Raw genomic sequence first — 55976 nt, forward strand, 5'->3', positions numbered from 1 at the left:
TCAGGTATGCCGAGCCCCAGGAAGAACAAGAGTCCAAATCCGAGACCGGACAGGGTGGTAAAGATGATAACGGAAGGTGCCGGGTGCATCAGAGCTTCTCCAGGGTCTTGTCGAGCCAGCCGAGGAAACCCTTGGGCTCTTCGGCGACCGGGGCCAGCAGAGGGGCCAGGATGTCAATCTGCTCCTCAATTTTGTCCTTGGGTCGGGGCGGCAGGTACTTGTTGACGGGCTTGGTGCCCATTTCAGGCATCAGGTCCATGCCGCCACGTTCGACGACCAGCTTGCTGACATCACTGCCAGGGTCGCCGAGATCGCCAAAGTGTCGGGCACCTGCCGGGCAGGTGCGCACACAAGAGGGCACACGATCCACCTCGGGTAGGTTCTCGTTGTAAATCCGATCGACGCAAAGCGTGCATTTCTTCATAACGCCTTCGGCCTGATCCAGTTCGCGTGCGCCATAGGGGCAGGACCACGCGCACAGGCCGCAGCCGATGCAGTCACTTTCGTTGACCAGAACGATTCCGTCCTCAACCCGCTTGTAGCTGGCACCAGTGGGGCAGACGGTCACGCAGGGTGCGTCTTCACAATGCAGGCAGGATTTTGGGAAGTGGATCAATTGGGCATGCCCTTCGGCGGGTTGCACCTCGTAAGAGTGCACCCGGTTCAGGAAGGTGCCTGAAGGGTCAGCACCATAAGCATCCTGATCCGACAGTGGCGCGCCGTAGTTTTCGGTGTTCCAGCCTTTGCATGAAATGACGCAGGCATGGCAGCCAACGCAGGTGTCCAGATCAATGACCAGACCCATCTTGCGTTCGGTTGATTGGGGGAGCTGGGTCATGACTGCCTTGCCTCTGCGATTGTGGTCAGGGCGGGCTGGGGCTCTGCCCCAGACCCCGAGATATTTATAGCCAGATGAAGAACGGATCGGGTCATTTGCCCACCTTCCAGGCCAAATCCTTTGGCCCTTGCCCGACCGGCGATTTGATTGGAGCGAATTCTGGCTGGCTTTCAGCATCGCTTGGAGCGGCGGCCTTTTCGATTTTTACCTTCAGATCGAACCAGGCGGCCTGACCAGTGATCGGATCAGAGTTTGCCCAGCGCAGGCCGTCACCTTTGGGGGGCAGCAGCTCATGGATCAGGTGGTTGAGCAGGAAACCCTTGGTGGCCTCGGGTGCGTCTTTCTGCAAGGCCCAGGCCCCTTTGCGCTTTCCGATGGCATTCCAAGTCCACACGGTATTGTTGTTCAGCGCAGCCATCTCCATGACGGGTACCGTGATCTCGCCATGTGGAGAGCTGACTTTGGCCCAATCGCCGTCTTGCAGACCGTGTTCACGCATCAGCTTGGTCGGGACGTATAGCGGGTTGCGCCCATGCAGCTGACGCAACCAGGCGTTTTGTGTGCCCCAACTATGATACATCGCCATTGGCCGCTGGGTCAGAGCGTTGACGGTGAAGCCTTCATTGCCGGTCTGATCGGTTTCGTACCAAATGGGCAGGGGGTCCATTGTATCTTGGATCTGCGCGCGCAGGTGATCTGGGGGCTGGCGTTCCCCGTAGCCTTCGGCGGCCAGTTGGAATTTACGCATCGGCTCGGAATAGAGCTGGAATAGATAGGGCTGTGGGCTGTCATAGATACCCATGCCCACAGCCCAGTCTTGATAGGCAGTGTTCCAAGGTTTGTAGTAATCCGCACCTTCGGGAATATGCGCGACAAAGAAGCCACCATTCTCGATGTATTGGTTCAATTGGTCGGGGTTAACCTCGCCACGACCTTCCTTGTCGCCGTTTTCGCCCCGGAAACCGGCAAGCGGTCCAATGCCCGGCTTGCGTTCGTGGTTGACGATATAGTCGGCGTAATCCGTCCACTTGGCGCTGCCATCATCGTTGGTAAAGCCGGGCAGATCCATGCGATTGGCCAGATCGATCAGCACCGACTGGAAGCCGCGTACGTCGCGGTCGGGTTCAATCACCGGCCAACGGATCGCGTCTGCCGCTGCCTCGGCCTCGCAGATCGGGCGGTCCAGTAGCGAGATACAGTCGTGTCGTTCCAGATAGGTTGTATCGGGCAGGATAAGGTCGGCATAGGCCACCATTTCCGAGGAATAAGCATCGGAATAGATGATATGCGGGATCGCGTAGTCGCCGTTCTCATCCTTGTCCGTCAGCATCTCCATGACACCCTTGGTGTTCATCGTCGAATTCCAGGACATGTTGGCCATGTACATGAACAACGTATCGATCTTGTAGGGATCGCCTGCATGGGCATTCGAGATCACCATGTGCATCAGCCCGTGGCTGGACATCGGGTTTTCCCATGTAAACGCTTTGTCGATCCGCGCCGGGCTGCCGTCTTCTTTCAGCGCCAGATGCTCGGGGCCGCGAACAAACCCCAGATGCGGCCCGTCCAGAGGTGTATTCGGCGTCACCTTACAATGCGGAGTCGGATGCGCCTCAACTGGCTTGGGGTAGGGTGGCTTGAAGCGGAAGCCGCCGGGGACTTCGACCGTTCCAAGCAGGATCTGCAACACATGCAGGGCGCGGCAGGTCTGGAAACCGTTGGCATGGGCTGAAACGCCGCGCATCGAGTGCATCGCGACGGGGCGACCAATCATCTTCGAGTGTTTCTCGCCCCGGAAATCGATCCATTCATGGTCCAGTTCGAACGCTTCATCAAAGGCCACACGGGCCAGCTCGCCAGCAATCGCGCGAATGCGGGTCGCTGGCACGCCGCATTTTTCTGCGATTGCCTCGGGGGCGTATTCATCCGCCAGATACCGTTCTGCCATGTGGTGGAAGACGGGGCGGTGGGTGACACCGTCCTTTTCGTAGGTCGCTGATAGGTCAGGGCGGACGCCGTGGGTGTCGAAAGCAGTCAGCTTGCCGGTATTGCGGTCGATGACCAATGGCTTGCCGTCATCGTCTTTCAGGAACAGACCCTTTTCCGGACCGTCGGATGCGTTGATCAGGACCGGCGCGTTGGTGTAGCGACTTAGGTAATCCAGATCGATTTTGCCTGCCTTCATCAGCACATGGATCATCGACAAGATGAACAGACCATCGGTACCGGGGGTGATGCCGACCCAATCATCTGCCACGGCGTTATAGCCCGAGCGGATCGGATTTACCCCAATCACCCGGGCACCGCGCGCCTTGATCTTGCCGATGCCCATTTTAATCGGGTTGCTGTCGTGGTCTTCTGCAACGCCGAACAGCATGAACAGCTTGGTGTGATCCCAGTCGGGCTGACCGAATTCCCAGAATGCACCGCCCATCGTGTAGATGCCACCGGCTGCCATGTTGACCGAACAGAACCCGCCATGGGCCGCATAGTTACAGGTGCCGAAATTCTGTGCCCAGAAACTGGTGAAGCTCTGGCTCTGATCACGGCCGGTGAAAAAGGCCAGTTTCTCGGGGTTGTCTTCGCGGATCGGTTTTAGCCAACCGACAGCGATCTCGAGCGCCTCGTCCCAACTGATCTCTTCGAACTCGCCAGACCCACGCGGGCCGACGCGTTTGAGCGGTGCGCGTAGGCGCGACGGGGCGTTCACCTGCATAATCCCCGCGCTGCCTTTGGCGCAGAGAACGCCCTTGTTTACCGGATGATCCCGATTGCCTTCGATATAGGCGACCTTCCCATCCTTCATGTGCACGTTGATACCGCAGCGGCAGGCACACATGTAGCATGTAGTCCGGCGGATCTCGTCTGACACGGGTGGGGATAGGTTGAGGTTCGGTTGTTGATTCACGCTGTCTCTCCCTGTGGCGGATCGCCTTGGTACCTGTACGTGTTGAACACACTGGAGCGTAAGCACACCGGGCTCAACCATATAGAGGAAGAGAGTGCAGGCACCCCCTTCCTCTGCTTTTTTTAAGGGGACCGGTTGAACCCGGTCCGACTTATGTTTTTGACAGCAATCAAACCTGCTGCAGACGCATGTCGCTTGCGTCGATACCTGCAACCTTAACCGGCTTCTTCATCGCGTCGCGACGGAAGGGTTCACCCAGTTCCTGGTTGATCATTGCTTCGATCAGGGTGGTGATGCCGTTCTTCTGATCCTCGATCGCCTGGCTCAGCGCCGCAGTCAGCTCATCCTGAGTGCGTGCGATGACGCCTTTCAGGCCACAGGCGTTGGCGATGCCGGCATAGGACACTTTTGTGTCCAACTCGGTGCCGACGAAGTTGTCATCGAACCACAGGGTCGAGTTCCGCTTTTCCGCACCCCACTGGTAGTTGCGGAACACAACCTGAGTGATGGCTGGCCATTCTTCGCGACCGATGGCGGTCAGTTCAGTGACTGCAATGCCAAAGGCACCGTCGCCAGAGAAGCCGACAACTGGTACATCCGGGCAGCCGATCTTCGCGCCAATGACCGAAGGCAGACCATAGCCACAGGGGCCGAACAGGCCGGGGGCCAGATACTTGCGGCCTTCTTCAAACGAAGGATAGGCGTTGCCGATGGCGCAGTTGTTGCCGATGTCGGACGAGATGATCGCCTCTTTCGGCAGCGCGGACTGGATCGCGCGCCATGCTTTGCGCGGGCTCAGCCAGTCCGGCTTAGCGGCGCGCGCGCGTTCGTTCCAGGTGGTGCCCGGATCGTCCTGCTCGTGGTCCATCGAGGTCAGCTCTTGCGCCCAACGCGATTTGGTTTCGGCGATTTTCGCCTTGCGCGCGTCGCGGCCTTCGTCACCGGCTGTGTCGGACAGTTGGTTCAGGATGCTGGTGGCAACGGTCGCCGCATCGCCCACGATACCAACCGAGACCTTCTTGGTCAGGCCGATGCGGTCGGGGTTGATGTCGACCTGAATGATCTTTGCATCTGCAGGCCAGTACTCCATGCCGTAGCCTGGAAGGGTCGAGAACGGGTTCAGGCGTGTACCGAGGCACAGAACAACGTCTGCTTCCTTGATCAGCTGCATACCGGCTTTTGAGCCGTTATAGCCCAGCGGGCCAGCGAACAGTGGGTGCGAGCCGGGGAAAGCGTCATTGTGCTGGTAGCCAACGCAAACCGGAGCGTCCAGACGCTCGGCCAGTGCTTTCGACGCTTCGATGCCGCCTTTCGACAGAACGGTGCCTGCACCGTTCAGGATAACGGGGTTCTTTGCGTTCGACAGCAGAGCGGCAGCTTCGGATACGGCCGATGCACCACCCGAAGGCAGTTCAAACTCAACAACAGCAGGCAGCTCGATGTCGATCACCTGAGTGAAGAAGTCGCGCGGAACGTTGATCTGCGCAGGTGCCGAAGCGCGCTTGGCGTTCATGATTACGCGGCTCAGAACCTCGGCCATACGGCTGGGGTCACGCACCTCTTCCTGGTAGCAAACGCAGTCTGCGAACATGCGCATCTGCTCCATTTCCTGGAAACCACCTTGACCCATGGTCTTGTTTGCGGCCTGCGGAGTGACCAGCAGCAGCGGTGTGTGGTTCCAATAGGCAGTTTTGACGGCGGTCACAAAGTTGGTGATGCCGGGGCCGTTCTGGGCGATCATCATCGACATCTTGCCGGTTGCGCGGGTGTAGCCGTCAGCCATCATGCCGCCGGACCCTTCGTGGGCACAATCCCAGAAAGTGATGCCTGCTTTGCCAAAGATGTCGGAGATCGGCATCATGGCCGAGCCGATGATACCGAACGCATGTTCGATGCCATGCATCTGCAGGGTTTTTACAAAGGCTTCTTCAGTGGTCATCTTCATCTGCGTAATCTCCGATCATAGAAGGATGGAACGGGGGTTTTGCACCCAGTTTTCTGATCGGTTTTGGCGTACGGGTGTCTGTGGCGTTAGGGCCAGAACCGGTAGCGGTTTAAGTCCAGAGTGCTTAAGAACGCCGGATCGCTTCAGCAATCTGTTGGATTCCCGGTTCGATACGATCCGACGAGATTGAAGAGTAGCCCAGCCGATAAAAGTTCTTTGGCCTGTTCTGGCTTGAAAAAAATGCCTCACCCGGTTCGATATGGACGCTTTGGCGCTGCAGGTCTCGGGCCAGTTTGCTGGTGTCTACATGCAGCGGCGCTTGCATCCAGATCGATGATCCGCCCAGCATCCCGCGCCCAGCAACAGTCAGACCATATTGTCCAATTGCCTCCTCAATCGCTTCGCGACGGCGTTGCAGCGTTTTAGACATGCGCCGGATCTGAGCATCATAGTGCCCGAGCGATAGGAAGTAGGCTGCAGTTCGCTGCATGTGGCCAGGAGGGTGACGCAAGACCAGAGATCGCAGGGCGCGCGCTTCACGGATAAAGGGTTCGGACCCGACCATGTAGCCCAATCGAAGCCCCGGAAACAGCGACTTGGAAAAGCTGCCTACGTAGATCACCCGCCCATCGCGATCCATTGACCTGAGCGCCGGTGACGGGGCCCCGAGAAATGACATTTCGAATTCATAGTCATCCTCGACGATCATGGCATCCAATTCGCGGGCACGACGCAGCAGTGCATGTCGGCGGTCCACCGGCATGGTCGCGGTTGTCGGGCTCTGGTGGCTGGGGGTGGTGAATATGACGTCGGTATCGTCAGGGATTGTTTCCGGGGGCAACCCGTCCCGGTCGACCTTCAGATAAGACAGCTTGCATTCCGAGTGAATCAGAAGATCGCGCAGGGCGTAATAGCAGGGGTCCTCGATCGCTGCCCTACGGTTCCGGTTCAGCAATATGCGAGACGCCAGCCAAAGGGCGTTCTGAGCGCCCAGGGTGATCAAGATTTCTTCGGGCCGGGCTACAATTCCACGGCGGGGAAGAGTATGCCGGGCGATGAATTCAAGCAGCAGCGGGTCATCTTGATCGACATAGTCCCCGGTCAGAGAATCAAAGTCCTTATGTCCCAACGCCCGAACTGCGCAGAGACGCCAGTTTGCATGATCGAACAGCTTTCTGTCGACTTGGCCATAAATGAAGGGATAGCGGTAGTCACGCCAGTTGCTGGGTTTTGTCAGCACATCACCGCCCGAGAAACGGCGGGCAAACGCCTGATCCCAGTCAACCACTTCGGTGTCGCGCCGCACTGGCGTGTAGGTCGGCGGCACTGGCGCATTTTCTGAAACATAGTATCCCGACCGGCCTTTGGCGGTCAGGTAATCATTGGCCAGCAGTTCAGTATAGGCAAGCGTGACCGTAATCCGGCTGACACCCAAATGGGCAGCAAGTTTACGGGACGAGGGCAGCTTTTCCCCGACGTGGAAGCGTCCTGACAGAATGCCTTCGGCAATCAGCTGTTGCAGCTGCGCCTGTAAGGTGCCTTGCCCATTGCGTTCCAAAAAGAATGTGTCGACCGAAATACCCATTGCATCGTTATAGGTTGGACCTAAGGCGGTGGCAATCTGGACTTATGGCCCTGCGAACCATGTAGGGAGTTTTACGCACACGTGTGGTTGACGCAGGATACGAATTAAACTAAATAACCAGAAATCTAGTTTAATGGAGATAAAAGATGTGGGAAGAAGCTGCCACAGGTTTCTCTGCCATGGGCTCGGAAGCCCGATTGAAGGTTCTTAAGACCTTGGTTCGTGCTGGGGAAGCAGGCCTGACCGTTGGAGAAATTCAGACGAGGACAGGAATCGCGCCCTCGACTCTGGCGCATCATCTGCGGTTTCTGGCTGCTGGCGGAGTAGTTGAGCAAGAGAAGATCGGGCGTAGCACGATCAACCGCGCGTGCTTTGACGAATTGAGAAACCTGGCGCAGTTCATCCTAAGTGAATGCTGCGCAGACGAAATCGGAAAGGCCGCAAACGATGGCTGAACTGACCCAAAACCCCAAGCCACTTGCCAGAAACCTGATCGACCTGATCAAAACGCCCTGGGCTCTGATCGTGGTCATACTGGCGCTGGTGGCCGTTCTTGATCCGGGCAACTGGACCGAGGTCGTGAGTTTTGCAGCCAAAGCGCTTGCGCATACGGGCCAGTACATCCTGTTTGCTGTTCTGCTGCTATCATACCTGAAGGCAACCGGGGCCGAAGTGATGGTCGCCCGTGCATTTGAGGGTCGCGAGACACGGATGATCTTTCTGGCCGCGTTGTTTGGCGGGCTGGCCCCATTTTGTTCCTGCGAAGTGATCCCATTCATCGCAGGCTTGCTGGCTCTGGGTGCGCCATTGTCGGCCGTGATGGCATTCTGGCTCAGTTCACCGTTGATCGACCCCCCGACGCTGCTGATTACTGCGGGTGCGCTGGGTTGGCCGTTTGCAATTGGTAAAGCGGTTGCCGCTGTCGCGTTGGGTTTGTTCGGCGGGTTTGCCGTGCGCACCCTGATGCGGGGAGGTGCCTTTGCGCAGCCGTTGCGTGAATACAAACCCGCTGGTTGCTGCGGTTGCGGACCAAAGCAAGATGACAAACCCGTCTGGAAGTTCTGGCAAGACCCTGACCGTCGGACGCGCTTTCGGGCCGAATTCGTTCATAACGGTCTGTTCTTGCTCAAATGGCTAGCGTTCGCCTACGTGCTCGAGGCGCTGCTGGTCAGCTATGTTCCGGCAGACCTGATCGCCCGGGTTGTTGGTGGTGAGGGTGTTGTGCCAATTGTCATCGCTGCCTTGGTCGGAATGCCTGCCTATCTGAACTCTTACGTCGCACCACCGCTTCTTGCGGGTCTGATGGAACAGGGTATGAGTGCGGGTGCTGCGATGTCGTTCATGGTGGCCGGCGCCGTCAGTTCGATACCTGCGATGGCGGCCGTGTGGTCACTGGTGAAACCGCGCGTCTTTGCCACCTATCTGGGTTTGGGCATCAGCGGTGCCATCGTAGCAGGCATCCTGTTTCAGATGATCTGAACAAAAAAACCGCCCGGTTGAGCCATCGGGCGGTTTTGCTTTTCTAGCTCGCTTCGCAATATCGTGGCAGTTTGAACCGATACCTTGGCTCTCCAGTTTCAACGAAAACCCGTTTCTCGATACAGGCTTGGGTTCCAACTGTCTGAGCAATCGGCCCTTCGGTCGAGGTGATTGATGCTGCTGAGCCATCCGGCAAGCGCACCGAAGCAATGACCCCGTTCTTGAGATCGCCATTGATCGGTGTCGCCGACAAAACCGCGACGGTGAGAAACGCCTCGTGCTCGTGCTTGCCGTCGTCATTCAGCAATAGCAAGCCAGCGACTATTGCAATCATCACTACGGCACCTGTAATGGCCAACCACCAGGATTTCAGGAACACATAGATTGAAACGGCACGATGCGCGTCGAAGAATAAGGATAGAACCTTTAGCATCAAATCACCCAAAAATCGGGTCCCAGCTACTTGAGGCCGGGACCATGCGCATCTCAGGGGCGCAGATCGTCTTCGTCTTCTTCATCACCACCACCCTTGGGCAGGTTGAAGAAGCTATCCGCATCGACGATGGGCTCTTCTTCTTCCTTCTCGTTGGTGTCCTCGGACAACGAGAATGTCTCGAGACCTTCGATCGCGGTCGGGATCTTGGGCGCTGAATCCATCTCGAGCGACTGTTCGGTCGAGACCAGTTTGCGACGCTCATCATCGCTCATCACGCCACCTTCGGCTGCTTTCTTGGCCGCGGCCTTTTGCACGATGGCATCCAGTTCGGATTGTTTGCACAGTCCCAGGGCAACCGGATCGATCGGCTGCATGTTCGAGATGTTCCAGTGCGTCCGCTCGCGGATCGACTGGATGGTCGGCTTAGTGGTGCCGACCAGCTTGGCAATCTGGCCGTCGCTGAGTTCCGGGTGGAACTTGACCAGCCACAGGATCGAGTTCGGACGGTCCTGACGCTTGGACAGCGGGGTGTAGCGCGGACCACGGCGTTTCTCTTCGCCTGATGCCGCCGGATTGAATTTCAGCTTCAGCTTGTGCAGCGGGTTGTTTTGCGCGGTGTCAATTTCTTCCTGAGTCAGCTGGTTGTTGGCAATCGGGTCAAACCCTTTGACACCTGCAGCCACATCACCATCCGCAATACCCTGCACTTCCAGCTCGTGCATGCCTACGAAATCCGCGATCTGCTTGAAGCTGATCGTGGTGTTGTCCACCAGCCATACGGCGGTTGCCTTGGCCATAAGCGGTTTTGCCATCAGCCCGTCTCCTATAAATACATCTGTCCCGTCGCCGGAATTCGGCGGCCCCGAAGCTATGGGGCAGGTTTCCGTTGTCGGGGAACTTGGGGCCTATATAGTCGCGACAGCTAAAGAAGGGAAGAGGCGAATGCGCTGGGCGATTTTGTGGGTGCTGAGTGCCATGGCTGCGATGGCCGAGGGCGAAAAGGCGGGCGATTTTGACTACTACGTCCTGTCGCTCAGCTGGTCGCCCAATTGGTGCGCCCGCGAAGGCGATGCGCGCGGCTCGGATCAGTGCGACACGCGACACGATCATGGGTGGATATTGCATGGGCTCTGGCCGCAATTCCATCAGGGCTGGCCTTCGTATTGTCGCACGTCCGAAGCGCCACCCACACGCCGCATGACGCGGGAAATGGAGGATATTCAGGGCTCATCCGGGTTGGCCTGGCATCAATGGAAAAAGCACGGCACCTGTTCGGGCCTCAGTGCACCCGACTATTTCGCCCTGTCGCGGCAGGCTTATGCAGGAGTTGCGCGCCCCGAAGTGTTCCGCAAGCTGGACGCTACGGTCAAACTGCCCGCTTCGGTGGTGGAAGAGGCCTTTCTCAAGGCCAATCCCACGCTTGAGCCTGACATGATCACCATCACCTGTAAGCAAGGCTATATCGAAGAAGTCCGCCTATGCCTGTCCCGCAATCTTGACCCGGTGCCCTGTGGCCGCGACGTGATCCGTGATTGCACCGCTAAAGACGCGGTGTTTGATCCGATTCGTTAGAGCTTTTTGTTCTGGCAGTCGCGCGCATAATCCAGCGCTTTGGCGGTGCCTTTCAGATCAATCGCCATGACGGTCTGACCTTCTGGATTGTAGACGGTCATGGTCTTGTTCTGCGCAATCGAGGTGACGAAACTCCGGTCCGTAAAGAACACCGTCGCGCCGGGCACGCGATCCTGCTTGAACCCGATGGCGGTGGCATCAAAGCTCTTGCCGTCCAGATCAAACCGGATCGGATATTGTTCCCCCGGTTTAATGTCGCCCCAAGCCTTGTTGTAGACAGTGAAGTATCCGCGATCGTCCAGTGCGTCATAGCCTAGCCGCACCACCGAAAGATCCTGATACACCGTCTGGATCAGGCACCCATTGCCGAGGTTGGGGTCCATCATGATGTTCCAGCCTTCGACGAAGCCTTTGTCGATGAGTGCCTGCGACAAGGCAGCAGTGGCGGTGAAGGCGGCTAGGGTGAGGGCGAGAAGGCGGGGCATATTTGAAATCCACAGAGTTACGTTGTGAAACTGTGCCCAAGTTACAAGTTTCGACAGCCCAGCCAAGAGCATTCTTTTATTGCGCCCCAGATACTAGGTCGTATTCAGCCAATCTGAATTCTAAGATCACCTAGCTTGTGGAGCGTTCGTCGTGAAGTAATAAAGCTACTAAGAAACTTATAGGCAGGACCCGTCGAAATTAGGCTTCAACTCGACTATGGTGTCATTCTGGGCTTCCCAAAAAACGAGCCAACGAAGCATGCAGGGAAAAGACTGTTTTTCAAAATACGCATAGCTTTTTCCTTTTGAAATAGAAAATCCATCTTGCTCTAGAAATCGGACCAGCTCTTGCTCTTTCAGCGGCAATGGGTATTCAGCGATTATCCTTCGAGCAAACTCTTTGTCAGCTTCGGCAAAACTGTCGGGCAGATTTCGCCCGATTTTTGGAGGTAGCGGAAACGGCGGGGACAGCAACAAGTGAATACCAATCACGACAATCAGCGCAGATGCACAAAAAACTATAATAAACTTTCGCATCAAATGCTTAACCTCCAAGAAATCCTAAGAAAGTGCTTGGTTTCTACAAGGCACGCAAGGAGCAGGCGACTACAAATCTAGATCTCCTTCCGCGCCCGCAACGCCGCAGTAATCGTCCCGTCGTCTAGATAGTCCAACTCTCCCCCAATCGGTACACCTTGCGCCAGGGATGTCAGACGAACCTGCCCCTCCAACTGATCAGCGATGTAGTGGGCAGTGGTCTGGCCATCGACGGTGGCGTTCAGGGCGAGGATGATCTCGGTGATACTCTCGGCCACAACCCGGTCCTTCAACCGGGGGATACGCAATTCATCCGGGCCGACCCCGTCCAAAGCCGACAAAGTGCCGCCCAGAACGTGATAGCGACCCTTGAAGACCCCGGCACGCTCCATCGCCCAAAGGTCGGCGACGTCCTCGACCACGCACAGCTCTCCGGTTGCGCGAGCCTCGTTGTTACAGATGTCGCAGATATCAGTGGTGCCCACATTGCCGCAGTTCAGGCATTCACGGGCAGTTACGGCTACCTGCTGCATGGCGTCAGAAAGCGGCGTTAGCAGCAGGGCGCGTTTACGGATCAGGTGCAGGACTGCGCGGCGGGCCGAGCGGGGGCCGAGACCGGGCAGCTTGGCCATCAGGTCGATCAGATTGTCGATGTCACTGTTCGAACTCACCGTGAGACCCTCGCAATTGGGCCAGAGAAACACGCCCCGGCCATAGATCCGTCAGGAGGGTGTATCAGAACGGCAGCTTGATGTCTGCGGGCAGGCCCATGCTTTCGGTCAGCTTGGCCATTTCTGCCTGTGAACGTTCCTGCGCCTTGGTTTGGGCGTCCTTGATCGCGGCGAGGATGAGGTCTTCGACCACTTCCTTATCGTCACCGTTAAAGATCGACGGGTCGATATCCAGACCTTTCAACTCGCCCTTGGCGGTCGCGGTGGCCTTGACCAGCCCGGCACCGGATTCGCCGACAACCATGATGGTGTTCAGCTCTTCCTGCATGTCAGTCATCTTGGTCTGCAGATCCTGCGCGGATTTCATCATCTTGGCCATGTCACCCAGGCCGCCTAAACCTTTTAGCATCGGTAATCTCCTGTCACTCGATTTGTGGCCTAGATACGAAGCGTAACCGTGCGGCACAAGAGGTCAGGATACTCCCGCCCGTCGTCAAGGTCTTTGGCAAGACCTTTCCTCCCGTTGGGCCCGGCAGCGCGCAAGGCGCGCTGCCGGGCCCAAAGCCGCTCAGGGGTATCGGCGCCAGCCGATGGCCCGTGGCGGGTGCGGGAGCATTTGGTTGAGGTGCGCTTATGCTCGAAAGTCAGTCCTCTTCAAACGGGTCCCATTCGTCTTCGACCTCGGGCAGGGCTTCGGTTTCGACTTGAGCGGCGCGTTGTTCTGCGGTTTCGATGCTCTTGATCCGCGCTTTCGGGAAATGAGTCAGCACTGCTTGCACCAGAGGATGCTGTTCAGCCTCGGCTTTCAGGGCCAAGTCTGCAGCGTCCCGTACCTCGGCAATGGTCGGTGCGTTGCCCTCAGCGACAATAGAAACGGCCCACCGGTTGCCTGTCCAACGCTGCAGCGACGCGCCCAATCGTTGTGACAGGTCGGTCGGGGCGTTGTCGGTTGGGGCGAACTCGATCCTGCCCGGTTGGTAGGATACCAGACGCACGCCGTTTTCGACCTCGACCAACAACTTCACATCCCGGTTGGCTCGGATCAGTTCGACCACATGTTCAAATGTTGGATAGCGTGCCAGCGCTGCCTGCACATCCTGGGCCAGCGCGGCCGTTGGCCCGCCCGCGCTGCCGCCAATCCCCGATGCGGCATAGGCCGGTCGGGCCACAGCCTGTGGCGCGGAAGGAGCATGTCCCGGCGCACCGATTCCCTTGCCGGGGCCACCATTGGGCGGCGGAGGCGTATCTTGCAGACGCTTGATCAGCTCCTCCGGGCTAGGCAAGTCGGCCACATGGGTCAGGCGGATCACGGCCATTTCCGCAGCCATCATTGCGTTGGGTGCGGCGGAAACTTCCTCGAGCGCTTTCAGCAGCATTTGCCACATGCGTGTAAGGACTCGCATGGGCAGAGCCTCGGCCATTTGTTGACCTCGGGCGCGTTCGTCGGGGGAAACGGTGGGATCTTCGGCGGCATCCGGGGTGATCTTGACCACCGAAACCCAATGCGTGATTTCAGCCAGATCGCGTAAGACGGCGAGTGGATCAGCCCCTTCGGCATATTGCCCGCTCAGCTCGGTCAACGCGCCTGCAGCATCGCCGCGCAGGATCATATCCATCAGATCCAGCACCCGGCCCCGATCGGCCAGCCCCAGCATCGCGCGCACCTGATCCGCGCTGGTTTCACCGGCCCCGTGCGAGATCGCCTGATCCAGCAGTGAGGTCGCATCCCGCGCTGATCCTTCGGCAGCCCGGGTGATCAACGACAACGCATCCTCGGCAATCTGTGCCCCCTCGGCACCTGCAATTTTGCGAAGCAGTCCGATCATATCCTCCGGCTCGATCCGGCGCAGATCAAAGCGCTGGCAACGGGACAAGACGGTCACCGGGACCTTGCGAATCTCGGTGGTGGCAAAGATGAACTTCACGTGTTCGGGGGGTTCTTCCAGCGTCTTGAGCAGCGCGTTGAAAGCGCTGGTCGACAGCATGTGAACCTCGTCGATGATATAGATCTTGTAGCGCGCGGACGCAGCGCGATAGCGGACGCTGTCGATGATCTCGCGGATGTCATTGACACCGGTGCGGCTGGCGGCGTCCATCTCCATCACATCGACATGGCGGCCCTCCATGATGGCTACGCAGTGTTCACATTGACCGCAGGGTTCGGTGGTAGGGCCGCCGCTGCCATCGGGACCGATGCAGTTCATACCCTTGGCGATGATCCGGGCGGTCGTCGTCTTACCGGTGCCGCGGATGCCGGTCATGATAAAGGCCTGCGCGATCCGATCCGCTTCGAATGCGTTTTTCAGGGTACGCACCATGGCGTCCTGACCGACTAGATCGGCAAAGGTTTCGGGGCGGTATTTGCGGGCAAGAACCTGGTAGGCGGGGTTGGGCGTCTCGGTCATGTCTGCTCTGTCGGATTCGCGTTACGCCGCAGCGTAGAGGCCCCCGCCGCCCGCGTCCACAGCCAGCCGGGACGATTTTCATTTTGGAATGCGTGGGTATGCGGCTAAAATCCACTCTATTCTAATTACTGGACCAGTATGTTGTTGGGTGAAGTTTGTTTGGGGGGAGATTATGTCGCAACTGGTGGTTTATGCGTTGCAGGTTGGCGGAGGCACCTTGGCCTTGTCCTCGATGCCTGGGCGTGGAGGAACGTATACAGAAGACCTTGATCTTATCGCAGACTGGAAGCCGGGACTTGTGATCTCGATGACCACTGAGGTCGAGATGATTCAGGATGGTGCGCGGAATTTTGGCGCTGATATTCAGGGGCGTGCCAGCAGATGGGTGCATTTGCCGATCGAAGATTTTGGCACGCCACCCAAAGAGATTTTGGACCGCTGGCCCCGCGTTGGCGCGACCGCACGTCAGGCGTTGTCAGGTGGTGGCCGTGTGCTAGTGCATTGCCGTGGTGGCTGTGGCCGATCCGGGATGGTGGTTCTGCGTCTGATGGTTGAATGCGGTGAACGGCCTGAGGCGGCATTGAAGCGATTGCGTACGGTGCGTCCTTGCGCAGTCGAGACAAATGCCCAGATGCTTTGGGCCGTTGAACCGGCCCGTGTTCAAGCCGTTTGACGGCTTAGACACCAACATGTGGCGAGATTTCGCCACCGTTGTGCTGCACCAGAAGCGAAGCCTCAAGCATGGCGCAAGGAGGATTCCTTAGCAGGTCTGCGGGTAGGCTGCGGTACTCGGTTCCGAACATCATGTCTGCGTAGTCATCCAGCCGGCCGGTATCGATTTCAGGATCGGTTCCGCAGAATACACGTATCTGGTCGCATTGGGCGCGAAAGCGGGCGGAGCATCCTTCCGGGCAGTGCGACAGATCTATGGTGCCTTCAATCTCAAACTCAGATTTCGTGACCGGTTTTGTGGCGGACATGGCCTGCGTCAGAGCCCGCGCCATTTGCGCCAGTGCGGGGCAGGTTGCCCCAGTACGTTGGCACACGGTCGCCGCGAATTCGTGCGTTTTAGTCTTCCAGATCATCAATGCGCCCTCCGCGCGCAGGGCGAGGGCGTGGCACAGGTTGGTCGGTGCAGAGCACGATCAAACCCGTCCCGGACACCCCGCCCGAGTTTCGGTTCTACATCTGATGGCAGGTCTCCTGACTTGCGGGTCATCGCTTTGCCGACCTTCCCAGCCTTCAAGGCCAGTGGTATCTCGGCATTGCTCTCCGCTTACAGTTGCGGGGGCAGTCTCGGACTAGGTTCTTTCCGGTTTTCTCCGTGCAGAACCGCACCGTGTTCCCTTTTCATCCCGGCCCGATTGGGCGCGAGAACCATCGCGACATGGCTATCGGCTGCGCCGTGCCCGAGTCAAGAAGATTGCGTCAGGCAAGTGACGTACGGTCCAGCCACGTCAACCTTGACTTGAGGCGCTTCGGGTGAACTGATCAGTTCAGTCGGTATTGGAGGGCACCATGTTGGACACGCAGCAGGCGGTTGTGACCGAGGATTTTCAAATCCCGTCCGGCCCGGCAATGTTGTCGGCGCGGCTTTACCGTCCGGTTGCCGACCCCGAAAAGGTGGTCGTCATAAACGGTGCGACTGGGGTGCCGAGGGATTACTATCAGTACTTCGCCCGATGGCTCGCCGAAGAACAGGGCATGGCCTGCCTGACTTACGATTACCGGGATTTTGGTCACTCTTTGGTGGGTTCGCAAAAGCGGTCAAATGTCACCATGGCCGATTGGGCGTTGATCGACATTCCATCCGCCCGGGCCGAGATGCGCCGACGGTTTCCGCAGGCCAAGCTATGGAGCATCGGTCATTCCTTGGGCGGAATGTTTGGCCCGATCCAACCCGATATCGATCAGATCGACAGGATGATCTGTGTCTGTTCGGGTCTGGTAACGCTGGCGGATCACCCTTGGCCTTATCGCGCTTTGGCGGCGTTGTTCTGGTATGGTCACGCGCCGCTGGTGGTCAAGGCGCTTGGCTACCTGCCCGGGCGGTTGGTCGGGTTTGGATCGGACCTGCCTGCCCAAGTCTATTGGCAATGGCGCAAATGGTGCACCGCCCCCAAAAGCTATGTGCCAGAGATCGGCACGACACTGCCCGCCGCCCGCTGGAAAGACTTGGGCAAACGTGTCGATCTGTTTACCTTCGCAGATGATGAAATGGTGCCGCCGGATGCTGTCTGGCGTCTTGCCGATCTCTATGGACCCAAAGCCGGGCGCCATCTGCTTGCACCAAGCGAATTCGGAGTGTCCAAGATCGGCCATATCGGTGCATTCGCAAGACGGAATGCGGCAGTCTGGCCTAGACTGATCGCCTGATAGCGCTGGGCACCGGTAGGTCGGTGCCCAGCTTCGTTATAGCCCTTTACGGGATTTTTTCTCGTGCATCACGCTGCGCACCATCTTGCCGAACGCCTTGTCGCGGGCGCGGGCCTGCGCCACCGAAGCGGAATTGTGTTGGTCTTCGCGCCGCAGCTTGCGCCAGCGGTCCAGCCGCGCGGGATCAAGCGTACCAGCGTCGATTGCCGCCTGCACCGCACATTCGGGCTCGGTCTCGTGCTGACAATCCGAGAAGCGGCAATCCAGGCTGAGGTCTGAGATGTCCGAAAATACCTCATCCAACCCCTCCTGCGCATCCAGCAGACGCAACGCGCGCATGCCGGGCGTATCGATCAGCCAGCCGCCATTGCGCATGCGATGCAAGGCGCGTGCAGTTGTTGTGTGCCTGCCGCGCGCATCATCTTCACGGATACCTGCGGTGGCCTGATCCTGCCCCGTCATCCCGTTGGCGAGCGTCGTTTTCCCAACGCCGGATGATCCAAGCAAGGCGCTGGTTTGTCCTTTCGGACACCACGACAGAACTTGTTCGAGATCGCCGTGATCCAGCGCGTTGACCGCAAGTATCGTCAGAAACGGGGCGAGCGATTGGGCCTGATCTACATAAAGGCTCGGATCATCGCACATGTCCGACTTGGTCAGAACGACCACCGGATAGCAGCCTGCCTGATGCGCCAGCGCAAGATACCGCTCCAATCGTGGCAGATTGAAATCGGCGTTGCAGGAACTGACGATGAACAGCACGTCTACATTTGCAGCGATCAACTGCGCTGCAGCTCCGGTACCTGCCGCTCGTCGTTGAAGCTGGCTTCGCCGGTCAAGCATACGGCGTATTCGTTTGTTTTCATCCACCAGAACCCAATCTCCGACGGCATATGCACCGGTTGATTGATCCGGAGATAACAAAGGCGATTCACCTTCAGGGCTCAGCCCGATCAGTCGATCCCGGTGTACTGCCGAGATGCGATACGGAAGAAGTGACGGATCAGCCGTATGCTGAGCCGCGAAATGAGAGGACCATCCGAGGTCCGATAAGGAAAGTAACATTGGTCTGCCTGTGATCAGAAACAGCAATCCCGTCGAATGGCAATCGCGCATCCGCCGGCGACGTGTTCAGGCAATCAGTTGATCGGAAAGGATCAGAACCGGTCTGCCCGAAGGGTTTTTGCTACAATCATAAACGCCCTCCTGCGGCTGATAGGTTCTAAGTGAGAGGTTGGACATCGACCCAAGCGGGGCTCGTTGTGGCTGCTTCCTTCCGGACCTGACCAGGTTGGCGAGGCGCTCGCCCGCGCCAACCTCTCAGAGCCGATATAGGTGCATCCCCTAAAAATGGCAACCCGTCAGAAGGTCAGATGAATACGCATGAAACCATCCGCATCGTCGGGCAGAATGCGTGGATGATACTCAGCAAGCTCTGCAACATGGTGTAGCGCGCGCGGCCCCGTTGTCAGGATCGCGCCCTGCCTTTGGTTTGGTACAAAAGAAAAGGGGCGCGTTGCATGCGCAAGTGGGTCGGCGGGCAGTGTGCCAGCGACGTATTTGCATAGAATATCCTGTATGCTGATCTGAGGCAGGTCAATCATACGGGCTTGTCGCGCAATTGGAAAATGACCACCGCCATTGGCGCGGTAGTTATTGGTGGCGACAAGGAAACTCTGGTCAGGCGCAATCGGCTGCCCATCGAATTCCAGGTTGCGTATGCGGGAAAATGCCGGATCAATCACTCGACCGAGCGTATCGAACCGTGCCGGTTGCGAAAGATCGATCTGGTAGGTGACGCCATGCAGGACATCGAAGTTGAAGCCTGTGCGCTGAGGATCGGCAAGATCGATCGGGGCGTCTGATCCAAGTTGATGGAACAGCCCGGCTGACATCTCAAGCCAGTCCCGAATCTGAGAACCTGAGGCCAGCACCGCGCGCAATTCATTAGGAAAGACACTGAGATCGGCGATATGTCGAACTGAAATCTCGCCTGAGGGGATATCCGTGTAGTACTTGCTTCCTGCGCGCCCGCCGAACTTTGCCGGGGCGGCTGACGATATGATAGGCAAATCTGCCCAGTCGGTATCGACCAAATGCGGGCGTAGGGCAGCGGCCTGAGCCGCCGCAACCAAGGCCAGACCGCGATCCGGTAAGCAATATGAGAAGTAGCTGTGCAGCGTGTGTGGGATTGTGCCCACTGGCCTGGTCACCCTTTTGCGCGTCGCAGCGTGGCCGGTCGCAAACAGCTCTGTGATCCTTTGGCATTCGGGTATTTCTGCGCCCGATTGAGCGATTGCCCGCGCTTCGACATGGCTGCCTGTAATGCGCCAATCGCCGGTGGTATCTTTTTGCAGTGTCAGATCAATGATCCCAAGATGAGACCCGGCCCAACCCTGCATGACAACCGGAGTTCCATGCACAAACCCCCGCGTACTGTCGACGAATGGATAACCATCATGCGCCTTTCCGGGCAGTGTCAGATGGGTGTGGCCTGCGACGACGGCATCAATCAGCGGCATCTCGGCCAGCGGGATGATCGCGTTTTCCATATCCGGCTCGGCCATTGCCGATCCCAGTCCGGTATGCGCAAGGGCGACAATCAGGTCGCAACCTTGCACGCTGAGATCTTCAGCAGCGCGCCACGCAGCGGCCAGAATGTCTGTTACCACGACCCGGTCCGTTAGCAGATGTGCTTCCCACTGTGCGGTTTGAGTGGGCAAAACAGAAAGAACCCCGATGCGGATTGCGGTGTCCTGTCCATTTAGTCTGACAACCCGATGCAGAATCGTGTGTGCATCCCAACCTTGTTCGGTCTGAGTGGTTTGCATATTGCTGCAAATCATTGGGCAGGCGGTTTGGCGAGCGATGCGATTGACGAGTTCCAGCCCAAACCCGAAATCGTGATTGCCCAATCCGATCGCGTCATAGTTCAACGTGTTGAACGCGCGTGGCAGGGGATGGGCGTCTGGCACGTTTTCAGCTGCCCAGTTGCCAAATGGCGTTCCCTGCAGGCTATCACCATTGTCAAACAACAGCACAAGGGCGTCATCGCGTTCAGCCTGTCTGCGCGCCTCGTGAATCAGGTTGGCGGTACGGGTCAAACCAATCGCGGGTTCGGGGCGATCCGAATAGTAGTCATATGACGTTAGGTGCATGTGTAGATCGGATGTAGCAAGGATTCGAATCCGTGCGCCATCATCTGCATCTCTTGGTTGTCGCATTAAATGCTTTGATTTCAATATCTTCAACTTCTAGCTGTCAGTGTGCCAACGTTTTCACCATGGGGTCGATTTAATGCAATTTCCGGGGCGATGCTGCGGTCATTCCGCGGCAGGGTCGAAAAATGTTTGGTCGATACCCGTTGCACGAACAGGTAAGACGTGGCAGCCCTTTGCGCGGCAGTCAGGAACGGCAGGCATGAAACGCGCAGAACAGGTGACATTTGGCGGCTCGGCACTGGATCGGGCGGGTTTGCTGCGCGGCGACGCGGACAAACTGGCACAGGTTTATCGTGACCCTTTGGCAACATGTGTGTTGCTTTGGCGCGGCAAGCTGCTGGTTGAGGGTGAGTCTCTGGACCGGCTCGTCCGGCTTCCGATGACACACACGATTCTCGAACAGGGCGCGGGCGGTGTGATCGGGCAACCGATTTTCCTCGGAAAATCCGAGGATGGATCGCCGCTGTTTGCCATGGACATCTCGGGCTGGGCGGCTGAAGGGCTGGATTTGTCCGGTGTCGGAGATTTTGTCGACCGCAGCGAACAGCAGCACCCTGACCTGCCCGAGGGGTATGTTTTTGCCGAACTGCGCCGCATCATGACGCGCCTCAATCCACGAGACGCAGAGATTGCGGCAACCGCCAAGGCGGTGATCGGCTGGCACGAAACGCATCAATTCTGTGCCCGCTGTGGTGCCCGCAGCGAGATGTCTCAGGGTGGTTGGCAGCGCAGTTGCCCTGTCTGCGGCGGCCAGCATTTCCCGCGCACCGATCCCGTGGTCATCATGTTGATTACACATGGCAATTCAGTGCTGATGGGGCGCTCTCCAGGCTGGCCCGAAGGCATGTATTCGCTTTTGGCTGGTTTTGTTGAACCCGGTGAAACGCTGGAAGCCGCTGTGCGGCGCGAGGTGATGGAAGAGGCGGGCGTGCCCGTGGGCGCGGTGAGCTATCTCGCAAGCCAACCCTGGCCCTTTCCCGCATCCCTGATGTTTGGATGCGCAGGCGAGGCGTTATCGCGCGATATCCAGATCGATCCGGTCGAGATCGAGGATGCGATCTGGGTCACACGGACAGAGATGATGCAGGCCTTCGCTGGGGATCACCCTAAGCTGTTGCCTGCCCGAAAAGGTGCGATTGCGCACTTTTTGTTGCAACACTGGCTTGCAGACACGTTGGACTGACGAGAAACTGAACCCAATCTAGGGCAGAGAAAAGCAATCATGCAGTTTTCAGCGCAGGAAGATATCGATGTCCCAATCGAGACGGTCTTCACCATGGTCTCTGATTTTGAACGCTTCGAACGCAAAGCCTTGCGTCGCGGGGTCGATGTGCGTCGGGTCACGGGGGCGGTTGTGCCGCAGGCCGGAATAACCTGGGAGACCGAATTCAAGATACGTGGCAAGCCACGTCATATCATTATCGAGATGACTGAATGCGACCGCCCGTCCTTGATGCGGTTCCAGTCCAGCAGCAAGGGAATGAACGGCGACACGGTGATCGAGCTTTTGGCGCTTTCCCAACGTCGGACACGGCTGCGCGTTGAAACATCGCTGGGTGCGAAAACGCTGCCCGCCCGCCTATTGCTTCAATCCCTGAAGTTAGGGCAATCCCGATTCAGGCGGCAGTTCCAGACCCGTCTCAGCGAATTCGCGCGCGATATGGAGGAACGACACCTCCATGGTGTCTGACAACCGAGAAGTAGATGAGCACTTTAATGAGACCGATCATACGCGACGCTGTCGAAGCCGATGCGGATGGCTTGTCCGGTGTGCTAACAGCGCTTGTAGCGGCTGGAAAGCGGACCAAGCCCGCCGACAGCGCCTTTGCACTGACGCATTACATCTGCGACCCTGAGCGGATTCAGTGTAGCCTTGCCGTTGCGCCGGACGGACAGATACTGGGTTTCCAGTCGTTGAAGCTTGCCACCCGAAACAACCCGTATGGCGTTGCGGTCGGGTGGGGCATCATTGGGACGCATATCAAACCGTCCGCTGCGCGATGTGGTATCGGTCGGGCGTTGTTCAAACGTTCTCTTCAAGCCGCTCGGCAGCAGGGATTGCCCGCTATCGATGCTACGATCGGGGCCAATAATTTCGACGGCCTTGGCTATTATGAGGCGATGGGATTCAGAGAGTACCGGCAGATTGATGGCGCGATTTGCAAGGTCTTTCGCATGGGGACCAGAGTGACCAACCCGTAGTCCGCCGCACTTTCAGGATGTCGCACCGAAGGACTCTAATCACTGTTCTAAGGTGCAAGCGTAGCTGCCCCGCCTATCCAGGCCGTTCCTTTGAAGGGGCGAGCCAATTACCCGCACTATCCACGGGGTTGCGCCGCCGGATAAACGCCGAGGACTTCTACGTTGGTGGTAAAATGCTCAAGCTCATCCATCGCCAGTTGCACATTTCGATCGCCTGGATGACCCACGATATCGGCATAGAACTGGGTCGCGGTGAAGGACCCGTCGACCATATAGCTTTCCAGCTTAGTCATGTTGATTCCGTTGGTGGCAAATCCGCCCATCGCTTTGTACAGCGCTGCCGGGATGTTACGCACCTGAAAGACAAAACTTGTGATCATGCCGTGATCACCACGGCGCGATTCGTCGGCCTCACGAGACATCACCAGAAAACGGGTCGTGTTGTCGCCCTGATCTTCAATGTGACGGGCCAAAACGTTGAGGCCGTAAATCTCACCTGCCAGCTCACTGGCTAACGCTGCGGAGTGTTTGTCGCCGATCTCGGCGACCTCGCGTGCGGCACGAGCATTATCCGGGCTGACCCTGCCACGAATTCCGTGTTGCTTCAGGAAACCTGCGCATTGTGGTAGCAAGACGAGGTGGGAATGCGCCTCAGTGATATCCTCCAGAGTCGCGCCCGGTACGCCCAACAGGTTGATGTGCACGCGCACAAATGCTTCGTCGATGATGTGCAACCCGCTATGCGGAAGCAGGCGGTGAATATCGGCCACACGACCATAGGTGGTATTTTCCACCGGTAGCATGGCCAGATCAGCCTCACCTGAGCGCACTGATTCGATCACATCTTCGAAAGTGCGGCAGGGCAGGGCGTCCATATCCGGTCGCGCGTTCCGGCAGGCTTCGTGACTGTATGCGCCGGGTTCTCCCTGAAATGCTATGCGATTGGTCATTTGGTCGTTTCCGTGCAACAAGTTCTTGAATTGGGCGTTTAGTCGCGGTGTCTATACCTTGCGTCTTCTCAGGGGAAGCCTTAGACACCCCGCAGACAGCTGAAATGGACACGCGATCAAAATGTTCGACACGATGACAGTTACCAAAGCCGCAGCCGGCTTGTTTGGCACCTTCCTGGTGTTGCTTCTGGCAAAATGGGGGGCGGATGTCCTCTATAGCTCTGACAGCCATCTTGCCGAAGCTGCTTACATTATCGAAACCGAAAGCTCGGGCGAAAGCGCGGACGGCGAAGAAGTAGTCTTTGAAGATATGTTGGCTGCAGCCGATCCGGAAAAAGGCGCGCGCGTATTCCGCAAGTGCACCGCTTGCCACAAACTGGAAGACGGCGCCAATGGTACAGGTCCTTACCTTTACGGTGTCGTAGATCGCCCGGTTGCCTCAGCAAAAGGCTTCACCGGTTATTCGGCCTCGATGCAGGCGCATGGCGGCAACTGGACACCCGAAGCCCTGGACGCGTTCCTGGAACGCCCAAGCGCCTATATCTCGGGCACTTCGATGAGCTTTGCTGGCCTGAAAAAACCACAAGAACGCGCCGATCTGATTGCGTATCTGCAGACCATCGGCAACTGATCTGTTGATCAGATTTGCAGGATTTAAAGCCGCTGCCTTGTGCAGCGGCTTTATTTTTTGTCTGAGAAGAACTTCACAAAGCGTTCACGCATTCTAAACTTGCAACTGACAGTGCTGGACCTTTAGCTGGCGGGCACGACAATGAAGATGACAGAAATTCAGAGGACGAGCCTGATGAAACCCCTTCTGCCCCAGATGCGCTTTACCGGAATTCACGCTTGGGCTGCGGCTTTGGGGATTTCGGCGACACTGGTTCTGGGCAGCAGCGATCCTGCCCGTGCCAATGAAGAGGGCGTCACGCGCAGCCACGGGTATTCCTATTTCGGAAATCTGGATTATCCGGCCGACTATCCGTACTTGAACTACGTCAACCCAGACGCACCAAAGGGCGGAGAGCTGTCTTTGGCGGGCTCAGGTACGTTTGATTCCCTGAACCCTTATTCGCGCAAGGGGCGGGCAGGCGCTTTGACTACGCTTCAATATGACCCGCTGATCGAAAGCACCGCGGACAGTGTCGGGCAGTATTATGGGGTTGTTGCGGAAAGTATGGAATATGACGAAGGGCGCAATTATGTGATCTTCAATCTGCGCCCCGAAGCTATGTTCTGGGATGGCACCCCGGTGACTGCCGAAGACGTCGTCTATAGTCATCGTTTGTTCATTGAGCAGGGTTTGCCGTCTTATGCGCAGGCCGTCGGGCGCATGGTTACAGGGGCCGAAGCTCTTGATGACCATACCGTCAAATTCACCTTCAGCCCGGACGTCACCCGGCGCGGGTTGATCGAAACCGTCGGGTCGACCCCGGTATTTTCAAAAGCCTGGTTCGAGGCTGATGAAAGCCGTCGTCTTGACGAACCGCGGCTGGAGGTCGCCGTTGGTTCAGGTCCTTACAAACTGGACAGCTATGACATCAACCGTCGTATCGTCTACAAGCGTCGCGACGATTATTGGGGCAAGGATCTGCCGATCAACATAGGCCGCAACAATTACGACACTATCCGGATCGAGTATTTCGCGGATCAAACCGCAGCCTTCGAAGGGTTCAAGGCGGGCGAATACACGATGCGTATCGAAAGTGACCCCAAGCTCTGGGCCTCTAGTTACGATTTCCCGAAACTCAGCGAAGGGTTTGTCGTGCAGGACGAGATCGTGGATGGTAGCCCACCGACGCCGTCGGGTTTCGTTTTCAATCTGGGCAAGCCTCAATTTGCCGACAAGAATGTGCGTAAAGCGCTGGCGCTGGCGTTCAATTTCGAATGGGCAAATGAATCGCTGATGTTCGGTCTGAACGCACCGCGCAGTTCATTTGTGCAGGGGACACATCTTGAAGCGACAGGCGTGCCGGAGGGTGCCGAACTGGCGTTTCTGGAAACGCTGGGTGACGTGGTTCCGGCCGAGGTGTTCAGCGAGCCTGCGCTTGTCGTCCACGAATCCAATCCAGCTCGGTTGAACGACCGTCGCAATTTGCGGCAAGCCTCGAAACTGCTGGACGAGGCTGGTTGGCCCGTCGGCGACGGCAATCTGCGCCGCAATGCCGATGGGCAGACGCTGAAGGTCAATATTCCGTATGCGTCGAGCATTCCAACCTCGACCGCCACCATGATCGAGACCTATGTGCAGAACCTGCAGTCGATCGGTGTGGATGCTTCGGCCGAGAAGGTAGATCCTTCTCAATTCACCCTGCGGCGGCGTGAGCGTGATTATGATATGGTATATTCGAACCGCTACGGCTCGTTCCTGTCGACCGGCGGGGGTCTCAGTCAGATGTACGGATCGGAAGAAGCCGCGTTTAGCTTGTTCAACCCTGCCGGTCTTGCCAGCCCACTTGTTGACGCTGTGATCGAAGCGTCATTCGACACGACAAATCAGGCAGAACAGGATGCTGCGCTGATGGCGTTGGATCGTGTCTTGCGTTATGAGTTCTTCGTCATTCCCGATGGGTATGTGGCGGATTACTGGACGGCTTATTACGACATGTACGAATACCCTGAAAACCTGCCTCCATTCTCGCTTGGGTATCTCGATCTGTGGTGGATCAACCCCGAGAAAGAGGCTGACCTGAAAGCCAAAGGCGCGCTGCGATAACATGGGCGCCTATATCCTAAGACGCCTGTTGCTGGTCATTCCGACTCTTCTGGGCATCATGATCGTCAACTTCACGCTGGTGCAGTTCGTGCCCGGTGGTCCCATTGAACAGATCATCGCGCAGATCGAAGGGCAGGGCGACGTCTTTGCTGGGTTCGCCGGTGGTGGCGACGCCGGAGCCGGAGCCGAGCCCGCAGGTGGTGCCTTTGATGACAAATACGTCGGTGCGCGTGGCCTTCCGCCCGAATTCATCGCTGAACTGGAAAAAGAGTTTGGCTTCGACAAACCGCCACTGGAACGCTTTCTGGGCATGATGGGCAACTACCTGACGCTGGATTTTGGCGAGAGCTATTTCCGCTCGATCAGTGTGATTGATCTGGTTCTGGAAAAGATGCCGGTGTCTATTTCGCTGGGTCTGTGGTCGACGCTGATCGCCTATCTGGTCTCGATCCCGCTAGGTATCCGCAAGGCGATCAAGGACGGGTCGAGCTTTGATACTTGGACCAGCGGTGCGATCATCGTGGCCTATGCTATCCCCGGTTTCCTGTTTGCCATTCTGCTGCTGGTGTTGTTCGCCGGTGGCTCTTACTGGCAGATTTTCCCGCTACGGGGTTTGACTTCGGACAACTGGGACAGCCTCAGCCTGTTTGGAAAGATTACTGACTATTTCTGGCACATCGCTTTGCCGATAATCGCGCTGACCATCTCGGCCTTTGCGACGCTGACGCTGCTGACCAAGAACTCGTTTCTGGATGAGATCAAGAAGCAGTACGTGATGACCGCTCGCGCCAAGGGTTTGAGTGAAAGCAAGGTGCTGTATGGTCATGTCTTCCGCAACGCGATGCTGATCGTGATTGCAGGTTTCCCTGCTGTATTCATTGGTGTGTTCTTCGGTGGATCGATCATCATCGAGACCATTTTCTCGCTCGATGGTCTTGGGCGTCTGGGCTTTGAGGCCGCAGTGGCGCGCGACTATCCGGTGATTTTTGGTACGCTTTTCATATTTGGCCTGATGGGGCTGGTCGTCGGCATAATCAGCGATCTGATGTATGTGCTCGTTGACCCGCGTATCGATTTCGAAAAGCGGGAGGGGTAAATGGCACTCTCCCCTCTCAATCAGCGCCGTTGGCGCAACTTCCGGCGCAATGGCAGGGCGTTCTGGTCGCTGATCATCTTCTCGGTGTTGTTCGGCCTATCGCTGTTTGCCGAGTTCATCGCCAACGACAAACCGATCCTGGTAAAGTACCGGGGTGAAATCTACACGCCTGTCTTCAACTTTTACGCCGAGACTGAGTTCGGCGGTGATTTCCAGACCGAGGCGATCTATCGCGACCCCGAGGTCATGTGCCTGATCGATAGCGGCGGATTGGATCAGTGCTTCGACGACCCCGAAGGTATTATCGACGAAATCAAGGCGGGCACGTTCGAAGCGGATGGGTTTGAGCGAGGCTGGGCCATCTGGCCTCCAATCCCGTATTCCTTCAACACCAGCGTGGACCGCCCAGGCGCTGCACCGCTGCCGCCTAATGGTCAGAATCTGCTCGGCACTGACGACACCAAGCGAGATGTGCTAGCTCGTGTCATCTATGGCTTCCGCCTGTCGATCCTGTTCACTTTATTGGTCACCGGTGTCGCCAGTCTGATCGGCATTTTTGCCGGGGCCATTCAGGGGTTCTTTGGCGGTTGGCTGGATCTGATCTTCCAACGTATTATCGAGATCTGGTCTGCGACACCCTCGCTTTATGTCATTATCATCATGTTCGCGATTCTTGGGCGAAGTTTCTGGCTCTTGGTGATTCTGATGATCCTGTTCAGTTGGACCGGATTGGTGGGCGTCGTGCGCGCTGAATTCCTGCGGGCACGAAATTTGGAGTATGTCCGTGCCGCGCGGGCGCTGGGCGTGGGTAACATGACGATCATGTTTCGCCACATGCTGCCTAATGCGATGGTCGCCACGCTGACCTTCATGCCGTTCATCGTGACCGGAACCATCGGTGGGCTGGCTTCGCTGGACTTCCTTGGCTTCGGTTTGCCGTCTTCAGCCCCGTCGCTTGGAGAGTTGACTTTGCAGGCGAAACAGAACCTTCAGGCACCGTGGCTGGCCTTCACTGCCTTCTTCACCTTTGCCATCATGCTGTCGCTGTTGGTCTTCATTTTTGAAGGCGTCCGCGATGCGTTTGATCCCAGAAAGACCTTCTCATGAGCCTTTTGGATGTGAACAACCTCAAGGTCTCGTTCCGGCAGGACGGGCAGGTGAGTGCGGCAGTCAAAGGCGTGTCCTTTACCGTCGACCGGGGTGAAACGGTGGCTTTGGTGGGCGAATCCGGCTCGGGCAAATCCGTGACGGCGTTGAGCACTGTGTCGCTGCTGGGTGATAGCGCAATTGTCGAAGGCTCGGTCACTTATGAAGGGCAAGAGATGATCGGCGCGTCCGAAGACAGGTTGATGGACGTGCGCGGCAACGACATTAGTTTCATCTTTCAGGAGCCGATGACCTCGCTCAACCCGCTGCACACGATCCAGAAACAGATGGCGGAATCGCTGGCTCTGCATCAGGGCGTTACCGGCGATGAGGCGCGAGAACGGATTGTAGAACTGCTGACCAAGGTCGGCATCCGAGACCCCGAGGAACGGCTGGACAGCTATCCGCACCAGTTGTCCGGCGGGCAGCGTCAACGCGTGATGATCGCGATGGCGTTGGCGAACAAGCCGGACATTTTAATCGCGGATGAGCCGACAACGGCGCTGGACGTCACCATCCAGGCGCAGATTCTGGAGTTGCTGGCCGAACTGCAAAAGTCCGAGAACATGGGGATGTTGTTCATCACCCATGACCTTGGCATCGTCCGCCGCATCGCCGACCGGGTTTGCGTGATGAAGGACGGTGAAATTGTCGAAGCCGGAGTGACAACGGAGATTTTCGACAACCCGCAACACCCCTATACTCGCAAGCTTCTGGAGGCCGAGCCGTCCGGGCACCCCGACCCGGTGGCCCCGGATGCCGAAGAGGTAGCCCGCACCGATCACCTGAAAGTCTGGTTCCCGATCCAGCGCGGTTTCCTGAAACGGACCGTAGGCTATGTGAAGGCCGTCAACGACGCGACCCTCAGCGTCCGTGCCGGGGAAACGCTTGGGATCGTGGGGGAGAGCGGCTCGGGCAAGACGACGCTGGCGCTGGCGATCATGCGTCTGATCGCGTCCGAGGGCGGGATCACTTTCCGCGACCAGAATGTGCGCCGCTGGTCAACGCGCGAGTTGCGGCGGTTGCGCAAGGACATGCAGATCGTATTTCAGGATCCGTTCGGCAGCCTCAGCCCGCGGATGACCTGCATGCAGATCATCGCCGAGGGGCTGGCCATCCATAAGGTCGATCCTCATCGCGCCCCGCGCGATCTGGTGGCCGAAGTGATGAACGAGGTCGGATTGGACCCCTCTGCGATGGACCGCTATCCGCATGAGTTTTCCGGCGGGCAACGCCAGCGGATCGCCATCGCCCGCGCCATGGTGTTGCGGCCCAAGCTGCTGGTTCTGGACGAGCCTACAAGTGCGCTGGACATGACCGTGCAGGTGCAGATCGTTGACCTGCTGCGTGAGCTGCAAAGGAAATACGGGCTGGCCTATCTGTTCATCAGTCACGATCTGAAGGTCGTGCGCGCGATGTCCCACAACGTGATCGTCATGCGAAACGGCGATGTGGTCGAGATGGGCGCTGCCGAAGATTTGTTCGAACACGCCCAGACCGACTATACCCGCGAGCTGATCGCGGCGGCGGGCTGACACGCAGCCCGCGCCTTTGATGTCAGGCTATTTCCTTATTTTTGGCTGACGCGGGAACGGGGCCGCGTAGCTCTTCATAGTGATCGAATTGTAGTTTGACCCAACCGGTCCCGCGTGTAGCACTGGCAAGTGTGCGGTGCAGTTCATCCTCGGCCACGGCGGGGAGCGTCGCATTGAAGATTTCCCAGCCTGAGGCGTTGGGGTTGCCTTCAAACCCAAGAACCTGCCCCTGCAGCGAGCTGATCGTCGGGACAAGATCGCCGACGAAGGTTGAGGGCAGATGGATTTCGGCGTTCAGGATAGGTTGCAGGACGACGGGTTTCGCCTCGGGTAGCGCTTCGCGCACGGCATTCTTGCCAGCAGTGCGGAAAGCATAATCGGAACTGTCCACGTTATGGTGTTTGCCGTCTCTGAGTGTCACCTTGACGTCCACAACTGGGAAGCCTTCAGGCCCTTCGATCAATGCGTCTTTGGCCCCGTGTTCAACCGAAGGAATGTAGTTCCGGGGTACGGCCCCGCCTTTGACCACTTCTTCGAACTGGAACCCCGAGCCGCGCGGCAGCGGAGCGATGGATATGACCACATCGGCAAACTGCCCCGCACCGCCGGATTGCTTGCGGTGGCGATGGCGATGATCGACCTTTGTGCGAATGGTTTCGCGATAGGCGGTTCCGGCGGCCTCGGCCTCGATCTCGATGCCAAAATCCTCGGCGAGTTTGGCGGTCACGCGGCGCATGTGCTGCGGACCTTGTGAGCCCAGAATGGAATGACCGCTCAGCTCGTCTTGCTCCAGGTGCAGGCCGGGGTCGATCTCAACCAGCCGGGTCAACGCATTCGACAGGCGCACGTCGTCTCGCTCATGCGCAGGTGATACGACCTGACGATGCGCGGCTGGATGGGATGAGGCCCATTCCGGCAACGGCGTTGCCGCCGCGCTGTCATAGATAAAGCCAGGATTAAGGTGGTCGGATTTGACAGCAAGGCCGATCTGCCCGGCCTCAAGCGCGCTGATCTGGGTCTTGGCGTCCAGGGTTGTCAGATTTCCAACAGTTTCGCCACCAAGGGGTTCATGAGCTTTCACACCGTCGCCCAGACCACGCAATACGGTGATCTTACCGATATGCTTCTTCACATCTGCAAAGCCTGCGATGGCACGTGCGTTTTCTTCGGCCTCATCCCGATCAGCTGCAATGTTGAATTCCGGTGCCTCATGGCGCAGCGCCTTCATCAAGCGGGTCAGACCGTTGCCATGGCTCGCGGCACCCAGACAAGCCGGGATCAGCTGATGGTTCTGCAAGACCTGTGCAGCCAGTTCGTAGACCTCGTCGCTGGGGGGCTGTTTGTCCTCGATCAGTTGCTCCAGCAGATTGTCATCGAAATCCGATAGGGTCTCCAACAACTCGGTGCGTGCTTCCTGTTCGCGGTCTTCCACTGATTGCGGTAGCTCGATCAGGGCTGAGGGCTGCCCCTCCTGATACTTCCAGGCGCGCTCTGAGATCAGATCGACTGCGCCGATAATGGTGTCTCCGTCGCGGATCGGCACCTGCCGCAGAGCGATGTGGTGGGTGCAATAGGTCTGCAGTGCAGCAACGATGTCGCGGATGCGACCGTTGGGGCTGTCCATGCGATTGATGAATAAAAAACAGGGAATGCCTGCTTCTTCGACCAACCTCAGATACGGGGCACACAGAACGGCAGCATCGGGGTCAGGTGGGACAACCACAACTGCTGCGTCCGAGATCGCCATGGCCGGGCCGACATAGGCCAGCGCATCGCCGCCTCCGTCTACGTCCACCGCGCACCACGGTTCGTTTAAATAAGAAAAACCGTGCAGATGCACGGTTCCGGCAACATCGAATGTGGTGGGCCGCCCGTCGAGGCGGCTGATCGCTTCGACCAAGGTGGATTTGCCCGATTGGCTGGGGCCGAGGACGGTGAAAACGCGCATGAGTGCTGTCCCTCTTTCAGGTTGCAGTATGGCTGCACGAAAAGGGCTGTCGAACGCATGCGCGTCGGCAAGAACTGTCTGCGTTTGCCTGCCTCAGGCTGTGAAGAGGTGGGTCTCTCCACCCCTTGAGTGTGGAGAAAACCGAAGGCATGCGTCAAGCCCCCGTGCCGGTTTGTAAGGGAAGGTCGCAAAAAACGACCTGCCGAAGAGTGTTCAGATCGCGGAACTATGCCCAGCCTTACTCAGGTCATACGCGTCAAAGCTGCGCGCGATCATGCGGGTCAGCGCACGTGCTTCGGGCGGTATGAACAATCCGTTTTCATCCACGCGTAGCAACCCGTCGAAGGCCGCGTTTGCTGTTGCGTACATTTGCTGCAGTTCCGCAGTTGAAATGTCATAATCGCGCAGAATCTCGGCCGAGTTGATTTGGAAATCGCACATCAATGCTTCGATCAGACGCGACCGTAGAACATCCTGACCTTTGAACAAATGCCCGCGCGACGTCGAGAACCGCCCTTCGCGTATGGCCTTCGTATGAGCCGAGGTTGCCGGTGCGTTCTGCGCATATCCTTGCGGGAAGCGTGAGATCGAGCTGGCACCCAAGCCAATCAGGATCGGGGCCTGATCGTCTGTATAGCCCTGGAAATTTCGTTTCAGGCGACCCGCGCGCAACGCGTGGGTCAGTCCATCGTCCTGCGTTGCAAAGTGGTCGATCCCGATCTCGGCATAATTGTCCCATAGGAACAGTCGCCGGGCGGTTTCAAAAAGTTCCAGTCGCTGTTCCGGTGTGGGCAGGGCATCTGATGGAATCAACTGCTGGCGCTTGGCCATCCACGGCACATGCGCGTAGCCATAGAGTGCGACCCGGTCAGGGTTCAGCGACAACAGCTTTTGCACACTTTCGGTCATGCGTGCCTTGGTCTGGTGGGGCAGGCCATAAAGGATGTCCGCATTCAGGCTGGATATACCACGCGCGCGGATCATCTCGGCTGCTTCGCGGGTGGTGTCATAGCTTTGAATGCGACCGATGGTTTTCTGGATTTCGTCGTCAAAATCCTGAACACCGATCGATGCGCGGTTCATCCCGGCTTCGGCCAGTGCATCCAGCCGGGCTTCGTCGATCTCATTCGGATCGATCTCGACGGAAAACTCGGCGTCTGGGCCTAATGGCACAATCTCAAGGATTCGCGCGGCCAGATCCCGCATCAGGTCTGCATTCAACAGCGTCGGCGTGCCGCCGCCCCAGTGCAGCCGCGACAATGTAACACCCTCTGGCAGGCGTGCCGCCAGCAAATCCAGCTCGGCCTTTAGCACGTCGACATAGGCGATGACCGGGTTATCCGTCTGGGTGCCTTGTGTCCGGCAGGCGCAAAACCAGCACAGCCGACGGCAGAAGGGTACGTGGATGTAAAGCGAGATTGAACTGCCCGGAGCAATCCCGGAAATCCAGTCGCTAAACAGATCAGCCCCGACGTCATTGCTGAAGTGGGGTGCGGTGGGATAGCTTGTGTAACGCGGTACTTTCGCGTCAAAAAGTCCAAGCCGTGCCAGTTGAGGTTTCAGTGTCATAAAGATATGACTATAGCTGGAGGGCCCAGGGTACTTTGACCGAAATCAAATGGAAGCGCGAATGACACTCAAGGCCCAATTCGACCACACCAATTGCGCAGAATGCCCGATCCGGCATCGTGCGGTGTGCGCGCATTGCGAAAAGGACGAGCTGGAAGAGCTTGAGAACATCAAGTACTACCGCAGCTTTGAGGCGGGGCAGACGATCATCTGGTCCGGCGATCCGATGAATTTTGTCGGCTCGGTCGTGTCGGGAATCGCGTCTTTGACACAGACGATGGAGGATGGGCGCAGGCAAATGGTCGGCCTGCTGCTGCCCAGCGATTTCGTGGGTCGCCCTGGACGAGATAACGCGCCATACGACGTGGTGGCGACCACCGATCTGATGATGTGTTGTTTCCGCAAAAAGCCGTTCGAGGACATGATGATCACGACGCCGCACATCTCGCAGCGCCTGCTGGAAATGACGTTGGACGAATTGGATGCGGCCCGTGAGTGGATGCTGGTGCTTGGACGCAAGACCGCGCGAGAAAAGATTGCCAGCCTGCTTTCGATCATCGCGCGCCGGGACGCATCGATTCATCAAGCCGGAATGGTAGCTCCGATTGTCTTTGACCTGCCACTGACGCGCGAGGCGATGGCCGACTATCTTGGGCTGACCCTGGAAACTGTCAGCCGGCAGATTTCCGCCTTGAAGAAAGATCAGGTCATTACTCTGGAAGGTAAACGCCATGTAACAATCCCCGATATGGGGCGCCTAATGGAAGAGGCGGGCGACGATACCGATGGCGGATTTCTGGTCTGATGCCTCAGCCCGCCGTCCCTGAACAATTGGGAGTCCCTTATGGAATTTAGCGGTTTACTCGCCATGCTGTTCATCGGCGCGATAGCTGGCTGGCTGTCGGGGAAAATCATGGAAGGGCGTGGGTTCGGCCTGATCGGGAATATTATAGTCGGGATTGTCGGTGCGTTTCTGGCGGGTACGATCTTTCCCGCCCTGGGCTTTGCGGTTGGCGGAGGGCTCATCTCTTCGATCTTCTTTGCCACTATCGGCGCGGTGATCCTGCTGTTCCTGATCGGCCTGATCCGCAAGACATAAAGCCGCACCAGAGACGGGCGGCTTTTGCGTTCGTTGGCGTCGTCAGTGCGCCAGAAACACGGGGATTTCTGATTGCTCCAGCATATTGCGGGTCGCACCGCCCAAAATGGCCTCGCGAAAGCGCGAATGGCCATAGGCCCCCATAACGATCATATCGGCCTCGGTATCGGCAGCGTGGCGATTGAGGATGTCCGAGACGCGCGTCATGGTCTTGCTGAGCACGTCGATTTCGCACTTCACCCCATGTCGCGCCAGCATCTGAGATAGCAGACCGCCCGGGTCCGATCGATCCGGCCCATGACGCGGTGGATCAATCACAACAATCCGTGTGAGTTCGGCCTGCTTCAAGAATGGCAACGCGCGACGGATGGCGCGCATCGCTTCGACGCTTTCGTTCCAGCCCACCATGACGGTTTTTGGGGCCGAAATCGGTTTGTTATCGTCGGGCACTAACAGCACCGGCGAATGGCCTTCGAACATGGCTGCCTCGACGATGGGTTCAGCTTCTGCGTCGCGGTCTTTTCCATAAGGTCGCGGCAATACCACGAGATCCGAAAAGCGCGCGCGACGTGCGACATGTCGCCCGAGATCAGCGATCTGAGCTACCCCGTTTTCAGCGGACCAGCGCACGCCCGACTTACCCAGATAATCCTGAGCGTAGGCGAGTATCTCGTCCGCCTCGGCATTGGCGCGGCTCAGGGTCTCCTGCAGGATCAAAGCGTTTGCACCGGCATAATAATAACCGGTCTGACTGCGATCGACGCCAAGACACAACGCTTCGACATGGGCGTCCTGCCCTTCTGCCAATGCCACCATTTGTGCCAGTGCGTTCTGAGAAAGCTTGGTTTCCGTCATGACCGTAAGAAGAGATTTAAATGCCATGTCGACCTCATGTTTCCGGCGCTGTCCGTTGCCAGCGCGTGTCTGTTTCTGCAAAATACCTCTCACAGAAAACAGGGGCTTGTCTTGATGCAGATCAAAGCGTCAAAGGCGACCTCGCTGCATTACAGCATGCAGTCAAAAAGGTTTCGCGTGACACGAAGAATCGCGCGAGGCATGGCAAAGGGACGCAATATGTCAAATTACATCAAGCTGATCGTGCTTGGGCTGGTGGTGCTGTTCGCAGCCATCGGCTCTAACTACGCACGGGATTTGGCGTATCAGGTGCACGCAATTCTGGTGATGTTGATCGCCGGCGGTCTGTTCATCTGGACGCTTAGAAACACGGAAGAGCCAGATATCCTCGTCGACCGCTCTGGTGAGTATATGGATGACGTGATCCGCTACGGCGTGATCGCAACCGCATTCTGGGGGGTAGTCGGGTTCCTGGCGGGGACTTTTATTGCGTTCCAGCTAGCCTTTCCGGCGCTGAACTTCGAATGGGCGCAGGGCTATCTTAATTTCGGGCGTCTGCGGCCTTTGCATACATCGGCGGTTATCTTTGCCTTTGGCGGTAACGCGTTGATCGCAACTTCGTTCTATGTCGTACAGCGTACCAGCGCTGCGCGACTTTGGGGTGGAAACCTGGCATGGTTCGTGTTCTGGGGCTATCAGCTGTTCATCGTGCTTGCGGCAACCGGTTATATACTTGGTGGAACGCAGTCGAAAGAATATGCCGAACCTGAATGGTACGTTGACCTGTGGCTGACCGTTGTCTGGGTTGCCTATCTGGCTGTTTATCTGGGCACGATCATCAAGCGGAAAGAGCCGCACATCTACGTGGCAAACTGGTTCTATCTGGCCTTTATCGTGACTGTCGCCATGCTGCACCTGGTCAACAACATGACCATCCCGGTCAGCATCTGGGGATCGAAATCGGTCATCGTCTGGTCTGGTGTTCAGGATGCCATGATCCAGTGGTGGTATGGCCACAACGCCGTGGGCTTCTTCCTGACTGCCGGTTTCCTGGGTATGATGTACTACTTCATCCCGAAACAGGCTGAGCGTCCGGTGTTCAGCTACAAGCTGTCGATCATCCACTTCTGGGCGCTGATCTTCCTGTATATCTGGGCCGGCCCGCACCACCTGCACTATACCGCGCTGCCTGATTGGGCCTCGACCCTTGGCATGGTATTCTCGGTGATCCTATGGATGCCTTCGTGGGGTGGTATGATAAACGGTCTGATGACCCTGTCGGGTGCATGGGACAAACTACGCACTGACCCAGTGATCCGGATGATGGTGATTTCGGTCGGCTTCTACGGCATGTCCACGTTCGAGGGTCCGATGATGTCGATCCGCGCTGTGAACAGCCTCAGCCACTACACCGACTGGACTATCGGTCACGTACACTCGGGCGCGCTGGGTTGGAACGGAATGATCACCTTTGGTGCTCTTTACTTCCTAGTCCCTGTTCTGTGGAAGCGTGAGCGTCTGTACTCGCTGCAGCTGGTCAGCTGGCACTTCTGGCTAGCCACCATTGGCATCGTTCTCTACGCGGCGTCGATGTGGGTCACCGGTATCATGGAAGGCCTGATGTGGCGTGAAGTGGACGCCAATGGCTTCCTGGTGAATTCGTTCGCTGACACCGTTGCCGCGAAGTTCCCGATGTATGTGGTGCGTGCGCTGGGTGGCGTGATGTTCGTCGCTGGCTCGCTGATCATGTGCTACAACCTGTGGATGACTGTACGGAAAGCGCCGGCCAAAGAGGCCAGCCTGACCGTCGCGGTCCCGGCTGAATAAGGAGGGCCGGAGCAATGGCAATTCTCGACAAACACAAGATCCTCGAGACCAACGCGACCCTCCTGCTGATCTTCAGCTTTCTGGTCGTAACTATCGGTGGCATCGTACAGATCGCGCCCCTGTTCTATCTTGAGAACACCATCGAGAAGGTGGAGGGCATGCGCCCTTACACCCCTCTCGAACTGGCGGGGCGTGAGGTTTATCTGCGCGAAGGCTGCTATGTTTGCCACAGCCAGATGATCCGCCCGATGCGTGATGAGGTTGAACGCTATGGCCACTACTCGCTGGCGGCTGAATCCATGTATGATCATCCGTTCCAATGGGGGTCCAAACGCACCGGGCCGGATATTGCCCGCGTCGGTGGCCGATATTCGGATCAATGGCAGGTGGACCACCTGCGCGATCCACAATCGGTGGTGCCGGAATCGGTGATGCCGAAATACGGCTTCCTTGAGGATCGTAAGCTAGACGGCAAGTATATCGGTGACATCATGGCGGCAAATGCCGTGGTCGGCACCCCGTATACCGACGAGATGCTTGAACAGGCGCAGGCCGATTTTCGGGCGCAGGCCGATCCGGACAGCGATTATGATGGATTGTTGGAACGCTATGGCGACAAGGTCAATGTGCGTAACTTTGACGGTCAGCCCGAGCTGACTGAAATGGATGCGTTGGTTGCTTACCTCCAGATGCTGGGCACGCTGGTCGATTTCTCGACCTTCACCCCGGACGCAAGCCGTTAAAGGAGGGTGTGATGGAACTATACACAATTCTAAGGCAGTTCGCGGATAGCTGGATGTTGCTGCTCCTGTTCTCGTTTTTTATTGGCATCATCATCTGGGTTTTCCGCCCGGGTGCCAGCAAGGAATACAAGGACACCGCCAACATCCCGTTCCGGCACACTGATGCCCCAGCGCCCCGTCGGGGCGATGACAAACCCGCCACATCCAAGGAGGCGCGGCAATGAGTAAGACACCTGAAAAACAGCCGGGCGATCCTAACACCACGGGTCACAGCTGGGACGGAATCGAGGAATTCGATAATCCGATGCCGCGCTGGTGGCTTTGGACTTTTTACGCGACCATCATTTGGGGCGTGATCTACACGATCATGTACCCCGCATGGCCCTTGGTTCAATCGGCAACCGCCGGTGTGCTGGGTTGGTCCTCGCGCGAGCTGGTGCAGCAGGAAATGGTCGCGTTCGAAGAAGCGAATGCGCCGTGGAATGCCAAGTTGGTGGAAACACCGCTGGAAGAAATCTCGGCCGACGCGGAGCTGCAACAATACGCAGTTAACTCTGGTGGCGCTGTGTTCCGAACCTGGTGCGCGCAGTGCCACGGATCGGGCGCGCAGGGTGCGCCGGGTTTCCCGAACCTGCTGGATGACGCCTGGCTGTGGGGCGGCTCGCTTGAGGATATCGAGTACACCATCGCCTATGGCATCCGGAACGAGGAAAGCGACGACGCGCGCTATTCCGAGATGCCGGCCTTTGGTGAGATCCTCGAAAAGGATGAGATCACTCAAGTGGTTCAATACGTCATGTCCCTGACCAACGCCCAGACCGATGACGCGGCGGCGCAGGCAGGCAAGGTTGTGTTCGAAGACAACTGCGCGGCTTGCCACGGTGATGACGGCAAAGGCGACGTTTCCCAGGGTGCGCCGAATCTGACCGATGCGATCTGGCTCTACGGCGGCAGCCAAGAGGCCCTGACCGAGACGGTCACCTACAGCCGCTTTGGCGTGATGCCCCCGTGGGAGAATCGCCTGACCGACGCGCAAATCCGCGCCGTGACGGCGTATGTTCATCAGTTGGGTGGTGGTCAGTAAGGGTTAAAAGAACACCTCCGGGCGGTCTCCCGCCCGAAGGTCTAGGCACCGGCTGTTCCATCTGTTCGCGCGTTTCCAGAACAGCCGGTGCCGATTTTCAAACAATAGGGCTGCAATCTCTGCCGGTCCAGATACGGCATTCAAACCAGTATCAAAGATCGTTCAGATTTACATCGCGCGGGTTTTCTCTCCACCAATGATGTTCGGGCAGCCAGCGCCGCTTGCGACGGCCCGGCTTTGGCGCATCGTAGATGTGAGGCGTATTGATGCGTGTCGCGTTCAAAAAAGATCTGGCGAATACGGTCAGCATGGTTTCCCTCCTGTGCAGAGTTGTTTCTGAGCTTTAAGATTGACCTTTCGCACGCCGAATGCGACTCAATTACCATTCCAATGTGTAAGTAGGGTTTACATATGGACTGGCTATCACTGCCACCGTTGGCCTCTCTCAGGGCTTTTGCAGCCTTCGCTGAGAAGCGAAGTGTTGTCGAGGCCGGTGCTGCGCTCAATGTTAGCCACGCTGCAATCAGTCAGCAGCTTCGCGCGCTCGAGAAACATCTGGGCGCGGCTCTGCTGGACCGAACGGGCAAAGCGCTGACACTTACCGCGGAAGGTGAGCATCTGGCCCGTGCCCTGCAGCTTGGATTTGGTGCGATCGAGGCTGCTGTGGGTGATTTGGCTCGCTCGGCTCAGGACCGCCCGGTTCATGTGTCGCTGACGTCTTCCTTCGCTGCATCTTGGCTGATGCCGCGACTGCCGAGTTTCCGCGCGACTCATCCCGACGTAAACCTGATCCTCGATCCAACCTTTGAGGTGGTCGAGCTGCAACCGGGTGGGGTGGATGTGGCAATCCGTTATGGCGCTGGCGGTTGGCCACGGGTGGAGTGTGAGATGTTGTTGCAGACGCCGATGGTCATCGTCGCCTCACCCACACTATTGGGTAACAAGACCGATTGGTCCCCGGCAGAACTTGCGCAATTGCCGTGGCTTGAGGAAATTGGCACGACTGAGGGGACAAAATGGCTGACTGAGCGAGGTGTCGGACCCGAACGCGGCGCGGGGCGTACGCAGCTTCCCGGTAACCTGCTGCTGGATGGTTTGCGGTCTGGGCAAGGGGTCACCGTCACTGTGCGACAATTCGTCGAAGCGGACATCAAAGCGGGCCGCATCGTCGAACTGTTCGCCGAGCCGGATACGCGCGGGTATCATATAGTTACGCAAAAACAAGCTCTTAGGCGATCCGTGAAAATCTTCATCAACTGGCTGAGGGGCGAAGCGCAAAGCCAGCAGTAATTCACGCGTCTAAAGGTGTCTGCTCGATGCGCGTTTTGACCCATGTCAAAGTCCCTTGCCTCGTGATCTGGAAGAACACACACTCAGAATAGCCAGTTGCGGAGCCAGCCTGTGAGCGATTCCAATCCCACCCCCAGTCTCTACGCTGCCAGAGAGCCGATTTTTCCGAGACGTGTGTCCGGCCCGTTTCGCAATTTGAAATGGATCATCATGGCGGTGACGCTGGGCATTTACTATGTGACGCCTTGGATCAGGTGGGATCGCGGTCCAAGCCTTCCGGATCAGGCCGTTCTTCTGGATCTGGCGAACCGCCGCTTCTATTTCTTCTGGATCGAGATTTGGCCGCACGAGTTCTATTTTGTCGCTGGGCTGCTGATCATGGCAGGATTGGGTCTGTTCCTGTTCACCTCGGCGCTTGGGCGGGTCTGGTGCGGATATGCCTGCCCGCAGACGGTTTGGACGGACCTGTATATCCTTGTCGAGCGCTGGATCGAGGGCGACCGTAATGCGCGCCTGCGTCTACACAGGCAGAAAAAGCTGGATTTCCGCAAGGCGCGGCTGCGCCTGACCAAGTGGGTCGCTTGGTTCTTCATCGGGCTCGCGACCGGTGGCGCCTGGGTTTTCTATTTTGCGGATGCACCAACTCTGGCGCGTGATCTGGTCACCGGAAACGCGCATCCAGTGGCCTATACGACGATGCTGATTCTGACCGGCACCACGTTTTTCTTCGGTGGCTTTGCACGCGAACAAATCTGCATCTATGCCTGCCCATGGCCGCGCATACAGGCCGCGATGATGGACGAGGATACCCTGGTCGTCGGATATCGCGAATGGCGGGGTGAACCACGCGGCAAAGGCAAACGTACGGCTGACAGCGAGCTGGGCGATTGCATCGATTGTATGGCTTGCGTCAATGTCTGCCCGGTAGGGATCGACATCCGAGACGGTCAGCAACTGGAATGCATTACCTGTGCACTTTGCATCGACGCCTGCGATGACATGATGGCCAAGATAGGCAAGCCCCGTGGTCTGATCGATTACATGGCGCTGAGTGATGAGGCCCGCGAACGCGAAGGTCAGCCACCCAAAAACGTTTGGAAACACATCCTGCGTCCGCGCACGATCCTGTACACGGCGCTATGGTCACTGGTCGGATTTGCATTGCTCTTTGCGCTGTTCATTCGTTCGGATATCGATTTGACGGTTGCGCCGGTGCGGAACCCGACTTTCGTTACCCTTTCAGATGGCACGATCCGTAACACCTATGATGTACGCCTGCGCAACAAACATGGCGAGGATCGGCCATTCAAACTGACGATTGCGGGCGATCCATCGCTGCAGATTGAAATCGAAGGTGTTGAAGGCGAGACTGTTAATGTCACTGCAGATACGGCACAATTGACCCGCGTCTATATCACCGCTCCGCAGGGTACTGCCCCAGCGGCGGCTGACAGCACCTCGGTTCGCATCTGGGTCGAAGATCTGGAAAGTGGTGAGCGGGCCTACAAGGATACCAGTTTCAACGGACGAGGAAGCTGAGAATGGCAGAACGTCAATTCACAGGCAAACACGCATTGGCGGTATTTGTCGCGGCCTTTGGCGTGATCATCACGGTGAACCTCGTCTTGGCTTATAGTGCAATCAAGACCTTTCCGGGGCTTGAGGTGAAGAACTCTTATGTAGCCAGCCAGGAGTTCAATGAACGTTTGAAGGAACAGCAGGCCTTGGGTTGGAACATCAAGGCCGAGCTGACCGGAGGGCTGCTGGTGCTATACATAACCGATCAGACCGGTTCCCCTGTTGAAGTGGCAGATCTGCAGGCCGTGGTGGGGCGCGCCACCCATGTGAAGGAAGACTTCTCGCCGGACTTTACTTTTGATGGCATCGCCTATGCCGCTCCGGCTGCCCTGGGCAAAGGGAACTGGAACATTCGCCTTGTGGCCAAAGCAAAAGATGGTGCCGAGTTCGCGCAACGTGTGCCCCTGTATGTGAAAGGTTAGAGATGGTTGCGCAAGCCACCCCATCTCGGGCAGCCTGTCCTGGCTGCATCGCAGCCCCGGCAGAAGCGGCGCGGCCAATCCCAGAGGATGTGCAGATCGCGCTGTCGCTGCCGGGCATCCACTGCTCGGCCTGCATCTCTACGGTCGAGCGTGAGTTGAATGCCCATCCCGGCGTTGAAGACGCGCGGGTCAATCTCACGCTGAAACGCGCGATGATCAAGGCGGCACCGGATACGCGCGCCGCCGATCTGATCCCGGTGCTGGAGCGCGCTGGCTTTGAAGCCCACGAACTGGATCCGGGTGCGCTTTCGGCTACGCAAACCGATAAGGCCGGGCGCGATCTGCTGATGCGGCTGGCAGTGGCGGGTTTTGCTTCGATGAACGTGATGCTGTTATCGGTGTCGGTCTGGTCCGGCGCCACCGATGCGACGCGCGACATGTTCCACTGGATATCTGCGGCGATTGCGCTGCCTGCAATTGCGTTCTCGGCCCAGCCTTTCTTTTCCAACGCCTGGAGCGCGCTGCGCGTACGCCGGTTGAATATGGATGTGCCGATTGTTTTGGCGATACTGCTAGCTCTGGTCACGTCGCTTTGGGAAACTGCACTCAGCGGTGAACATGCTTATTTCGACGCGGCTTTGACCCTGACATTCTTCCTGCTAGCGGGCAGGTATTTGGACTATCGCACCCGTGCCGCGGCACGTTCGGCTGCCGAAGAACTAACCGCGCTGGAGGTCCCGCGCGCCATCCGGCTAGTGGATGGGACCGAAGCGGAAGTGGCGGTGGCGAGCCTTAACGTGGGTGATCTGATTCTGGTGCGCCCCGGAGGGCGTATGCCAGTGGATGGCGAAATCATCTCGGGCCAGTCCGAGTTGGACCGGTCGCTGCTGACCGGGGAAACCCTCCCGGTCTTTGCCGAGGCCGGGCTGAACGTCAGTGCTGGTGAGGTTAACCTGACCGGCCCTCTGACCATCCGTGCGACGGCAGTCGGGGAAGATACCTCGCTGCACCGTATGGCGGATCTGGTAGCCATCGCTGAATCGGGCCGATCACGGTATACCTCGCTGGCAGACAAGGCGGCCAAGCTTTATGCGCCGGGGGTGCATATACTGTCCGCGCTCAGCTTCTTAGGATGGTATATTTATTCGGGCGATATCCGGACGGCGCTGAATATCGCTGCGGCGGTTTTGATCATCACATGTCCCTGCGCGCTGGGCTTGGCAGTGCCGGCGGTAACCACTGCAGCATCAGGCCGATTGTTCCGCAGTGGCATGCTGATCAAACACGCGACCGCGTTAGAACGGCTGGCCGAAGTGGATACTGTGGTATTTGACAAGACCGGCACCCTAACATCCGGTGCGCCTGAGTTGACCAATCTTGGTGATCATTCGCGTACCGATTTGCAAGTGGCTCTGGCATTGGCCGAAGCGTCTTCGCACCCCTTGTCTCTTGCCCTTGCAAAGGCTGCGCGTGAAGCCGGGATCAAGCCTGCCAAGTTGCACGATGTTGTTGAGGTGCCGGGATATGGCACTGAGGGCGTTTACCGTGATCAGCAGGTCCGGCTGGGTCGAGCGGCCTGGGTCGGCGGCGAATATGGTGAGCAGACCGCAGCCTGGCTCGCAATTGGATCGCAGACGCCATCGCGCTTTACTTTTACCGACAGTCTGCGCGCAGGCGCTGCCGAGGCGATTGCGGCTTTCCGCGCTGCTGGTAAAGACGTAATCCTGATTTCCGGCGATACGGAAGGCGCGGTTCAGGCCTTGGCGGGCAAGCTTGGCATTGAGAACTGGATCGCCCAGGCCTTGCCTCAAGACAAAGCCGCCAAGGTGCAGGAGCTGAGTGATCAAGGTCGGCACGTTCTGATGGTCGGCGATGGGCTGAACGATACGGCGGCATTGGCGGCGGCGCATGTCTCGATTTCTCCGGCCAGCGCCTTGGATGCCGCGCGGGTGGCGTCGGATATCGTGCTACTGGGCAATGATCTGTCCCCAATCGCTGAGGCTTGCGATACAGCCGTCAGGGCGACGCGTCGGATTCGCGAGAATTTCCGGATCGCCACTGTCTATAACATCATCGCGGTCCCGCTGGCCGTTGCCGGGTTGGCGACACCCCTTATTGCGGCATTGGCGATGTCGACCTCGTCGATTACTGTTTCGCTGAACGCCTTGCGGCTGAGGTAACTCTGATGGAAGTGCTTGCCTATCTGATCCCGATTTCCCTGCTTTTGGGCGGGGTTGGCTTGGTTGCGTTTATCTACACGGTCCGCTCGAACCAGTATGAGGATCCGGAAGGCGATGCGCGCCGTATCCTAAGCGACGAATGGGATGACAAGCCCAAGCCCTGACAGAGGCGTCAACAGCCCTTGAAATTGCCGCAATGCCCGGCTATGTCCGGCCCATCCGCTAGAAGAGAGATTGTAGCCTCATGGCAACCTTAAACCCGATCCAGTTCATTCAGCAGGTCCGCGCCGAAGTCGCAAAGGTCGTCTGGCCGACCCGTCGTGAGGTTCTGTTGACCACGGTCATGGTGTTCATCATGGCTGCGCTGACGGCTGTGTTCTTTGCGCTGGTTGATCTGGGCATTCGCGGCGGTCTGCAACTGGTACTCGGCGCGTTCAGCTAAGCCGGTTTGGGCAAGCCGAAACGCGACTGCCCCCTTGCACAGCTTGCGATGTCAGAGTAGGTGACATGACTATTCGGAATGGGCGTGCGGCGAATCGGGCTGTGCGCCGCTTTTTATTCCGGGTGACGCAATAGGATTTCAACGAAGGGCGCGATGCGTCGCAGCCCAAAGGCAAACAAGGACGACAGGTTCATGGCGAAACGGTGGTATTCGGTCAGCGTTCTTTCGAATTTCGAAAAGAAGATCGCAGAGCAGATCCGCACGTCGGTGGCTGAGCAGGGCCTTGAAGACGATATCGACGAGGTTCTGGTGCCCACCGAAGAGGTGATCGAAGTGCGCCGGGGCAAGAAGGTCACCACCGAACGCCGCTTTATGCCGGGTTACGTGCTGGTACACATGGAAATGTCGGATCAGGGCTATCACCTGATCAACTCGATCAATCGCGTTACCGGCTTCCTGGGCCCTCAGGGCCGCCCGATGCCGATGCGCGACGCCGAGGTGAACCAGATCCTCAACCGCGTTCAGGAAGGTGAAGAAGCGCCCAAGCTGATGATCAGCTTCGAGGTCGGCGAGAAGGTCAAGGTCAACGACGGCCCGTTCGAGGATTTCGACGGCATGGTCGAAGGTGTGGACGACGAGAACCAGAAACTGAAAGTTTCGGTTTCGATCTTTGGCCGCGAAACACCGGTCGAGCTGGACTTTACGCAGGTCACCAAGCAGAGCTGATTGGTTTCCATCGTACCATCGTTTGGGGTGCCTTATGGGCACCCTTTTTACGTTTGGGGCGTGCTCATCTGCCAGACAGTTTGATCCTCACCAAAACCTTTAAGTGATACAGTTCCGACCGGTTCGCAGAGTGTCGGGAGAAATGCTGCGGCTGTATCCGAAAGGACATGGTCGCAATCCAAGTCTGTGGCCGCCGCTACAAGTCTAGCCGCCAAATTGACGTCGGGACCGATGGCCGTGAAATCCAGCCGATCCCCGCCACCTACATTTCCATAGTGGAAGCGACCATGATGGATCGCAGTCCGTACGCCTAGCTTGTGCTGGAAATCGGCCTCGGCCAGCGACGCCACACCCTCGCGCACCGCTGCGATGGCGGCCTGAATCTGCACCTTTGGCGGAAGATCCGTGCTAGTAGGGAAGATGGCAAAAAAGCCGTCGCCCATGAACTTCAGAATCTCTCCGCCGTGGTCCATGACCGACGGGACAAGGCAATCAAACGTGTCATTCAGCAGCCGGACCAGCGTATCGCCGGAAACCGAATTCGAAAGGCGGGTAAATCCCTTGAGATCCGCAAACAGGATAACGGCCTCGATTTTGCTGCCATCACCGCGATGTACTTTACCGTCCAGAATGTGGGCGCCACTGTTACGGCCGACATAGGTCGACAGCAGGTAGGTCGCGTCGAGCCGCAGCATATAGGTTTCGGTCAGGCGGGCGAGCGGACCGCGAACCCGGTTCAGGATCGCCAGATCACTCTCTGAAAACCCACCGGGCGTGGCACTTGACCAGGTGCAGACATGGGTATCGCCGTTGAGATAGATCAGCGGTTGCGCCAGGTAATCGGTGAAGCCCTGCTCGCGCAATTCGCCAACAATGATGTAATCCTCGGGGCAGTTGGGATCTTCCAGATGGCGGCGGATGGGTTGCTGACGCTCAATCACATGCGGAAGGGGGTTATCGGTGTAGATCGCCTCGGTGAACAATTGAGACGGCGCGTCGACACGATCAACGCCAGCGCCCGCTTTCCACAGGAAACGTCGACCCATCAGATTGGGATGCAGCGTCCAGATGAACAAACCGAACCGATCGATGGCCACACCGGCATCCAGCAGACGGGTACAGATACCTTCGATGATATCGACCGCATTTCCAGCTGGGCGGGCACCGTCAACCATCCACTCGATCAGAGCGTCGATCTTGTCATGTTTTGAGATCGGTTCCGGTGGGGTCGGCATAATGGCACCCTCAAGATAAAACGCCGCGATTCAAACAGACACCGCGGCGTTATTTGTATCAGCCTCGCAGTGGCTGAAACGACTGAGTGCGCGACTTACTGCGCTTGAACCATAGCCGCACGCAACAGTTGCGGGCGGTCGGTCTGGGACGGCAGGAAGACGGCTTGCGAACCGGCATCCAGTGCCGAAAGGCTCGCATCGTACCACTGCATCGCAAGATCGCGACGCTGTTGCACACCAAAGCCTTCGCGCAGGTGGTGGCCGATCAACTCTCCATAGGCAGGCTCACCCATCGCGACTAGCATCAATGCGGAACCGACTGCCGTGTCCATGTTGTCCTGACGGTAGCCCATCGACAGACAAACCTTGCTTGTCGCTGCAAGATCAGCGGGGCTAAGGCCCGAGTCCAGCGCAAGCTTGCGTACCTGGGTTTCAGCTTCTGCCTTCGAGCTGATCGACAGCGCATCAACTTGCGGTGCCAACATTTCGCCGTACGAGTCGCATTGTGCGCTCACCTGATCTGGCGTCAGCCCCTGGATATCCGCCATCAGATCTTCGCCACGCGCCATTGCATAGCTGCGAGCAAGGCAGAACTGTTCGCTGAGGGCAAAATCAGCATCCGTCATATTTGACAGCGTCGTGTAGCCCCCGTTTGTCGAGGTCTGCAGCATCACCCCGCTACACCGATTGGCCAGCGATGGGCCGCCGGTCCCGCCGGAAAACAGGCTTGGCAGGCTGGCAGAGGCTGTTTCAGTTGTATTGGCCTCGGGCTCTGGTTCCTGAGCTTGAGGAACCACAACCGGAATCGTGGTTGCTGGGGCTTGTGCTGGTGCCTGAGGGGCGGCAGCCAAGGCAGAGCCGGTTTGTATCTGCCGGCGGTATTCCATCAAAAGCGGCTGGCCTGCGAGTTGAGTTGTCGTTTGACCGCCGCTTGTCGCCCAGTAATAGGCCTGCATCAGGAAGTCGCGCTGATAGGGCTGGAAGTCATAGCCATTCACGGGGTAGCCCATCGAGACCTGATAGCGTTCGATCGCAGACCGCGTGCCACGACCGACCTGACCATCAACGCGACCGGCGTTGTAGCCGAAATAGTTGAGCGCGGTCTGGGTTTGCGCCCCTTGTGTGGTCGACGGAATTCCGGGGCGATAGGTGCGTGTTGTTGTTGACCTCGTCCGGGCTTGCTGTTTTCTCTGCTGATCCCGGCCGATAGCGTAGCCGATGACGCCACCAACCACAGCACCGCCCAGTATCTCGCCAGCATCGGCCCGCGCGGTCTGAGGAGAAGACGCCGCAAATGACAGCGCGATGCCAACTGTTATTAATAAACGAATGATCATAATTAACCTCCACCAAAAATACTAATTTCGTCGAGTATAGCACAGCTGCGAGTATTGAGGTGAGGGGGGTGGCGGAAACCCGACCATCCCGCAACCACCGCGCAGATTCTGTATTGATATTAATTTCTTAAGAGTTGTCAGTCGCACCTTGTTAGTAACGATCTGTACGCCGTGAGCGTATAAGACCCACTTGGGGGCTTGATTCGATGTGTGAGAGCAGGGCAGGCCACTTGCCAACCCCGCCGTTCCGCTGTAAGTGCCGCCCCTATCGTCTTCGGGCGAGATTCTCTCGTGGGAGGTTGCTGGGATCGCGATCCCGGATCGGACCACGCAACATAGTCTGGGTGAAACGCGTTTCACCTAAGTTGAAAGGAAAACCAAATGGCCAAGAAGCTTGCTGGTACAATGAAGCTGCAGGTTCCTGCAGGTCAGGCGAACCCGTCGCCGCCAGTTGGTCCGGCGCTGGGTCAGCGCGGCATCAACATCATGGAATTCTGCAAGGCGTTCAACGCCAAGACCGCAGACATGGAGCCCGGCGCTCCGTGCCCGACCGTGATCACCTACTATCAGGACAAGTCCTTCACCATGGACATCAAGACGCCGCCCGCGTCTTACTACCTGAAAAAAGCGGCTGGTCTGAAGCCGGTCGGCAAGCGTAACCGCCCTCGTGGTGCGGAAAACCCAGGTCGTGAGACCGTGGCAACCGTAACCTCGAAGCAGGTTCGTGAAATCGCCGAAGCCAAAATGAAAGATCTGAACGCCAACGACGTCGAAGGCGCAATGCAGATCATCCTGGGCTCGGCCCGCTCAATGGGCATCGAGGTGAAGTAAGATGGCAAAACTCGGTAAACGTACCCGCGCTGCGCGCGAAGCTGTCGCTGGCAAGGAAAACCTGTCGGTCGAAGAAGCTGTTTCCCTGGTCAAAGGCAACGCAACCTCAAAATTCGACGAGACCATCGAGATCGCTCTGAACCTCGGCGTTGACACCCGTCACGCGGACCAGATGGTTCGCGGCGTTGTTGGCCTGCCGAACGGTACCGGCAAAGCGATGCGCGTTGCTGTATTTGCTCGTGGCCCCAAGGCAGACGAAGCGAAAGAAGCGGGCGCAGATATCGTTGGCGCGGAAGATCTGATGGAAACCATTCAGGGCGGCACCATCGAATTCGATCGCTGCATTGCAACCCCGGACATGATGCCGATCGTCGGTCGTCTGGGTAAAGTTCTGGGCCCTCGCAACCTGATGCCGAACCCCAAAGTTGGCACCGTGACCATGGACGTGAAAGCCGCCGTGGAAGCAGCCAAGGGCGGTGAAGTTCAGTTCAAGGCGGAAAAAGGCGGCGTTGTGCACGCCGGTGTTGGCAAAGCGTCGTTCGACGAAGCCAAGCTGGTTGAAAACGTCCGCGCCTTCATCTCGGCTGTGGCCAAGGCCAAGCCGTCGGGCGCCAAAGGCACCTATATGAAGAAAATCGCGCTGAGCTCGACCATGGGCCCGGGTGTGACTCTGGACGTGGCGGCTGCTGCGGGCGAATAAGCCTTAGCGTTTAGCTGTGAGAACTTGATCCCGGGTGGTGCGAACTGCCCGGGATTTTCTTTGCGTGCCATATGAGAAACAGGCTGTAGCTGTGTGATAGCGTGGTTGCTTGCACATCAATTGAAATCTTGAAGTTTTGCCAATTTCAAACCCGGTTACAGCTACTCTGACTAAAAAGCAGCGATACGCACAAACATAGATTCAATGCCTCAGCAGCGGTGGCTAAAGAAGCGATTGAACTAGGGGGTGCGGTCTGACACAGTTCCCCCATTGTCGTGTAGTAGCTGTTCGAGAATACCCATCAATGAACCAAAATATTCGTCAGAAATCACTTCCAGAAGATCGACGCGCCTTTTGGAACCAATTTTATGCGAAATCGGCAGGGTCATGGGAGCTTACCTTGCCGTCGCAATTCGCAGCGTTTGTGGCAAATGAGATTGATCGGCAGTCACATGTCATTGACGTAGGGTGTGGGAATGCCCGTGACAGTTTTTTCTTTTCACGACACGGGTTCAAAGTGACCGGCATGGATGCGTCTGAGGCAGCGATTGCGTCAGCGCAAAAGCATGCACAAAAGCAGGGCGGCGACGATCTTGAATTTGTTCAGACCAATCTCGAAGATGGATTGGTTGAGCGTGTGTTGTCCGAGCGACGATCTGAAACCGTTTGCGTTTACGCTCGGTTCTTTTTGCATGCGATCACAGATGATGAGGAAGATGCTCTGATCCGGGCGCTGCGGAGCGGGTGCAGACTTGGCGATGTCGTGGCGTTCGAATATCGAACGTTGGCGGACCGAGCCACAACGAAAATAGCGGCGCCGCATTTCCGGCGTTACGTAAGTGCGGCGGATCTGGATGCCAAAATGGAAGCCTCCGAATTCCGAAAATGCTATGGTGTAGAAGGCGGTGGTTTCGCAAAATATAAAACAGAAGATGCGATCGTCGCCCGCGCGATCTATGAAAAAACACCATGACCGAAGCAGAATTGATCAAGGAGCTCGCGTCGCTTCGCGAGCATGTTTTTACGCATGCTGCGGCCCAAACGGCACTACCACGACCTCGCAAAACGCGCCTTGCGGTTGAGGCGCTAAAGGATCCCATAATGCGCTTGGAGAACCAGTCGCTCTATGATGATTGGGAAGAGACATTTCTTCTTTTGTGCTGCCACAGAAGATTAAAGCCTGCCCGGACGCACGGTAGGCTAAAGCATATGGAAATTCGCTATGCAGAACAGGGTATGGAGGCGCGCTTTGCCTCGTTTTTTGAGCGCGTGAAGCAGACGCTACACCCAGATTACATTACACCACATGGCTATAACAGAACATTCGGAGAAAAGGCTGGCGATGATATCTTTTCAAAACTTGACGCCGTGCTTGAACCCGTAATTCGTTTAGGGAAGCCGATCATTCTATACGCTGGCGCGTTGTTGGGTCTCGTTCGAGAGGGTGGATTGATTGGTCACGACGACGATGTCGATTTTGCAGTGCATCTGGGTGAGTCTACGCTTGAAGGCGTCGCTGAAAAATGGATTGATTATCAGCGAGAGTTGCTCGCCAATGAGTGCCTGGATACCAATTCGTTAAAGCGTAATATACCAATCTTCAAAGTTAAAAATAATTTGGGTATTGATATAGATCTATTTCCGGCGTGGACGGAAAACGGGCGCTTTAGCGTGTACCCGTACTCACTCAACGACTTGCCGGAAAGCGCGATTTTCCCGCTAAAACCACTTAATGGTGGGGAAATCATGCTGCCGCAGGACGCGCCAGCATTGCTGGCTCAGAGTTACGGTGAAAACTGGCGAATACCGGACCCGCTTTTTCATTTCCGTTGGCGGACTGCGCGCCGCAGGTTTGCACCTATGCTTCGGCACGACTTTACCGGCGGTTGAAAGCGCCCCGCCGCAGTGCCCTCAAGCAGCGACCGCATTTGCACGATAGCGGTTAGTTGGCAGAATGCTTAGCCAGCTCTGCGCACAGATATTGAGCGATGTCTTAGCAGGCGTGTAGCTATGGTGCGCGCAGCGAAATCCGCAAGCCTTAGTGTCGGCTCGTTTTCTGGAAACCGAGATGCCTCAGAACAGTTTCAACTATGTCGCAGCCCCTGCGCGGGAGGGGCAAGTCGCCTAAATTTACCTCTTGGAAACCCGGCCTATCTGTCCTAAGTAGACCTGCGGAATAAAGCGTGCGATTCGTCGTGCGCTTTATTTTGTTTCGTCCAAGACGGTGGGTGGGTCCATCTGGCCCCTTAATTCCCTGCCTGAGACGGGTAAGACCAAAGAATTCTGAGGGTCACGATCCTCGGGCGCATTTTGGCCAATCCCGTAACAACGGACCTGAACGCCGGAGCGAAAGCTGCGGCAAATATGAGCCGGGGTGAGATATCACCCCTAACTTGGAGAGAACTGTGGATAGAGCCCAGAAAGAGAAAGTGGTCGAGGAACTCGGCCAAATCTTCGAAAGCTCTGGCGTCGTAGTGGTTTCGCACTACGCCGGTCTGACAGTTGCCGAGATGCAGGACCTTCGCGCACGTGCTCGTGACGCGGGTGGTGCCGTGCGTGTTGCCAAGAACAGGCTCGCCAAAATCGCCCTTGAGGGTAAGCCGTGTGAAAGCATGGCCGACCTGCTGACAGGGATGACCGTTCTGACCTATTCCGAGGACCCCGTGGCAGCTGCCAAGGTGGCCGAGGACTTCGCCAAGGATAACAAGAATTTTGAGATCCTCGGCGGTGCAATGGGCGAGAACGCTCTGGACCGCAAAGGCGTTGAAGCCGTTTCGAAAATGCCGTCTCGCGAGGAGCTTATTGCTTCGATCGTGGGCTGCATTGGCGCACCTGCTTCTAACATCGCCGGCGCGATTGGCGCACCTGCAAGCAACATCGCAAGCATCCTTTCCACCATCGAAGAGAAGGCGGAAGCTGCGTAAGCGGTTGGCACTGAATGATCTGCGTAGGGTAAATACCCTGACGTTGGAACACACACTGTAAACGGAAAGAGCTGATACAATGGCTGATCTGAAAGCACTCGCAGAAAGCATCGTGGGTCTGACCCTGCTGGAAGCACAAGAACTGAAAACCATCCTCAAAGACGAATACGGCATCGAGCCCGCAGCTGGCGGCGCCGTAATGGTTGCAGCCGGTGGCGACGCCGGTGGCGCAGCTGAGGAAGAAAAAACCGAATTCGACGTCGTTCTGAAGAACGCCGGCGCTTCGAAAATCAACGTGATCAAAGAAGTTCGCGGCATCACCGGTCTGGGCCTGAAAGAAGCCAAAGAGCTGGTCGAAGCTGGCGGCAAGATCAAAGAAGGCGTGTCGAAAGACGAAGCCGAGGAAGTCAAAGGCAAGCTGGAAGCAGCTGGCGCCGAAGTCGAGCTGGCCTAAGCCAACCGACAGGTGCATCGCTGATGCGCCGCAAAATTTGGCTGGGTCCGGAGAAATCCGGGTCCAGCCGAACCTGTCTTAGAAAGGGCCTCATTGTCTGGGGCGTTTTCTAAGACACGGTTTTCGGATCGGGAGGCCACCTTCGGGACGGTGGTCACGAATTGATCCGGACGTGTCGTCTCGATTGTGCAAGATGCCGGGGCCCGACGGTGTCTTTGCCCGCTGAGAACATCGAAAGGTGACATCTGACATGGCTCAAACGTTCCTTGGCCAGAAACGTCTTCGTAAATATTACGGCAAAATCCGCGAAGTGCTGGAGATGCCGAACCTCATTGAGGTGCAGAAATCTTCTTATGATCTTTTCCTGCGCTCCGGCGATGCAGAACAGCCCACAGACGGCGAAGGCATCAAAGGCGTGTTCCAGTCGGTTTTCCCGATCAAGGATTTCAACGAAACCTCCGTTCTGGAGTTCGTGAAATACGATCTGGAAAAACCCAAATACGACGTCGAAGAGTGCATGCAGCGCGACATGACCTACAGCGCGCCGCTGAAGGTCACGCTGCGTCTGATCGTGTTTGATGTCGATGAGGACACCGGCGCCAAGTCGGTCAAGGACATCAAAGAACAGGACGTGTTCATGGGCGATATGCCCCTGATGACACCGAACGGCACCTTCATCGTGAACGGTACCGAGCGTGTGATCGTTAGCCAGATGCACCGTTCGCCCGGTGTGTTCTTTGATCACGACAAGGGCAAGACCCATTCCTCGGGCAAGCTGCTGTTTGCCTGCCGCATCATCCCGTATCGCGGCAGCTGGCTGGACTTTGAGTTCGACGCCAAGGACATCGTGTTCGCCCGTATCGACCGTCGTCGCAAACTGCCTGTGACAACCCTGCTTTATGCGCTGGGTCTGGATCAGGAAGCGATCATGGACGCGTATTACAACACCGTGTCCTACAAGCTGGACAAGAAGAAAGGCTGGGTTACGCCCTTCTTCCCCGAGCGTGTGCGCGGCACCCGTCCGACATATGATCTGATCGACGCGAAATCGGGCGAAGTGATTGCCGAAGCGGGCAAGAAAGTCACCCCGCGCGCGGTCAAGAAGCTGATCGACGAAGGTGCTGTTACCGACCTGCTGGTGCCCTTCGACAACATCGTCGGCAAGTATGTCGCCAAGGACATCATCAACGAAGAAAACGGCGCGATCTATGTCGAAGCCGGTGATGAGCTGACCCTGGAGTATGACAAAGACGGCGACCTGATCGGCGGCACCGTCAAGGACCTGATGGATGCGGGTATCACCGACATCCCGGTTCTGGACATCGACAACGTCAACGTTGGCCCCTACATGCGCAACACCATGGCTCAGGACAAGAACCTGAACCGTGAAAGCGCGCTGATGGACATCTACCGCGTCATGCGTCCGGGCGAGCCTCCCACCGTCGAGGCTGCGTCGGCTCTGTTCGACACCCTGTTCTTCGACAGCGAGCGCTATGACCTGTCCGCCGTTGGTCGTGTGAAGATGAACATGCGTCTGGCTCTGGACGCGCCGGACACCCTGCGCACGCTGCGCCGCGAAGACATCGTGGCCTGCATCAAGGCGCTGGTGGAACTGCGTGACGGCAAAGGCGACGTGGACGATATCGACCACCTCGGCAACCGTCGTGTGCGTTCGGTCGGCGAACTGATGGAAAATCAGTACCGCGTTGGCCTGCTGCGCATGGAGCGCGCGATCAAAGAGCGTATGTCGTCTGTCGAGATCGACACCGTCATGCCGCAGGACCTGATCAACGCGAAACCAGCTGCGGCTGCTGTTCGTGAATTCTTTGGCTCATCGCAGCTGTCGCAGTTCATGGACCAGACCAACCCGCTTTCGGAAGTCACCCACAAACGCCGTCTCTCGGCGCTTGGCCCGGGCGGTCTGACGCGTGAGCGTGCGGGCTTTGAGGTGCGCGATGTACACCCGACCCACTATGGTCGGATGTGCCCGATTGAAACGCCCGAAGGTCCGAACATTGGTCTGATCAACTCGCTGGCCACCTTTGCCCGCGTGAACAAGTATGGCTTCATCGAAACACCCTACCGCGTCGTCAAAGACGCCGAGGTGACCGATGAGGTACACTACATGTCCGCGACCGAGGAAATGCGTCACACCGTGGCGCAGGCGAACGCGACCTTGGATGCCGATGGCAAGTTCATCAACGACCTGGTTTCGACCCGTCAGGCCGGTGACTACACCCTCGCCCCGCGCGAGAATGTGGACCTGATCGACGTGTCGCCGAAACAGCTGGTCTCGGTTGCTGCATCGCTGATCCCGTTCCTTGAAAATGACGACGCCAACCGCGCTCTGATGGGCTCGAACATGCAACGTCAGGCGGTTCCACTGCTGCGCGCCGAAGCGCCGCTGGTCGGTACCGGGATCGAGGAAAAGGTCGCGATCGACTCAGGCGCTGCGATTCAGGCGAAACGCGCCGGTATCATCGACCAGGTCGATGCCCAGCGTATCGTTATTCGCGCCACCGAGGATCTGGAACTGGGCGACGCTGGCGTTGACATCTATCGTCTGCGCAAGTTCCAGCGTTCGAACCAGAACACCTGCATCAACCAGCGTCCGCTGATCAAGGTGGGT

General features: G+C 57.5%; 56 protein-coding genes, 1 other RNA gene and 1 riboswitch (2 of these 58 cut by a window edge). Of the genes, 33 read left to right on the plus strand and 24 right to left on the minus strand.

Going from position 1 to position 55976, the window contains the following annotated elements:
• From ACR0BT_RS09330 to pdxR, 5 genes are all read right to left on the minus strand, one after another.
• On the minus strand, positions 1 to 89 hold the beginning of the coding sequence (locus ACR0BT_RS09330; protein ID WP_170818436.1) for a DmsC/YnfH family molybdoenzyme membrane anchor subunit. 799 nt of this gene lie to the left of the window's left edge; only the first 89 of its 888 coding nucleotides appear in the window; the start codon lies at positions 87 to 89; its stop codon lies beyond the left edge, outside the window.
• Positions 89 to 838 (minus strand): 4Fe-4S dicluster domain-containing protein, encoded by a 750-nt coding sequence (locus ACR0BT_RS09335; protein ID WP_480763004.1) that lies wholly within the window; start codon positions 836 to 838, stop codon positions 89 to 91. Before ACR0BT_RS09335 ends, ACR0BT_RS09330 begins: the two co-directional genes overlap by 1 nt.
• A gap of 91 nt (positions 839 to 929) precedes the next feature.
• Positions 930 to 3746, minus strand: coding sequence for a molybdopterin oxidoreductase family protein (locus tag ACR0BT_RS09340; RefSeq protein ID WP_480763005.1), 2817 nt, complete (start codon positions 3744 to 3746; stop codon positions 930 to 932).
• A gap of 169 nt (positions 3747 to 3915) precedes the next feature.
• The gene (gene xsc / locus ACR0BT_RS09345) at positions 3916 to 5691 is read right to left on the minus strand and encodes a sulfoacetaldehyde acetyltransferase (RefSeq protein WP_480763006.1); all 1776 of its coding nucleotides are present in this window, start codon (positions 5689 to 5691) and stop codon (positions 3916 to 3918) included.
• A gap of 124 nt (positions 5692 to 5815) precedes the next feature.
• On the minus strand, positions 5816 to 7276 hold the full coding sequence (gene pdxR / locus ACR0BT_RS09350; protein ID WP_170398719.1) for a MocR-like pyridoxine biosynthesis transcription factor PdxR: 1461 nt from the start codon (positions 7274 to 7276) through the stop codon (positions 5816 to 5818).
• 146 nt (positions 7277 to 7422) lie between these two features.
• Here pdxR and ACR0BT_RS09355 point away from each other — a divergent pair, with 146 nt between their 5' ends.
• A complete protein-coding gene (locus ACR0BT_RS09355) occupies positions 7423 to 7731 on the plus strand; it encodes an ArsR/SmtB family transcription factor (RefSeq protein WP_480763007.1) in 309 nt (102 codons plus the stop codon).
• Entirely contained in the window at positions 7724 to 8755 is a 1032-nt protein-coding gene (locus tag ACR0BT_RS09360; protein ID WP_170425783.1) for a permease, read from the plus strand. The genes ACR0BT_RS09355 and ACR0BT_RS09360 overlap by 8 nt, the downstream gene beginning before the upstream one ends.
• A 43-nt stretch (positions 8756 to 8798) precedes the next feature.
• Here ACR0BT_RS09360 and ACR0BT_RS09365 read toward each other — a convergent pair whose 3' ends face one another.
• Positions 8799 to 9188 (minus strand): hypothetical protein, encoded by a 390-nt coding sequence (locus ACR0BT_RS09365; protein WP_223117116.1) that lies wholly within the window; start codon positions 9186 to 9188, stop codon positions 8799 to 8801.
• Positions 9189 to 9241: 53 nt separating this feature from the next.
• On the minus strand, positions 9242 to 10003 hold the full coding sequence (locus tag ACR0BT_RS09370) for a DUF1013 domain-containing protein (RefSeq protein ID WP_170406573.1): 762 nt from the start codon (positions 10001 to 10003) through the stop codon (positions 9242 to 9244).
• 130 nt (positions 10004 to 10133) lie between these two features.
• On the opposite strand from ACR0BT_RS09370, the gene ACR0BT_RS09375 reads away from it, so the two are divergent.
• The gene (locus ACR0BT_RS09375) at positions 10134 to 10763 is read left to right on the plus strand and encodes a ribonuclease T2 family protein (RefSeq protein WP_170508836.1); all 630 of its coding nucleotides are present in this window, start codon (positions 10134 to 10136) and stop codon (positions 10761 to 10763) included.
• Here the strand turns inward: ACR0BT_RS09375 and ACR0BT_RS09380 are convergent.
• The 5 genes from ACR0BT_RS09380 to ACR0BT_RS09400 all read right to left on the minus strand — a co-directional run bounded on the left by ACR0BT_RS09380 (position 10760) and on the right by ACR0BT_RS09400 (position 14861).
• Complete coding sequence (locus ACR0BT_RS09380; RefSeq protein WP_223117115.1) at positions 10760 to 11248, minus strand: hypothetical protein; 489 nt, start codon at positions 11246 to 11248, stop codon at positions 10760 to 10762. The two genes, ACR0BT_RS09375 and ACR0BT_RS09380, sit on opposite strands and share 4 nt — an antisense overlap.
• Before the next feature lie 177 nt (positions 11249 to 11425).
• Entirely contained in the window at positions 11426 to 11785 is a 360-nt protein-coding gene (locus ACR0BT_RS09385) for a hypothetical protein (RefSeq protein ID WP_223117114.1), read from the minus strand.
• A gap of 77 nt (positions 11786 to 11862) precedes the next feature.
• Complete coding sequence (recR, locus tag ACR0BT_RS09390; protein WP_170425779.1) at positions 11863 to 12456, minus strand: recombination mediator RecR; 594 nt, start codon at positions 12454 to 12456, stop codon at positions 11863 to 11865.
• A 64-nt stretch (positions 12457 to 12520) separates the two neighbouring features.
• On the minus strand, positions 12521 to 12865 hold the full coding sequence (locus tag ACR0BT_RS09395; protein WP_170398693.1) for a YbaB/EbfC family nucleoid-associated protein: 345 nt from the start codon (positions 12863 to 12865) through the stop codon (positions 12521 to 12523).
• Positions 12866 to 13100: 235 nt separating this feature from the next.
• Positions 13101 to 14861: a DNA polymerase III subunit gamma/tau gene (locus ACR0BT_RS09400; RefSeq protein WP_480763008.1), complete on the minus strand. Its 1761-nt coding sequence runs from the start codon at positions 14859 to 14861 to the stop codon at positions 13101 to 13103.
• A 172-nt stretch (positions 14862 to 15033) separates the two neighbouring features.
• On the opposite strand from ACR0BT_RS09400, the gene ACR0BT_RS09405 reads away from it, so the two are divergent.
• Positions 15034 to 15534: a phosphatase domain-containing protein gene (locus ACR0BT_RS09405; RefSeq protein WP_170398687.1), complete on the plus strand. Its 501-nt coding sequence runs from the start codon at positions 15034 to 15036 to the stop codon at positions 15532 to 15534.
• A gap of 4 nt (positions 15535 to 15538) precedes the next feature.
• Here ACR0BT_RS09405 and ACR0BT_RS09410 read toward each other — a convergent pair whose 3' ends face one another.
• A complete protein-coding gene (locus tag ACR0BT_RS09410; RefSeq protein WP_480763009.1) occupies positions 15539 to 15946 on the minus strand; it encodes a hypothetical protein in 408 nt (135 codons plus the stop codon).
• Between the two features lie 91 nt (positions 15947 to 16037).
• Positions 16038 to 16257, minus strand: a riboswitch (cobalamin riboswitch).
• A 122-nt stretch (positions 16258 to 16379) separates the two neighbouring features.
• Between ACR0BT_RS09410 and ACR0BT_RS09415 the strand changes: the two genes are divergently transcribed.
• Positions 16380 to 17237 carry an alpha/beta hydrolase family protein gene (locus tag ACR0BT_RS09415; protein ID WP_480563111.1) on the plus strand — a complete coding sequence of 286 codons (858 nt, stop codon included), beginning with the start codon at positions 16380 to 16382 and terminating at the stop codon, positions 17235 to 17237.
• A 36-nt stretch (positions 17238 to 17273) separates the two neighbouring features.
• On the opposite strand, the gene rsgA is transcribed toward ACR0BT_RS09415, so the two are convergent.
• The 3 genes from rsgA to ACR0BT_RS09430 form a co-directional block, all read right to left on the minus strand.
• Positions 17274 to 18302, minus strand: a complete 1029-nt coding sequence (gene rsgA, locus ACR0BT_RS09420) for a ribosome small subunit-dependent GTPase A (protein WP_480763010.1) — start codon at positions 18300 to 18302, stop codon at positions 17274 to 17276.
• A gap of 159 nt (positions 18303 to 18461) precedes the next feature.
• Positions 18462 to 18560, minus strand: an RNA gene (ffs, locus tag ACR0BT_RS09425) — signal recognition particle sRNA small type.
• Positions 18561 to 18598: 38 nt separating this feature from the next.
• Positions 18599 to 20461: a bifunctional 2',3'-cyclic-nucleotide 2'-phosphodiesterase/3'-nucleotidase gene (locus ACR0BT_RS09430; protein WP_480763011.1), complete on the minus strand. Its 1863-nt coding sequence runs from the start codon at positions 20459 to 20461 to the stop codon at positions 18599 to 18601.
• A gap of 196 nt (positions 20462 to 20657) precedes the next feature.
• Here ACR0BT_RS09430 and nudC point away from each other — a divergent pair, with 196 nt between their 5' ends.
• Genes nudC through ACR0BT_RS09445 form a run of 3 tightly spaced genes read left to right on the plus strand, consistent with a single transcriptional unit; the run spans position 20658 to position 22660 of the window.
• A complete protein-coding gene (nudC, locus tag ACR0BT_RS09435) occupies positions 20658 to 21641 on the plus strand; it encodes an NAD(+) diphosphatase (protein WP_480763013.1) in 984 nt (327 codons plus the stop codon).
• 39 nt (positions 21642 to 21680) lie between these two features.
• Complete coding sequence (locus tag ACR0BT_RS09440) at positions 21681 to 22148, plus strand: SRPBCC family protein (protein ID WP_480763014.1); 468 nt, start codon at positions 21681 to 21683, stop codon at positions 22146 to 22148.
• A 26-nt stretch (positions 22149 to 22174) separates the two neighbouring features.
• The gene (locus ACR0BT_RS09445; RefSeq protein WP_480763015.1) at positions 22175 to 22660 is read left to right on the plus strand and encodes an N-acetyltransferase family protein; all 486 of its coding nucleotides are present in this window, start codon (positions 22175 to 22177) and stop codon (positions 22658 to 22660) included.
• Positions 22661 to 22776: 116 nt separating this feature from the next.
• On the opposite strand, the gene ACR0BT_RS09450 is transcribed toward ACR0BT_RS09445, so the two are convergent.
• Complete coding sequence (locus ACR0BT_RS09450) at positions 22777 to 23610, minus strand: prephenate dehydratase (RefSeq protein WP_170398663.1); 834 nt, start codon at positions 23608 to 23610, stop codon at positions 22777 to 22779.
• A 121-nt stretch (positions 23611 to 23731) separates the two neighbouring features.
• On the opposite strand from ACR0BT_RS09450, the gene ACR0BT_RS09455 reads away from it, so the two are divergent.
• The 5 genes from ACR0BT_RS09455 to ACR0BT_RS09475 all read left to right on the plus strand — a co-directional run bounded on the left by ACR0BT_RS09455 (position 23732) and on the right by ACR0BT_RS09475 (position 30103).
• Complete coding sequence (locus ACR0BT_RS09455) at positions 23732 to 24241, plus strand: c-type cytochrome (RefSeq protein ID WP_170398660.1); 510 nt, start codon at positions 23732 to 23734, stop codon at positions 24239 to 24241.
• A gap of 174 nt (positions 24242 to 24415) precedes the next feature.
• The gene (locus ACR0BT_RS09460) at positions 24416 to 26326 is read left to right on the plus strand and encodes an extracellular solute-binding protein (protein ID WP_170398657.1); all 1911 of its coding nucleotides are present in this window, start codon (positions 24416 to 24418) and stop codon (positions 26324 to 26326) included.
• Between the two features lies 1 nt (position 26327).
• Positions 26328 to 27422, plus strand: a complete 1095-nt coding sequence (locus ACR0BT_RS09465) for a microcin C ABC transporter permease YejB (RefSeq protein ID WP_170398655.1) — start codon at positions 26328 to 26330, stop codon at positions 27420 to 27422.
• Complete coding sequence (locus ACR0BT_RS09470; protein ID WP_170398652.1) at positions 27423 to 28529, plus strand: ABC transporter permease; 1107 nt, start codon at positions 27423 to 27425, stop codon at positions 28527 to 28529. It abuts the gene before it with no gap.
• Entirely contained in the window at positions 28526 to 30103 is a 1578-nt protein-coding gene (locus ACR0BT_RS09475) for an ABC transporter ATP-binding protein (protein WP_170425759.1), read from the plus strand. Before ACR0BT_RS09470 ends, ACR0BT_RS09475 begins: the two co-directional genes overlap by 4 nt.
• Positions 30104 to 30125: 22 nt before the next feature.
• Here ACR0BT_RS09475 and ACR0BT_RS09480 read toward each other — a convergent pair whose 3' ends face one another.
• The gene (locus tag ACR0BT_RS09480; RefSeq protein WP_480763016.1) at positions 30126 to 32051 is read right to left on the minus strand and encodes an elongation factor G; all 1926 of its coding nucleotides are present in this window, start codon (positions 32049 to 32051) and stop codon (positions 30126 to 30128) included.
• 213 nt (positions 32052 to 32264) lie between these two features.
• The gene (gene hemN, locus ACR0BT_RS09485) at positions 32265 to 33620 is read right to left on the minus strand and encodes an oxygen-independent coproporphyrinogen III oxidase (RefSeq protein WP_480763017.1); all 1356 of its coding nucleotides are present in this window, start codon (positions 33618 to 33620) and stop codon (positions 32265 to 32267) included.
• Positions 33621 to 33681: 61 nt separating this feature from the next.
• Between hemN and fnrL the strand changes: the two genes are divergently transcribed.
• Together fnrL and ACR0BT_RS09495 are read left to right on the plus strand one after the other, a co-directional pair.
• Positions 33682 to 34425, plus strand: a complete 744-nt coding sequence (gene fnrL, locus ACR0BT_RS09490) for a transcriptional regulator FnrL (RefSeq protein WP_170406526.1) — start codon at positions 33682 to 33684, stop codon at positions 34423 to 34425.
• 39 nt (positions 34426 to 34464) lie between these two features.
• A complete protein-coding gene (locus tag ACR0BT_RS09495) occupies positions 34465 to 34719 on the plus strand; it encodes a GlsB/YeaQ/YmgE family stress response membrane protein (protein WP_170398637.1) in 255 nt (84 codons plus the stop codon).
• Positions 34720 to 34761: 42 nt separating this feature from the next.
• On the opposite strand, the gene ACR0BT_RS09500 is transcribed toward ACR0BT_RS09495, so the two are convergent.
• Entirely contained in the window at positions 34762 to 35601 is an 840-nt protein-coding gene (locus tag ACR0BT_RS09500; RefSeq protein WP_170398633.1) for a universal stress protein, read from the minus strand.
• Positions 35602 to 35793: 192 nt separating this feature from the next.
• On the opposite strand from ACR0BT_RS09500, the gene ccoN reads away from it, so the two are divergent.
• The 4 genes from ccoN to ccoP are packed head-to-tail and all read left to right on the plus strand — an operon-like array spanning position 35794 to position 39228.
• Positions 35794 to 37401, plus strand: coding sequence for a cytochrome-c oxidase, cbb3-type subunit I (ccoN, locus tag ACR0BT_RS09505; RefSeq protein ID WP_170398630.1), 1608 nt, complete (start codon positions 35794 to 35796; stop codon positions 37399 to 37401).
• Between the two features lie 14 nt (positions 37402 to 37415).
• Positions 37416 to 38144, plus strand: coding sequence for a cytochrome-c oxidase, cbb3-type subunit II (ccoO, locus tag ACR0BT_RS09510; RefSeq protein ID WP_170398627.1), 729 nt, complete (start codon positions 37416 to 37418; stop codon positions 38142 to 38144).
• Positions 38145 to 38155: 11 nt separating this feature from the next.
• A complete protein-coding gene (locus ACR0BT_RS09515; protein WP_170406523.1) occupies positions 38156 to 38368 on the plus strand; it encodes a cbb3-type cytochrome c oxidase subunit 3 in 213 nt (70 codons plus the stop codon).
• Complete coding sequence (gene ccoP / locus ACR0BT_RS09520; RefSeq protein WP_170398621.1) at positions 38365 to 39228, plus strand: cytochrome-c oxidase, cbb3-type subunit III; 864 nt, start codon at positions 38365 to 38367, stop codon at positions 39226 to 39228. Before ACR0BT_RS09515 ends, ccoP begins: the two co-directional genes overlap by 4 nt.
• Positions 39229 to 39379: 151 nt before the next feature.
• Here ccoP and ACR0BT_RS09525 read toward each other — a convergent pair whose 3' ends face one another.
• Positions 39380 to 39538: a hypothetical protein gene (locus tag ACR0BT_RS09525; RefSeq protein ID WP_170398617.1), complete on the minus strand. Its 159-nt coding sequence runs from the start codon at positions 39536 to 39538 to the stop codon at positions 39380 to 39382.
• A 101-nt stretch (positions 39539 to 39639) separates the two neighbouring features.
• Between ACR0BT_RS09525 and ACR0BT_RS09530 the strand changes: the two genes are divergently transcribed.
• The 7 genes from ACR0BT_RS09530 (at position 39640) to nusG (ending at position 45866) form a co-directional block, all read left to right on the plus strand.
• Positions 39640 to 40518 carry a LysR family transcriptional regulator gene (locus ACR0BT_RS09530; protein WP_480763019.1) on the plus strand — a complete coding sequence of 293 codons (879 nt, stop codon included), beginning with the start codon at positions 39640 to 39642 and terminating at the stop codon, positions 40516 to 40518.
• Between the two features lie 111 nt (positions 40519 to 40629).
• Positions 40630 to 42057, plus strand: a complete 1428-nt coding sequence (ccoG, locus tag ACR0BT_RS09535; protein ID WP_170398610.1) for a cytochrome c oxidase accessory protein CcoG — start codon at positions 40630 to 40632, stop codon at positions 42055 to 42057.
• A 2-nt stretch (positions 42058 to 42059) separates the two neighbouring features.
• On the plus strand, positions 42060 to 42518 hold the full coding sequence (locus tag ACR0BT_RS09540) for a FixH family protein (protein WP_170398607.1): 459 nt from the start codon (positions 42060 to 42062) through the stop codon (positions 42516 to 42518).
• Between the two features lie 2 nt (positions 42519 to 42520).
• The gene (locus ACR0BT_RS09545; RefSeq protein WP_480763020.1) at positions 42521 to 44698 is read left to right on the plus strand and encodes a heavy metal translocating P-type ATPase; all 2178 of its coding nucleotides are present in this window, start codon (positions 42521 to 42523) and stop codon (positions 44696 to 44698) included.
• 5 nt (positions 44699 to 44703) lie between these two features.
• A complete protein-coding gene (ccoS, locus tag ACR0BT_RS09550; protein WP_074737762.1) occupies positions 44704 to 44862 on the plus strand; it encodes a cbb3-type cytochrome oxidase assembly protein CcoS in 159 nt (52 codons plus the stop codon).
• Positions 44863 to 44942: 80 nt separating this feature from the next.
• Positions 44943 to 45140, plus strand: a complete 198-nt coding sequence (gene secE, locus ACR0BT_RS09555; protein WP_170398600.1) for a preprotein translocase subunit SecE — start codon at positions 44943 to 44945, stop codon at positions 45138 to 45140.
• Between the two features lie 192 nt (positions 45141 to 45332).
• Entirely contained in the window at positions 45333 to 45866 is a 534-nt protein-coding gene (gene nusG, locus ACR0BT_RS09560) for a transcription termination/antitermination protein NusG (protein WP_152459924.1), read from the plus strand.
• Between the two features lie 47 nt (positions 45867 to 45913).
• On the opposite strand, the gene ACR0BT_RS09565 is transcribed toward nusG, so the two are convergent.
• Positions 45914 to 47101 (minus strand): adenylate/guanylate cyclase domain-containing protein, encoded by a 1188-nt coding sequence (locus ACR0BT_RS09565; RefSeq protein WP_480763022.1) that lies wholly within the window; start codon positions 47099 to 47101, stop codon positions 45914 to 45916.
• 95 nt (positions 47102 to 47196) lie between these two features.
• The gene (locus ACR0BT_RS09570; RefSeq protein WP_170398593.1) at positions 47197 to 48438 is read right to left on the minus strand and encodes a peptidoglycan-binding domain-containing protein; all 1242 of its coding nucleotides are present in this window, start codon (positions 48436 to 48438) and stop codon (positions 47197 to 47199) included.
• A 381-nt stretch (positions 48439 to 48819) separates the two neighbouring features.
• On the opposite strand from ACR0BT_RS09570, the gene rplK reads away from it, so the two are divergent.
• Entirely contained in the window at positions 48820 to 49269 is a 450-nt protein-coding gene (gene rplK, locus ACR0BT_RS09575; protein ID WP_010440985.1) for a 50S ribosomal protein L11, read from the plus strand.
• A gap of 1 nt (position 49270) precedes the next feature.
• Entirely contained in the window at positions 49271 to 49969 is a 699-nt protein-coding gene (rplA, locus tag ACR0BT_RS09580; RefSeq protein ID WP_010440987.1) for a 50S ribosomal protein L1, read from the plus strand.
• Positions 49970 to 50208: 239 nt separating this feature from the next.
• Here the strand turns inward: rplA and ACR0BT_RS09585 are convergent, their stop codons facing one another.
• Positions 50209 to 50358 (minus strand): hypothetical protein, encoded by a 150-nt coding sequence (locus tag ACR0BT_RS09585; RefSeq protein WP_480763023.1) that lies wholly within the window; start codon positions 50356 to 50358, stop codon positions 50209 to 50211.
• An 11-nt stretch (positions 50359 to 50369) separates the two neighbouring features.
• Between ACR0BT_RS09585 and ACR0BT_RS09590 the strand changes: the two genes are divergently transcribed.
• From ACR0BT_RS09590 to rpoB, 5 genes are all read left to right on the plus strand, one after another.
• A complete protein-coding gene (locus tag ACR0BT_RS09590) occupies positions 50370 to 50942 on the plus strand; it encodes a class I SAM-dependent methyltransferase (RefSeq protein WP_480763024.1) in 573 nt (190 codons plus the stop codon).
• A complete protein-coding gene (locus ACR0BT_RS09595; protein WP_480763025.1) occupies positions 50939 to 51859 on the plus strand; it encodes a hypothetical protein in 921 nt (306 codons plus the stop codon). The genes ACR0BT_RS09590 and ACR0BT_RS09595 overlap by 4 nt, the downstream gene beginning before the upstream one ends.
• 515 nt (positions 51860 to 52374) lie before the next feature.
• Complete coding sequence (gene rplJ / locus ACR0BT_RS09600) at positions 52375 to 52893, plus strand: 50S ribosomal protein L10 (protein ID WP_170406495.1); 519 nt, start codon at positions 52375 to 52377, stop codon at positions 52891 to 52893.
• A gap of 79 nt (positions 52894 to 52972) precedes the next feature.
• The gene (gene rplL / locus ACR0BT_RS09605; protein ID WP_010441182.1) at positions 52973 to 53347 is read left to right on the plus strand and encodes a 50S ribosomal protein L7/L12; all 375 of its coding nucleotides are present in this window, start codon (positions 52973 to 52975) and stop codon (positions 53345 to 53347) included.
• A gap of 250 nt (positions 53348 to 53597) precedes the next feature.
• Positions 53598 to 55976: the 5' portion of a DNA-directed RNA polymerase subunit beta gene (gene rpoB / locus ACR0BT_RS09610; protein ID WP_170611190.1), read on the plus strand. It continues 1758 nt past the right edge of the window; the window shows 2379 of its 4137 coding nt (coding positions 1-2379); it begins with the start codon at positions 53598 to 53600; its stop codon lies beyond the right edge, outside the window.

This window comes from Ruegeria sp. CJ6, assembly GCF_056536665.1.

What these genes read in the sequence shown, in the direction of transcription:
- ACR0BT_RS09335 (WP_480763004.1), bottom strand. Translation starts at nt 838, where the DNA reads ATGACCCAGCTCCCCCAATCAACCGAACGCAAGATGGGTCTGGTCATT.
- xsc (WP_480763006.1), bottom strand. Translation starts at nt 5,691, where the DNA reads ATGAAGATGACCACTGAAGAAGCCTTTGTAAAAACCCTGCAGATGCAT.
- pdxR (WP_170398719.1), bottom strand. Translation starts at nt 7,276, where the DNA reads ATGGGTATTTCGGTCGACACATTCTTTTTGGAACGCAATGGGCAAGGC.
- ACR0BT_RS09355 (WP_480763007.1), top strand. Translation starts at nt 7,423, where the DNA reads ATGTGGGAAGAAGCTGCCACAGGTTTCTCTGCCATGGGCTCGGAAGCC.
- ACR0BT_RS09360 (WP_170425783.1), top strand. Translation starts at nt 7,724, where the DNA reads ATGGCTGAACTGACCCAAAACCCCAAGCCACTTGCCAGAAACCTGATC.
- ACR0BT_RS09365 (WP_223117116.1), bottom strand. Translation starts at nt 9,188, where the DNA reads ATGCTAAAGGTTCTATCCTTATTCTTCGACGCGCATCGTGCCGTTTCA.
- ACR0BT_RS09370 (WP_170406573.1), bottom strand. Translation starts at nt 10,003, where the DNA reads ATGGCAAAACCGCTTATGGCCAAGGCAACCGCCGTATGGCTGGTGGAC.
- ACR0BT_RS09375 (WP_170508836.1), top strand. Translation starts at nt 10,134, where the DNA reads ATGCGCTGGGCGATTTTGTGGGTGCTGAGTGCCATGGCTGCGATGGCC.
- ACR0BT_RS09380 (WP_223117115.1), bottom strand. Translation starts at nt 11,248, where the DNA reads ATGCCCCGCCTTCTCGCCCTCACCCTAGCCGCCTTCACCGCCACTGCT.
- ACR0BT_RS09385 (WP_223117114.1), bottom strand. Translation starts at nt 11,785, where the DNA reads ATGCGAAAGTTTATTATAGTTTTTTGTGCATCTGCGCTGATTGTCGTG.
- ACR0BT_RS09395 (WP_170398693.1), bottom strand. Translation starts at nt 12,865, where the DNA reads ATGCTAAAAGGTTTAGGCGGCCTGGGTGACATGGCCAAGATGATGAAA.
- ACR0BT_RS09400 (WP_480763008.1), bottom strand. Translation starts at nt 14,861, where the DNA reads ATGACCGAGACGCCCAACCCCGCCTACCAGGTTCTTGCCCGCAAATAC.
- ACR0BT_RS09405 (WP_170398687.1), top strand. Translation starts at nt 15,034, where the DNA reads ATGTCGCAACTGGTGGTTTATGCGTTGCAGGTTGGCGGAGGCACCTTG.
- ACR0BT_RS09410 (WP_480763009.1), bottom strand. Translation starts at nt 15,946, where the DNA reads ATGATCTGGAAGACTAAAACGCACGAATTCGCGGCGACCGTGTGCCAA.
- ACR0BT_RS09415 (WP_480563111.1), top strand. Translation starts at nt 16,380, where the DNA reads ATGTTGGACACGCAGCAGGCGGTTGTGACCGAGGATTTTCAAATCCCG.
- rsgA (WP_480763010.1), bottom strand. Translation starts at nt 18,302, where the DNA reads ATGTTACTTTCCTTATCGGACCTCGGATGGTCCTCTCATTTCGCGGCT.
- ACR0BT_RS09430 (WP_480763011.1), bottom strand. Translation starts at nt 20,461, where the DNA reads ATGCGACAACCAAGAGATGCAGATGATGGCGCACGGATTCGAATCCTT.
- nudC (WP_480763013.1), top strand. Translation starts at nt 20,658, where the DNA reads ATGAAACGCGCAGAACAGGTGACATTTGGCGGCTCGGCACTGGATCGG.
- ACR0BT_RS09440 (WP_480763014.1), top strand. Translation starts at nt 21,681, where the DNA reads ATGCAGTTTTCAGCGCAGGAAGATATCGATGTCCCAATCGAGACGGTC.
- ACR0BT_RS09445 (WP_480763015.1), top strand. Translation starts at nt 22,175, where the DNA reads ATGAGACCGATCATACGCGACGCTGTCGAAGCCGATGCGGATGGCTTG.
- ACR0BT_RS09450 (WP_170398663.1), bottom strand. Translation starts at nt 23,610, where the DNA reads ATGACCAATCGCATAGCATTTCAGGGAGAACCCGGCGCATACAGTCAC.
- ACR0BT_RS09455 (WP_170398660.1), top strand. Translation starts at nt 23,732, where the DNA reads ATGTTCGACACGATGACAGTTACCAAAGCCGCAGCCGGCTTGTTTGGC.
- ACR0BT_RS09460 (WP_170398657.1), top strand. Translation starts at nt 24,416, where the DNA reads ATGAAACCCCTTCTGCCCCAGATGCGCTTTACCGGAATTCACGCTTGG.
- ACR0BT_RS09465 (WP_170398655.1), top strand. Translation starts at nt 26,328, where the DNA reads ATGGGCGCCTATATCCTAAGACGCCTGTTGCTGGTCATTCCGACTCTT.
- ACR0BT_RS09470 (WP_170398652.1), top strand. Translation starts at nt 27,423, where the DNA reads ATGGCACTCTCCCCTCTCAATCAGCGCCGTTGGCGCAACTTCCGGCGC.
- ACR0BT_RS09475 (WP_170425759.1), top strand. Translation starts at nt 28,526, where the DNA reads ATGAGCCTTTTGGATGTGAACAACCTCAAGGTCTCGTTCCGGCAGGAC.
- ACR0BT_RS09480 (WP_480763016.1), bottom strand. Translation starts at nt 32,051, where the DNA reads ATGCGCGTTTTCACCGTCCTCGGCCCCAGCCAATCGGGCAAATCCACC.
- hemN (WP_480763017.1), bottom strand. Translation starts at nt 33,620, where the DNA reads ATGACACTGAAACCTCAACTGGCACGGCTTGGACTTTTTGACGCGAAA.
- fnrL (WP_170406526.1), top strand. Translation starts at nt 33,682, where the DNA reads ATGACACTCAAGGCCCAATTCGACCACACCAATTGCGCAGAATGCCCG.
- ACR0BT_RS09495 (WP_170398637.1), top strand. Translation starts at nt 34,465, where the DNA reads ATGGAATTTAGCGGTTTACTCGCCATGCTGTTCATCGGCGCGATAGCT.
- ACR0BT_RS09500 (WP_170398633.1), bottom strand. Translation starts at nt 35,601, where the DNA reads ATGGCATTTAAATCTCTTCTTACGGTCATGACGGAAACCAAGCTTTCT.
- ccoN (WP_170398630.1), top strand. Translation starts at nt 35,794, where the DNA reads ATGTCAAATTACATCAAGCTGATCGTGCTTGGGCTGGTGGTGCTGTTC.
- ccoO (WP_170398627.1), top strand. Translation starts at nt 37,416, where the DNA reads ATGGCAATTCTCGACAAACACAAGATCCTCGAGACCAACGCGACCCTC.
- ACR0BT_RS09515 (WP_170406523.1), top strand. Translation starts at nt 38,156, where the DNA reads ATGGAACTATACACAATTCTAAGGCAGTTCGCGGATAGCTGGATGTTG.
- ccoP (WP_170398621.1), top strand. Translation starts at nt 38,365, where the DNA reads ATGAGTAAGACACCTGAAAAACAGCCGGGCGATCCTAACACCACGGGT.
- ACR0BT_RS09525 (WP_170398617.1), bottom strand. Translation starts at nt 39,538, where the DNA reads ATGCTGACCGTATTCGCCAGATCTTTTTTGAACGCGACACGCATCAAT.
- ACR0BT_RS09530 (WP_480763019.1), top strand. Translation starts at nt 39,640, where the DNA reads ATGGACTGGCTATCACTGCCACCGTTGGCCTCTCTCAGGGCTTTTGCA.
- ACR0BT_RS09540 (WP_170398607.1), top strand. Translation starts at nt 42,060, where the DNA reads ATGGCAGAACGTCAATTCACAGGCAAACACGCATTGGCGGTATTTGTC.
- ACR0BT_RS09545 (WP_480763020.1), top strand. Translation starts at nt 42,521, where the DNA reads ATGGTTGCGCAAGCCACCCCATCTCGGGCAGCCTGTCCTGGCTGCATC.
- ccoS (WP_074737762.1), top strand. Translation starts at nt 44,704, where the DNA reads ATGGAAGTGCTTGCCTATCTGATCCCGATTTCCCTGCTTTTGGGCGGG.
- secE (WP_170398600.1), top strand. Translation starts at nt 44,943, where the DNA reads ATGGCAACCTTAAACCCGATCCAGTTCATTCAGCAGGTCCGCGCCGAA.
- nusG (WP_152459924.1), top strand. Translation starts at nt 45,333, where the DNA reads ATGGCGAAACGGTGGTATTCGGTCAGCGTTCTTTCGAATTTCGAAAAG.
- ACR0BT_RS09565 (WP_480763022.1), bottom strand. Translation starts at nt 47,101, where the DNA reads ATGCCGACCCCACCGGAACCGATCTCAAAACATGACAAGATCGACGCT.
- ACR0BT_RS09570 (WP_170398593.1), bottom strand. Translation starts at nt 48,438, where the DNA reads ATGATCATTCGTTTATTAATAACAGTTGGCATCGCGCTGTCATTTGCG.
- rplK (WP_010440985.1), top strand. Translation starts at nt 48,820, where the DNA reads ATGGCCAAGAAGCTTGCTGGTACAATGAAGCTGCAGGTTCCTGCAGGT.
- rplA (WP_010440987.1), top strand. Translation starts at nt 49,271, where the DNA reads ATGGCAAAACTCGGTAAACGTACCCGCGCTGCGCGCGAAGCTGTCGCT.
- ACR0BT_RS09585 (WP_480763023.1), bottom strand. Translation starts at nt 50,358, where the DNA reads ATGACCCTGCCGATTTCGCATAAAATTGGTTCCAAAAGGCGCGTCGAT.
- ACR0BT_RS09595 (WP_480763025.1), top strand. Translation starts at nt 50,939, where the DNA reads ATGACCGAAGCAGAATTGATCAAGGAGCTCGCGTCGCTTCGCGAGCAT.
- rplL (WP_010441182.1), top strand. Translation starts at nt 52,973, where the DNA reads ATGGCTGATCTGAAAGCACTCGCAGAAAGCATCGTGGGTCTGACCCTG.